The organism is Rhizobium sp. 10N414, from assembly GCF_056394785.1.
Map to the genome: position 1 here is coordinate 1 of NZ_JBFTIN010000041.1, position 47,825 is coordinate 47,825.

Genomic DNA, 47,825 nt, shown 5'->3' on the forward strand with positions numbered 1-47,825 from the left:
CCGGTGTCGCCGACGAGCGTGACGCCCGAGCGAACCTGTGAGGAGCGAACCTGTGAGTTCGAGGCGGTGATCAGGCTTTCGATTTCCTTCGCGGCATGGGCAGAACGCTGTGCCAGCTCGCGCACTTCCTGGGCGACGACAGCAAAGCCCTTGCCGGCTTCGCCGGCGCGTGCCGCCTCGACACCGGCATTCAGCGCCAACAGGTTGGTCTGGAAGGCAATGTCGTCGATGACACTGATGATGTTGGCGATCTTCTGCGAGGACTGCTCGATCTCGGTCATTGCCGAAACCGCCTTGCGCACGATGTTGCCGGACTCTTCGGCGCCGTTGCGGGTGCGCGAGACGAGATTGCCGGCCTCCTCAGCGCGACGTGCCGTGTCCTTGACCGTCGTGGTGATCTCCTCGAGCGCTGCAGCCGTTTCCTCGACCGAGGCTGCCTGCTGCTCGGTGCGGCGGGCAAGGCCGTCTGCGGCCGTGCGGATTTCGCTCGCACCGGCATCAATGGCGTGCGCGTTGTTGCCCACGGCATGCAAAGCACCGTGGAGCTTGGTGACGGCGTTGTTGAAGTCATTACGTAGGCGGTCGAGATGCGGGGCAAACGGCGCGTCGATGCGATGCGCAAGGTTGCCATCCGACAGCGCGCCGAGGGCACTGGCAAGCGCATCGACGGCATGACGGATTTCGGTTGCCTCGCGGTTTTTCTGCTGCTCACGCTCATGACGCTCACGCTCGGTAAGGGCACGGCCGGTTTCGGCTTCACCCTCAAGGCGCTCTCGATCAACCGCGTTCTTCTTGAAGACAGCCACAGCCTCGGCCATCGAGCCGATCTGGTCGCGGCGCTGTTCGCCAGGAATGGAGACCGACAGATCGCCGGCGGCAAGCTTTTGCATCGCGGCGGTCATATCGGTGACGGGACGGATCACCAGGCCATGCAGCAGCCAGGCCATGGCGCAGATCATCAGGCCGACGGCGAGAATCGTGGCAATGGTTGCGGCAATGCGGAATTCGTTCAGCGAAGCGAAGGCGGCGTCGCTGTCCACGACGAAGCCGAGGTACCATTCGACCGACGGCAAACCTGCAACCGGCATGAAGCTGACGAGGACATCCTTGCCGGCAAACTCAGTCGGAACGAGCCCGGCCTTGATCGCCGGTGTCTCAGCCGGGAAAGCGTCGGCAAGCGTCTTTGTCACCAGCTTTGCATCCGGGTGGATCAGGATCTGCCCGCTCTTGTTGACGAGGAAGGCCGTGCCTTTGCCGCCGAGATCGATCTCCTTGATCATGTCGACCATGGTCTTCAGCGAGAAGTCGCTGCCGGTCACGCCGGCCAGCTTGCCGCCGTGGCTGACGGGAACGGCCGAGCTGATGATGAGATCGCCGCTCGACGCATCGACATAGGGCTCGGTCATGACGCTGGCGTTGGCCTTGACGGCATCCTGATACCAGGGGCGCTTGCGCGGATCATAGCCGTCCGGCATCGGCAGCTTCGGCCACATGGTGAAGACACCCTGCTCGTCGCCAAAATAGGTGCTGACGAACTGGCTGGTCAGAACATCGTTCTGGAGCACGGCTTCGACGCCCTTCTGATCGGCGGCGCGGCCGATGGCGTTCGCGACCATGGCGGTCAGCGTCACACGACCATTCATCCAGTTGGCCAGGCTGCTTGCAGCCTGCTCACCGGACGAGCTGATGTTGGCTTCGATCGCGGCAGTCGCGGTGCTCCGTTCGACGGAATTGATGTAGTAGGAAAAGGCGGCAAAGGCCACAAGAACAACGGCAGACGCGGCAACGAGGATGCGCGTCATCAAATTCGTCTTCTTTTTCAAGGATTTTCCTTTCGTGAGTGGTCCGCGCCGTACTTGACGAAGCGCGGGCTACTCGATGCGCAGGCTATGGGCAAAACGGGACAAAGCGCCTCATGCGCCCGGACGACTGCGCCATCAGCGCGCCGTCATACCCCTAATATTAGAGGGGTATTTAAAACTGGCTTAAAATTTGACGAAACTCGACTATTCCCACGTCAGCGGCGCATGAAGGCTTCGAAGGCGGCTTTCGCTTCGGCGCTGTGTAGGCGGTCGAAGAAGTGACGCGCCTCGTCATCGATGCGCGCAATGACTTCTTCCCGATCGCCCCGGATCAGGTTGCGCGCGATCTTCAGCGCTTCTGGCGGCTTGGCGGCAAGCTTGGCAGCGGTTGCGAGCGTTGTCCTTTCGACCTCATCGGGCGCACAGACTTTCCAGACAAGTCCCGCCTCCCGTGCTTCCTCGCCGGAGAAGCCCTCACCGAGAGCCAACATCGCAAAGGCGCGCTGGTGTCCGATGATCCGCGGCGCAAGCAGGCTGGACGCCGCTTCCGGAACGAGGGCGAGGTCGACGAACGGCGTGCGGAACTGGCTGCGCGCTGAGGCGATTGTCAGGTCGCAATGCATGTGCATTGTGGTTCCGATCCCGATCGCCAGCCCGTCGACACCTGACACGATCGGCTTTTCGGAGCGAACCATGGCGTAGAGGAATTCGACGATCTCGCGAGGCATGGCACCGCCCATCGCCGCTGCGAGGAAATCTCCGAGGTCATTGCCCGCGGAAAAGCAACCTTCGGTGCCGAGAAAAGCCGTCGCCTTGATCGCCGCATCGCCATTGGCGGCAATCAACGCCTCCGCCATTTTCCGATACATGGCGCGGGTGATGGCATTCTTCTTTTCCGGCCTGTTGAAACGGATGATCTGGATGCCGGGGTGTGCCGCATCCTGCTCGACGATGACCTGCTCTGTCATGATGGTTCCTCAGGCGAGAACTATTTTGGCAGCCGCAAGGCTTGCGGCGCCGTTGATGACGCTGTCCTTCAGCGCCGTCACTTCCGAAAGAAGATTTTCCGCGGCAAAACGGCAGAGTGCGATGCGCCCTTCGGCACCTCCCGCCGGTGCCTGCGCGAGCCCGCCCTTGGCGAGATAGCAGCCGGTCAGGACAAGGCCGAAGAGCCGCTGATACGGTGTCGCGCCGGCCAGCGCCTCTGCCACCTTAGCATCGCGAACCTGCGCCAGCAGCCAGTCTGTCGCCTCGCCGAGGTCGGTTATTGCGGAATCGAGGCGATTTGCCGTCGCGCCGAAGCCGCCGAGGTTGGAATGGCGGACCTGGTCGGCGATCTGTTTCAGCTCGGCGATGAAACCGTGCACCTGGTCGCCGTCCGAAAGCGTCAATTTGCGGGTGACGAGATCGATCGCCTGGATACCGTTCGTGCCCTCATAGATCGGCGCAATGCGCGCATCACGCAGATAGCGCGCGGCTCCCGTCTCCTCGATGAAGCCCATGCCACCATGCACCTGAATGCCTGATGAGGCGACGTCGACGCCGACATCGGTGGAAAAGGACTTGGCGATCGGCGTCAGCAGTGCTGCGCGCTCCTGCCAATGCTGCTTTCGATCCGCCGCGCGATGCGACATGTCGATGGCATGGGCACAGGTATAGGAAATTGCGCGGGCGCCTTGCGTCAACGCCTTCATCGTCAGGAGCGTGCGGGTAACATCCGGATGGTCGATGATCGGGCTCATGCCGCCACCCGCCCAGTTCGGCGCCTTGCCCTGAACCCGCTCTCTCGCATAGGCGACTGCCTTTTGCGTCGCCGCCTCGGCGATCGCGACGCCCTGCATGCCGACGGCAAGGCGGGCATTGTTCATCATCGTGAACATGCAGGCGAGGCCCTTGTTCTCCTCGCCGACCAGCCAGCCGATTGCCCCCTTCTCCTCGCCGAACTTGCCGTCGCCATAGATCATGGTGCAGGTCGGCGAGCCGTGGATACCGAGCTTGTGCTCCAGCGAGTGCGCGAAGAGATCGTTGCGGGCGCCAAGCGATCCGTCCGCATTGACGAGGAATTTCGGCACGAGGAACAGCGAGATGCCACGCGTTCCGGCCGGTGCGTCCGGGAGGCGAGCGAGGACCAGGTGAATGATGTTGTCGGCGGCGTCGTGTTCGCCCCAGGTGATGAAGATCTTCTGGCCGAAGATGCGGTAGGTGCCGTCGTCCCGGCGTTCGGCGCGGGTCTTGAGCACGCCGAGGTCGGAGCCGGCATGCGGCTCCGTCAGGTTCATCGTGCCGGTCCACTCACCCGAGACGAGCTTTGCGAGGTAGGTATTCTTGAGTTCGCCGGACGCATGGCTGTTGATCGCTTCGATCGCACCCATGGTCAGCGTCGGGCAGAGCGCGAACGCCATCGATCCGGAATTCCACATTTCCAGGGCGGCGACGTTCAGCATATGCGGCAGCGCCTGCCCACCGAAGTCTTCTGGTGCGGTCAGGCCGTTCCAGCCGCCGGCGATCCAGTTCTTGTAGAGATCGCGCCAACCATCGGGCGTTACTACCCTGCCGTCGACGAGGCGCGAACCCTGACGGTCGCCAACCTCGGCGAGCGGCGCAACTTCATCCGTGGCGAATCGTCCCGCTTCATGAAGGATGGCGTCGACGAGATCATCACCAAGGTCACCGAGCAAACCAGCTTCGATTGCATCGCCCAGGCCGGCAACATGCTTCAGCGTAAACGCAATCTCTTCGACCGGCGCCTTGTACATCAGTGATCTCCTCGCATCGCTGGCCGCCGATTGAACAGCCCTCCAGCCTCTCCAAGGGCAGAGCTAATTGATTTTTACGTAAACGTCAATTTCAAACTTCCAGCGACAAGCTGCCACGGAGTTACACATGTCTTGAATTATTACGCACTTGCACAAACAACCGTCATAGAGAATCTCTAAGGACACTCACCGCCATCGCAAGAGGACCGGCGCATCAATGGATACTTTGCCCGCCAACATCCCCGGACTCGTGTGGGCCTACCGCTTTCCGCCGGACGGCGGCAAGGCAATCCGTCTCCCAAACAGCGCGCCGCAGGCCGAGTTGACCGACGGCGGCGGCTTCTATTGGCTGCATCTCAATCTCGCAGATGCCAGGGTGCCCGGCCTGCTCGACAGTATCGTTGGCTTGAACGACGATGCCAAGGCAGCCTTGACCACCCGTGACACGCATGCCGCGATAACGGTCGACGAACAGCTGCTCTACGGCACGCTTGTTGATTGCCAGCGCGAATTCGATCGTGAAACCGCCGATCTTGGTTGGCTGCATTTTGCGATCTCTGACCGCTTTATCATTACCACGCGGCTGCAGCCGCTACGCAGCATCGAGCGCGCCCGCGCGCTAGTGGAGAAGAACCCGGCAAAATTCGAACGGCCTGTCGACCTGTTCGAGATCCTGGTGATCGAGTTCCAGCGGACACTGATCTCCATCGTCATGGAAATGACCGAGGAGCTCAACGTTATCGAGGATTTCGTCTACGACAACTCGCCACGCGACGAGCGCCGGCGGCTGGCGCCGGTCCGACGTACGGTCGTCCGGCTGCACCGGCACCTGAGAACCGTGCTGGCCCTGATGCGTCGCGCTGCCGCCTCGCATGACGATGAAATGCCCTTCGGCTTCGATGATGTCGCGGGACGGCTGACGAGCCGCCTCGAAACCGTCGATCACGACATTTACGCGCTGCAGGACCGCGCTCGGCTGCTGCATGAAGAAATCGACTCGAAGGCGTCCTCGGAGACGAACCGGCACCTCTACATTCTGTCGATCATGACGGCCTTCCTGCTGCCGCCAACCCTGGTGACGGGCTTCTTCGGCATGAACACGGCCAATCTACCTTTTGCCGAAGGTAGCGGCGGCACCGAATATGCCGTGGCCATCATAATCGCCTCCATCGTGCTCGCATGGTGGCTGCTGAAGCGCGTCCGCATCCTCTAACGCAAAAAGACCCGGCATTGCTGCCGGCCCCGAGAGCGAAAGCTTGCTTCACTCAGTAGTACGGCGAAACGCACTGCTGGCGCGGGCCATTGTACGGCTGGAAGGTGTTGTCGTAGACCCGATAGGAACGGTAACGCGCCTGGCACCAGGCCACGTGACCCGAGCCGAGCGAAGCAGCCGGCGGAGGAGCCACATAGGTCGGCTGCGATGCAATAGCACCACCAATTATCGCACCAGCGCCGAAGGCGGCCAGCGGGAACCAGTAGCCGTCATAGTAGCGGTAGCCACTGCGATAGTAGGGATAGCCGCGATAGCCACCGTACCAGCCGGGGCGATAGGCTGGGCGATAAGCCGGGCGGTACCCCGGATAATAGCCAGGGCGATAGCCTGGATAGTAGCCCGGCCGGTATCCGGGGCGAAAACCGGGGTGACAATAGGGGCCACGGCAATACTGGACGTTCTGGACGTCACCAGATTTTTCGACCTGCGGCAGAGCCGGCATCTGCATCGCCTGCGAGGGCGCATAGCCACTTGCCAGCGTGACAAAAGAAACGGCGGCAATCGCTATCTTCTTAAAAAACCCAGTCATGGAAGCTCCATTTCCAGTTGGAATACGCGCGCACGATACCGCCAAGGCACTGAAAACGTTCCAATGACCAGTTTTCATGCTGTCGGTGCGACTTTCCGTTTTTAAGCGATCGCGGATTAACTGGACATTAACCGCCTTTCACCACGCTCATTCCATGAAGCAATCCTGGAGAAATCTTCTGCTTCGCTTGATGGTTCCGGCGCTTGTCGCGGGACCTCCGACTATGGCTGTGGCGGCTGACACCCTGCCCTGGAACAACCCCAACAACGCGCTCGTCATCGACGCGTACGAACTCAATACGATCGACTGGGATTCCCTGCTTTCGGACAAGCGCATCGCCGCCTTCATTTCGAAAGCTTCCGACGGACTTCCGGAGAGCTTCTCCTGTACCGGCGATCATGCCGGGGACACCGTCGCGCATTGCAAGACCATGTGGCGCAAATATGCGGTGAGCCGTGAGCTCTTTCAGACGCGGCGATTGGTTGCCCGGGCGGCCGGCCTCCTCTGGGGCTCCTATCACCTCGCCCGTCCCGGCAACCCGGTCGACCAGGCCAACCATTTCCTCGAATACGCCGATCCCAAGGACGACGAGATGATGATCCTCGATCTCGAGGGCATCGATTCGCAGAAATTCATGTCGCTGGAGGACGCACAGATATTCGCAGGCCATATCAGGGCAAGGACCGGACGATACCCGGTTCTCTATACCAATCACAACACCGCCCGATATATTGCCGCATATCGCAACGACTATCCCGTGCTGGCGCGGCTACCGATCTGGTATGCGCGATACAGGCCCGACGTGAAGGGCGTGTTCCCGATGGGAAACTGGGACAACTACCTGATGTGGCAGTTCTCGTCGGGACAGAACTGCAGCAAGCGCCGCTGCCCTTACCGCGTTCCAGGCACATTGACGGATATCGATGTCAACGTCGCGCCCATGAGCCGCGCCGAACTCGCAAAGGTGTGGGCGCGGGGCAACCTCTTGCCGGCGCGCGAACCGGACCCGCCCCTCATTCTTGCCAAGATCGAGATGGAGCCGCGCGGAATGCCTGCCCAAGGCCCGGCAACCTTCGCACAGCTTCCGCCGGATCCTATCGTCACATCCTCGATACCGCAGAGCGACGTCGTGCGCACGCGTCGAGACTTCTGAGAAACGTGCGCACAAAAAAGACCCCGTCTCCAAGAGACGAGGTCACTTGGGAGGGAGTCTTTTGGATTAGGCGACGACGGAGAGCTTCGCCTGATCGCCCTGCAGGCGGTTGACCATGAAGTTCGAGTACCATTCGAGGAACTGCATGACGCCGCCTTCATGCGCCATCGAATAAGGCCCAGGCTCGTAGGCCGGCGAGTGAATACCGAAGGCATTCTCTTCGACGATGCGACGGTCCTGATCGTTGGTTTCGGTCCACACATGCGTGAGCTCGGCCAGATCGTAGTCGACACCTTCGACGGCATCCTTGTGCACGAGCCACTTCGTCGTGACGGCCGTTTCATTGGCACTGAGCGGCAGTACGCGGAAGGAAATCGCATGGTCGCCGAGAATGTGGTTCCAGGTCGTCGGGTAGTGGAACAGCAGCATCGTGCCGATGCGATCAAGCGTCACGTCGTCCGAAAGAGGCCTCTCGACGGCGCGCCTGCCGGACATGGTGTAACTCTCTGCGTCCTCGATCAACGGCATGCGGGCCGTGCGGAACTGACCGTCGGGGGAAATCTGGAACTTGCTCGGCAAGCCAACCGCCTCGCAGCGTGCCCAGTGACCCGCAATCTCGGGATCGTCGGCACCGCCGTCCGTGCCGGTGACGCTCGGCGCTTCCGGGTAGGTGCGGCAGAGTTCGGGGTGGTTGGCCGCGCAGTGATAGCATTCGCGGTTGTTTTCCCAGACGAGCTTCCAGTTGCCCTTCTCGATGATCGTGCTCTGGAAGGCGACCTTCGCCTCGCTCAGACGATGCGGCAGCATATAGGGCGCGACCATGTCGCGGATCGGCTGGAAATCCGGTGTATTCTGCGCGAGACAGATGAAGATGTAGCCGCCGAAGCTCTCGCAATGGACCGGCTTCAGGCCGTAACCGCTCTTGTCGAAATCATCGCCCATGTGACGGGCAAAGGCGAGCTTGCCATCGAGGTCGTAGGTCCACTGATGATAGGGGCAGACGAGGCGAACCGAGGAGCCGTGCTCCTTGGTGCAGACGCGCGAGCCGCGATGGCGACAGCTGTTGTGGAAGGCGCGAATGACGTTGTCACGGCCACGGACGATGACAACGGGATAGTCGCCGATCTGGACTGTGAAATAAGCGCCCGGCTTCGGCAGCTCGCAATCATGGCCCATGAACAACCAGTCGCGATAATAGATCATCTCCATATCGAGCTTGAAATAATCCTCGTCGATATAGAAGGGCCGCTCGAGACTGAAGCCTTCCCGGCGGGTCTTGAGTTGCCGCAATACGTTGCTGCGAATATCCATCTGCATATCCTCGTATAATGGGCCGCCGCTTGATCGAAGGCGAGAGCCGCCGGAAGCTTCGCTCCCTCTCCGTCAGGAGACTTTCTTGATAGACATTTAAACACCGCTGGCGCGCGGCGTTTGGTTGTAAAGCGACATCGGCTTCGAAAATGACGACAGGCGGCAAAGGAGTGCGGAATCGAACGCGGTTCCAGCCTAAAAATGCTTCATTCTCGGCCAGCAAGGCCAATTACGACATTGCCGCAACCCAATTCACACTTGGGCTCTCGGCACGACCTTGCCACAGCTATCGTATTTGCGACATGGCGGCGGTGGCCAATGTCCACCAACCCGCGCATGACGGCCGAATTTAATCTGCCATTAAGCATGATTGCCTATCCTTTCCACATCAATCATCCATGTGGATATCTCTCATGGCGAAGCTTCGCTATTTCGACGCCACTAACAGCAATTCCAGCAACGCGGCACCGGTCACCTCGCATTCTGAATTTCTGCGCACCGGAAAGATCACGCGCACCCGGGCCCACTGGCTCGCCGAGGAGCGGCGCTACCTCACACATGACGAAGTCGCAGAGAAGACGGGCCGCAAGCTGGAGACAGCCGGCGCCAAGACGCATCGACATATCAACGGATTTCACCGTTCGATCCAGTTTCCGAAGCTGCTCTTCCACCGCACGCTGCAGGACAGCCCGCATTTAGGCTATTGCCACGTGACTGCGTCGCGGACGAAATTCGCCCGCTACGAAGAAGTCAGCTGGGCGTTCTACATCGCGAATTTCTACGCCGACATCGGCGACAACGACAATTTCTTCCACAAGATCGATCTGAAGTATTCGCGCATGTATTTCGCGGTGGCGATCAAGCCCGGCGAACATACGCCGGAGAAGATGACGATCGACCGCTCGGTGAGGGGCAACGGGGTGCTTTTCCGCACCGACGATCCGCAAATCGCCATCAAGAACGTATTGCTGCTCGGCGCGCGCAACGAGCAGCTGCGCGAGATCATTCGCCAGCTCTGATCGCGATCATCCGCCAGCTCTGATCGGCATCATCGGCCCGCTTCGATATTGATCCGATCGCCGGGAAGGCATAAGGACTGCCGGACAGCAATCCGGACAGCGCATGGCACGATCGATCGACATCACGAAGGACAGGCAGCAGGCTATCGAAGCCGGTTGCGCAGTGCTTGGCGAGGGCTTCCCGATCGCGATCCCGACGGAGACCGTCTATGGGCTCGCTGCCGATGCGACCAATCCGGTCGCAATTGCCCACATCTACGAGACCAAGGGCCGCCCCCGCTTCAACCCGCTTATCTGCCACATGGCCGACCTTGCCATGGCTGAGAAGCACGCGGAGTTCGACCCCGTTTCACGCGCACTGGCCGAAGCATTCTGGCCGGGGCCCCTCACGCTCGTCCTGCCGTTGAAGCCAGAGAGTGCCATTCATTCGCTGGCGACCGCAGGGCTTGATACCGTTGGCATCCGCGTGCCGAAGGGTTTCGCGGGAGAGCTGATCCGCGCCTTTGGGCGGCCGCTCGCCGCGCCCAGCGCCAACACGTCAGGCAAGATCAGCGCGACGAGCGCTGCCCATGTCGACGCCGATCTCGGCGAGCGCATCAGACTGATCCTTGATGCCGGTGCAAGCACCGTTGGCGTCGAGTCCACGATCGTCAAGGTCGAGGATGGCAAGCTCAGGCTCTTGCGGCCGGGCGGGCTGCCTGCCTCGGAGATCGAGCGCGTGGCCGGTCAAAAGCTGCTGCGAGCCAGGAAGGCGTCCGCGGCCATCGAGGCGCCGGGGATGCTGGCATCCCACTACGCGCCCGGCGCAACCGTCCGGCTGGACGCAACGCATGTCGATTCCCACGAGGCGCTGATTGCCTTCGGCAAGACGGCCGTTGCCGGTGCCGACGACGCCAGGATCGTCCTCAATCTCAGCCGGGACGGCGATCTCGCGGAAGCCGCGGCGAACCTCTTCGACTATATGAAGAAAGCCGACGCCAGCGGCGCGCAGACGATCGCCTTTGCAGCCATTCCCGACGAGGGGCTCGGCGAGGCAATCAACGATCGGCTCCGCCGCGCAGCCGCGCCACGTGAGTAAGCAAGAAGGATCATGGTTCGATGAGCAGCGTTTCCCCCGAACTTCTCGACCGTTTCGACGCCATCGTCGGTGAGAAGCATGCGCTTAGGAGCGAAGCCGATCTCGCGCCGCATCTGATTGAAAACCGCGGCCTTTACCACGGCTCGTCCCCTCTTCTCCTGAAGCCCGGTTCGGTCGAAGAAGTGTCGTCGATCCTGAAGCTCGCAACCGAGACCGGAACCGCGGTCGTGCCGCAAACGGGCAACACGGGTCTCGTCGGTGGCCAGACGCCGCGCGAAGGCAAGTCCGACATCATCATTTCACTCGAACGCATGAACAAGGTTCGTGATGTCGATCCCGTCGCCAATGTCCTCGTCGCCGATGGCGGGGCGATCCTCGCGGACGTGCAGAAGGCGGCAGAGGCATACGGTAGGCTGTTTCCCCTCTCGCTTGGCTCCGAAGGTTCGTGCCGCATCGGCGGCAATCTGTCGACGAATGCCGGTGGCACGGCGGTGCTTGCCTATGGGAACATGCGCCAGCTCTGCCTCGGCCTCGAGGTCGTGCTGCCGACCGGCGAAATCTGGAACGGCCTGCGCCGCCTGAAGAAGGATAACACCGGCTACGACCTTCGCGACCTCTTCATCGGCGCGGAAGGCACGCTCGGCATCATCACCGGCGCCGTGCTCAAGCTCTTTCCGCAGCCTCTCGGAAAGCAGGTCGCTTTTGCCGGCCTTAACTCGGTCGAGGATGCCCTTGCCTTTTTCAACCTTGCGTCCAGCCTTTGCGGCACCTCGCTTACCGGCTTCGAACTGATGCCGCGCTTCGGCGTCGAGATTACCGCACGCAACATCGAGGGGGTACGCGATCCACTGGAATCGGCGCATCCCTGGTATGTCCTTGTCGATATTTCCACGTCCGATTCAGCCGAAACCGCCGAGCGCATGATGACGGCGCTGCTTGAGCAGGGCTTCGAGGCGGGGTTGGTTCAAGACGCAACAATCGCCACTTCGGTCGCGCAACAGCAGGCGCTCTGGCACATGCGCGAGAGCATGTCGGACGCGCAAAAACCAGAAGGCGGATCGATCAAGCACGACGTTTCCGTGCCGGTTTCGGCAATCCCGGTCTTCATGCACGAGGCCAGCGATGCAGTCATGGCGGCCATGCCCGGCGCTCGCATCTGCGCCTTCGGCCATATGGGCGACGGCAATATTCATTACAACATTTCCCAGCCTGTTGGCGCCGACAAACAGGCCTTCCTGGCGCGTTGGCGTGAACTGAACCACATCGTCCATGGCTTCGTGCTGGCGCACGGAGGATCGATTTCCGCCGAGCACGGGATCGGTCAGCTGAAGCGCGACGAACTGGCCTCGATCCGCCCGCCGATTGAAATGGAGCTGATGCGCAGGATCAAGCACGCCTTCGACCCGGCCGGCATCATGAACCCCGGCAAGGTCGTCAACGTCGACTAAGGGGCGACGATTTAAAGAAGGCTGGTGCTGGTCGTGCCGCCATTGGTCAGGATGGTGAGCGCCGGGGATGTGCCAGAGTTGTTCTGCAGATCATACATTGCCGTAAAGCGCTTCATGAGCTTGTCGACCTTCTTGGAATCCTGGAGATCCTCGAGATTGACGAACTTCCCAAGCATGGAAACCTGTTTTTCGACATCCATGTTCGAGACACTGGTCGGCAGGCTGAAGGTGGTTGTAATCACCTGGAACAACGCCTTGTCGCCTAGAATCGTGTAGAGCGATGTGATGTCGGGTGCGCTGCGCGCGAAATACAGCGCGAAGCGTACGCCGTCGTTCGTTTCACCTTCCTGCGATTCCAGCGTCTGCTGAACGTACTTTTGCTCCGTCCGGTCTTCGGCGCCAACATTCTGGACTGTCCCGATCTTGGCCCGCGTCAGGTTACCGTCGGTATCGAAGTTGAAGTCCGAGACAATCTCCTTGAACTTCGACTCAGCCTTCGTGTTGAGGTAGCTCTTGGGATCGGACGGATCGGAGGTAAAGATCTTGCGCAGCGTCTCCTCGTCGTATTTCTTCGGGTCGAGGCCGTTTGCCGTCAAGACCAGGCTGGTCAGCTTGTCGTTTGACAGGAAGTCGTCGAGAGACTTCACCTCCGCCATGCCTTTGGCGAATGCATCGACCGCTTTCGTCGCATCCTTGGAAGCCTTGTCCCTAAGCGGGCCGTCGCTCATGCCCATCAGCATGCGCGACTTATAGTTCGTCGCATATTTCGCCATCACGGCGGACGGCAGCGGCTGTATCTCCGCGGATATCTTGCCGTCAGCTCCAAAATTGAAGGCGCGGACCAGATTGGTGATCCGCTCGTCTTTTAACGAGGCGACGTAGCCGTCGGGATCGTAGGGGTCACTCTTCAGCAGCTTGCGGAACATGGAACGAGACACGTCCTGTTCCGTCAGTCCGTAGGCGCGAAGCGCCATATCGTAAAGTTCAGGTAGGTCGTCGTTCTTCTTGTCAAAGTCTGCGGCGGCGTTCGAGCGCAGCAGGTCGTCAACCTTCTTGATCTTATCGTCGGCCATTCGCGTCTTGTAGTTTGCCACGGCCTCGTCGATCGCCTCGTTCTGCGCGTCCGCATATCGCACGCCGTAGAACGTCGTCGTATCCATCAACTGAGCACTCGATTGCGGGCCGGATGCAGCGGCGGCCGAACCATCGGCCGCGAAGCTGAACGCGGCATTGAGCGCGCTGAGCCCCTGGCTAGCGGCGAAGCTGGCATCAGTCAGGATGCTTTTGATGTCTGCGTCGCTGACGCTCGTGGGGACGCCATAGGCCGACCGCAGAGTGTTCATCATTTGCCCGTCAGCGATCAGGTCATCGACATTGGAGATCGTCGGGATCACAGTCTGGAAGTAATCGAGATTGGCGCGGACCTGCGAACTCGTGGCCCGTGCCTGCGCGATTGTTTGCGCCCCGGCGCCAGTGGCAACGCTGCCGTCGGCCTGGAAGTTGAAGGCCGAGTGGACGTCGTCGTAACCCAGCAAGCTGGCGTAGCTCGCATCCGTCAAGACGCTGCGAAGGTCGGCATCGCTGACGCTCTGGGGAAGCGAATAGGCATCCCTGATGTACTGGGTCAGCTTGGTATCAGCGATCAGGTCATCGACATTGGTGATGCTGACGATCTTTGATTGATAATAGCCCGTGGTGTTTGCGGCCTGGTCGGACATCGCTTTCATCTGATCCGACGTCTGTGCCGCATAGGACGCCGCAGCGGAATTGATGGTACCGTCCGCGTTGAAATTGAAGCTCTGATTGACGTTGCTGAAATCCAGCAAGCTTGCATAGCTCGCATCGGTAAGAACCAACCGGAGTGCCGCGTTGCTGAAATCGTCGCCCATGCTGAAGGCCGTTTTGATATAGGACGTCAGCCGCTTGTCGGCGATGATGTCGTCGACATTGGTGACGGTCCCGATCTTGGACAGATAGTAGGCTTTGTTGTAGTCGGCAGCCGCCGAGGTCGTGATCGATGGGACAGTCAGATTGTACTGCTCCATGACGGCGTCTTTCTGGGTGGCCGTCTGCGCTGTGCCGTTAACGGTGCCATCTGCATTGAAGCTGAATTGTGCGGCAAGCGCCTTATACTTGTCGTTGCCGTTGAGATTGACAAAGCTATTGGGATCGTTGACGTCGCTCGTCAAAACCTGCGCCAGGAAATCCTTGGAAACATAAGTGGGATCGATGCCGTAGGCCTTGAGAACATAGGTGCGCACGCGGCTGTCGCCGACGAGATCGGAAACGTTCTGAACCGCGTCTATCGCGTTGCTGTAGTATTTCGTTTCGGCCGCAGCATTCTTGCCTTCGTCCGCGAAGGATTGCGTGTAGAGACCGATCAGGTCGTCTTCCTGCGCGTCGCTCTGGGCATCCGCCGCGGGCGTGTGGAAATTGAACGCAGCAGCGAATTCCTTGTAGCGCGAATCGGAAAGCTTGTTGGCGAAGCTATTGGCGTCCGTCAGATCGCTTTCCAGCACCTTTTTCATGAAGGCCTTGGCGTAAGTCATGTCTTCGAGGCCATAGGCCTTCATCGCATAGCTGTAGAGCCGATAGTCGCCGAGGAAATCGTCGACGTCTTTGACGTTGTTGATGTTGTCCTTGTAATACTCGGCGTCGCGTTTGACCGTCGCCTGGGAGGCGACGCGATCCAGGCTCTGCTTCATGTTCCCGGACAACAAATTGTAGGCCATCGAAGCCGAGATCATAATGCGTCCTTTTCCGGCAAAGTCTTCAAGCATGACAGATTGGTTCTGCGCCATTTTGCGATAAAAAGCTTACCCGAGACTTACCCATCTTGCGTTGCAATATGGCACAGCCGGCGTTCACCCTCCGGAAACCTTGCCGGCTTCGGTTTTGATAACCATCCAGGGAGGCAAAGTTTTCTTAACCGCGATTTTTAAGCTGTCTCGAACAGGCGGCGCCTATTGTCGGGCCATAGAGGGCGAAAAGCCCCGAGGAGAAGACCGGAAACCGGCTCTCAGGTAAGACAAGGGTAGAATGAACATGAACAACACCGTTATGAAGCCCGTATGGGCTGGAACGACGCTGCGTCTCGATCCGTCTCGCTTTCCCCAGCAGGTCAGCTACGCCATCCATGACTCCTCAAGTGACGTGAACATAACGATCGACGAACGTGGCGCCATCCTGCGCAAGGTTCTCTCCTCCAGCGGTCTGCCGCTTTCGATTGCCCTGCCCAAGCGCGCCTTCAAGGGCGTAGCCGCCCGGGCCATCGACCATGGCAACGGCGAAGTCACTGTCACGCTGGAGCTTCACCACGAGGACCCCGAGCTCTGCATACCGCTGCTGGTCGCCCACGACCTCGCAGATATCGCAGCCGACTGGCGAAGCTGGTCCGAGGCCTTCCGCATTCCGATGCTGATGGTCGAGGCCGACGGCGTTGCCCGCCCGCTGGAAGAGCATCTTGGCGACCTGCGCACCAGCGCATTGAAGCCGCGCCGCCGGCATTCCTACTTCGCAAACCGGCGTCCGCGCTTCCTCGTGCGCCGCACGACGGGCAAGCTCGGCGTCGCCATGAAGATCGAAGGCAAGGAAATCATCGCCCGCAACTAAGCGGTGCGTCATTTCAGACCATCAATGCCCGGCCATTGTGCCGGGCATTTTCATTTCCGCCTCAGGGCAGGACGAAGAGAAGCGACAGGAAGAGGCCAAGAAAGATGATCAGGCCGACGCGATTGTTCGACTTGAACAGCGCAAGGCACTGGTCGGCATCGTCGATATTGAGCGTCACGATCTGCCAGGCGAACATGCCGGCCGCGATGAGCAGGCCGAGATAGCCGAACAGGCCGACGCCTGCAGACAGGAAGGCGCAGAAGGCAAGCACGAGCGTCAGGCCATAGAGGCCGACCAGCCACTGTTTCGTCTTGTCGCCGAACAGCCGCGCGGTCGAGCGGACACCGATCAGCTCGTCGTCCTCTTTGTCCTGGTGGGCATAGATCGTGTCGTAACCGATCGTCCAGACCACCGAGGCGACGTAGAGGAGGATTGGCGCCAGTGAAAGGCCGCCGAAGATCGCCGCCCAGCCCATCAAAGCACCCCAGGAAAAGGCAAGGCCAAGGAAGAACTGTGGCCAATCTGTAAAGCGCTTGGCGAAAGGATAAAGCGCCACGATAGCGAGCGAGAGGACGCCGAGAATGACGGCAAACCAGTTCAGCTGCAGCACGACCAGCAGCCCGACCAGCGCCTGCAGGACGATGAACGCCTTGGCCTGCGTGCGTGTCACCCGACCCGATGGCAGCGGCCGCGAGCGGGTGCGCGCCACTTCCATGTCGATCGTGTGGTCGACGAGATCGTTGTATGTGCACCCAGCCCCGCGCATCGCGACAGAGCCGATGAAATAGAGCACGAGATGGAAAATCAGCTGGCCGCCGGAAAACTGGCCAATATGAGCCGCCGCATTCGCGGCCATGGCAGCCGACCAGAAGCAGGGCCACATCAGCAATTGCCAGCCGATCGGCCGATCCCAGCGCGCAAGCTGCGCGTAGGGCCAGAGCCAGGGAGGCAGGACCCGGTAAACCCAGTTGTTCGAAGGCGCATCCGCAACGCGCCCGTTTATTCCGCCGATCTGTTGCATGACGCCATCTAGCGAGCCGTCGAGGCGCGGGTCAAGATCAATTCACGGCCGCCGGGGCGACCTTTCAGCGCTGGTTCCACCGCCTGATCACCGGCTCCGTCAGGTCGTGCTCGTAGCCGAGAACGCTGATGCTTGCCGTGTCGAGGATGAAGCGCGCGCCATCGGTCGGCGGCAATCCGAGCCAGCGCGCGCCAAGGACGCGCAGGAAGTGCGCGCTGGAAAAGATCAGGATCGGGGCATTGGCCAGCCTCAACTCCGATATGATCCGATCTGCTCGCCCGCCGACATCGCCCGCCGCCTCGCCCTTGGGGCAGCCGTCGCGAAACAGCTGCCAACCGGGTCGGCTCGCTTGGATTTCCTTGGTGGTGATACCCTCGTAGGCGCCGTAGTCCCATTCCGCCAAGTCATCCTTGACGATCGCGCCGGCGCTAAAGCCCGAGAGTTCGCAGGTGTCGCGCGCGCGCTGCGACGGGCTCGACCACACGGCCGCAAAACCTCTACCCGCAAGGCGCGAACCGACGTCACGTGCTGCGGCCTCGCCTTTTGCCGTGAGCGGAATGTCACTGCGACCAGTGTGCCGCCCAGACAAACTCCACTCGGTTTCGCCGTGACGCACGAGATGGATTTCCGGAAGGGTGCTTGCCATTGTCATCAAGCTCCGAATTTAAAGACGGCGCGGCCTTTGCCGCGCCTTTTGATCTGGATCAGAGAATGACTTTTTCGAGCGGCGTGCGCGTCGCCTCGAACTCTTTCAGCTTCGCCTCGTTCTCGGCAATGTAGTCGCGGTTATCGGGGGTGGAATACTGGTTCTTGGAAATCTGGATCTGCATGATGAAAAGTTCGTCCCAGCGGAAGCCCATTTCCGACCCCGCAAGGTAGAATTCCCACATGCGGAAGAACTGCTCGTCATAAAGCGCAACCGCCTCGGCCCTGCGCGCCACGAAGCGTTCACGCCAGTGACGCAGTGTGTAGGCATAGTGCAGCGGCAGAACTTCGACATCGCGGACGAGCAGTCCCGCCTTTTCGATGAAAGGTATGGTCTCGCCAATCGATGGGATATAGCCCTGCGGGAAAATGTACTTCTCGATGAAGGCATTGGTCGCAAAGCTTGGCTTCGGACGTGCGATCGAGTGCAACACCATGACGCCGTCATCGTCTAGGAATTCATGCACTTTCTTGAAGAACTTGCCGAAATTGCCGATGCCGACATGCTCGAACATGCCGACCGATACGATGCGGTCAAATTTCCTGCCCGTCATCGTGCGGTAGTCCTGCAGTTCGAAGCGCGCGCGATCGCCAAGACCACGCTTCTGAGCTCGCTCCCGCGAGATCTTCAGCTGCTCCTTGCTGAGCGTGATGCCGGTGAGCTCCAGTCCCGGCGTGGATTCCACCAGGTACATGCCCATGCCGCCCCAGCCGGAGCCGATCTCCAGGACACGCTGGTTCGGTTCGAGCAGAAGCTTCGCGGCAATGTGCCGCTTCTTGGCGACCTGCGCCTCCTCCAGGCTGATGCCGGGTGGGTTGTAGTAGGCGCAGGAGTATTGCCAATCCTCGTCGAGGAAGAGTTCGAAGAGCTTTTCGGACAGGTCGTAATGGTGGGCAACGTTACGCCTGTTGCGGTTGATCGGCATGCGGCTCTTAAGCTGCTGCAGGGCGATGCGTCCGATCAGGAGAGCCGCCATCGGGATATCGAAGATCTCGTTGGTGGTGTTCTGCTTCACCATCGCCAGGAAATCGTAGATGTTGCCCTGTTCGAGAATGAACCGGCCTTCCATGTACATTTCGCCTAGCTTCAGGGTGGGATCGCGGCGGATCAGCTGTTCCGCCTCTTCATCGGCAACGCGGGCGACAACGAGTTCGCCTGTGCCATCACCGACCGCATGCGTCTCGCCATTGGCGAGAGTGAGTCTCAGATTACCCTTACGGATGATTTTTTGGACAATCGATAAGAAAGCCGACGCCATAAGTAAGGCCTCGCAATGTGACAGGATGATCCGATCAACTTAGTATCTCTCATCCGCCTTACAAGCGCCGTAATTCGCACCTCGGCAACATGGTCGCCGAAGTGTGACATTTTTGCAAATTTGGTTGCTAAGCGCTTATTTTCGCTTCATGGCCTCAGCCAGTGCGGCTCCAAACGCACCTTGGCTTTCCTGCTTTGGCGAAGCCGACCGCCGGTCATTCTGGCCGCGAACCGGCGGGTTTCCACGTGGCTCGCCACGCGGAGCGGAGGCCGGCGAGCCATCGTCCTTTCTCATCGACAGGCCGATGCGCTTACGCTTGGCATCGACCTCGACGACGCGAACTTTCACAACGTCGCCAGCTTTCACAACTTCGTGAGGATCTTTGACGAAGCGATCGGCGAGTTGCGAAACGTGCACCAAACCGTCCTGATGGACGCCAATGTCGACGAAAGCCCCGAAGGCCGCGACATTGGTCACGGTGCCTTCCAGCAACATGCCCGGCGTGAGGTCGGAGATCTCATGAACGCCTTCGGCGAAGGTTGCTGTCTTGAAGCTCGGGCGCGGGTCGCGGCCGGGCTTTTCCAACTCGGCCAGGATGTCCTTCACCGTCGGCAGGCCGAATTTCTCATCGATGAACTGACGCGGATCGACGGCCTTCAGCACGGCAGTGTCGCCCATCAGCGAACGCAGGTCGCGGCCACAGGCGGCGACGATCTTCTTGGCGACGCCGTAGGCTTCCGGGTGGACTGAGGAGGCATCGAGGGGCTCCTTGCCATCGCGAATGCGTAGGAAGCCGGCGCATTGCTCGAAGGTACGCTGGCCGAGGCGGGCGACCTTCAACAGGTCACGGCGGGTCTCGAAGCGACCTTCGCTGTCTCGATGCTTGACGATCGCGTCGGCAATCGAGGCGCCCAGACCGGAGACACGGGAGAGCAGCGGCGCGGAAGCGGTGTTAAGATCGACGCCGACGGCATTCACCGCGTCTTCGACGACCGCATCGAGCGAGCGCGACAGCTTCTGCTGGTCGACATCATGCTGATACTGCCCGACGCCGATCGACTTCGGCTCGATCTTGACGAGTTCGGCCAGCGGATCCTGCAGGCGGCGGGCGATGGAAACGGCGCCACGGAGCGATACGTCGAGGTTGGGAAACTCAAGGGCAGCGGTCTCGGATGCGGAATAGACGGAAGCGCCGGCTTCCGAGACGATCACCTTGGTCGGCTTCGGCGCCGGCAGTTCGGCCAACATGTCGGCGACCAGCTTTTCGGTCTCGCGGCTGCCGGTGCCGTTGCCGATCGAGATCAGCTCGACATTGTGCTTACGGATCAGGGAAGCAAGCTCCAGCTGCGCGCCGCGCACGTCGTTCCGAGGCTGGAAGGGATAGACGGTCGAGGTCGCCACGACCTTGCCTGTTGCATCGGTTACGGCGATCTTGACGCCGGTGCGGATGCCCGGATCAAGGCCCATGGTCGGGCGCGAACCGGCCGGCGCTGCCAGCAGCAGATCCTTGAGATTGCGGGCGAAGACGTGGATCGCCTCTTCCTCGGCACGTTCGCGAAGTTCGCGCATCAGGTCGAGCGACAGCGACATGGAGAGCTTGACGCGCCAGGTCCAGCTTGCGACGTCCATCAGCCAGCGGTCGCCGGGACGGCTCGCGCCGATCTCGTAGGCGGCGGCGATCATGCGCTCGACCGGCTTGTTGGGAGAGACGGTCTCGGCATCGGCCTCGATGGTCAGCGTCAGCACTTCTTCGTTCCAGCCGCGCAGCATGGCTAGCGCGCGGTGACCGGGGGCGGTCGCCCAGCGCTCGGAATGGTCGAAGTAGTCGGAGAACTTCTCGCCAGCGGCCTGTTTGCCATCGACCACCTTGGCCTTCAGCAGGGCAGCGCTGCGCATATGGGCGCGCAACTTGCCAAGCAGATCGGCATTTTCGGCGATGCCTTCGGCGACGATGTCGCGCGCGCCCTCGAGTGCCGTCTTCACATCCGGCACATCGGCGGTGATGTAGCCCTCCGCCAGCGTCGCAGGCTCCTTTGAGCGATCAGCCAGGATCGCCTCCGCCAGCGGTCCGAGACCACGCTCGCGGGCGATCTCGGCGCGGGTGCGACGCTTCGGCTTGTACGGAAGATAGAGATCTTCAAGCTCGGCCTTGGTGGCAGCATCGGCGATCTTGCCAAGCAGGTCGTCGGTCATCTTGCCCTGACCGGTTATGGATTCGACGATGGTATCGCGGCGGGCTTCCAGTTCACGCAGATAGACCAGCCGCTCCGCCAGATTGCGCAGCTGCGTATCGTCCAACCCACCCGTCACTTCCTTGCGGTAGCGGGCGATGAAGGGCACGGTCGCCCCTTCGTCGAGCAACTCGATCGCCGCCTTGGCCTGGTCCGGCCGGGCGTTGATTTCGGAGGAGATGACAGCGGCGAGCGAGCGAAGGTCAGCGGCCATGAGAATTCCTGCGGTTCACGAAATTTGCGGGACCATAGCGGCGAAAAACGACAAGGCAATGCCCGCCGTCCCTATCCACAGCAACATAGCACGGCCAGCGGCCGATTTTGCGGTTGTGCATGTGCGGCATTCTTTGCTAGCAGAGGCGACCGTTTTTAGCCCCGCCTTTGTGGCGCCTTCCCAGAGAAGGCAAGGAAAGTGACATGCCAGATCTGCTCCTAGAACTCCGCTCCGAAGAGATCCCGGCCCGCCTGCAGCGCAAGGCTGCCGGCGACCTGAAGAAGCTCGTGACCGATGCGCTTGTCGAAGCAGGACTTTCCTACGAGGGTGCGCGCGAATACTGGACGCCACGCCGGCTGACGCTCGATATCCGCGGCCTGACGGCGCGCTCCGCCGATGTGCGCGAAGAGAAGAAGGGTCCCCGCACCGACGCCAACGAGAAGGCGATCGAAGGCTTCCTGCGTGGCGCCGGCCTGTCCTCGGTTTCCGAGGCGCAGATCCAGAGCGACCCGAAGAAGGGCGACTTCTACATCGCCATCATCTCCAAGCCCGGTCGCGCCGCTGAAGAGATCATCAGCGATGTCATGCCCGGCATCATTCGCGATTTCCCCTGGCCTAAGCCAATGCGCTGGGGCGCGGCTTCCGCTCAGCCAGGCTCGCTGCGCTGGGTCCGGCCGTTGCAATCGATCGTCTGCACGTTCGGCACGGAGCATGAAGAGACCGTCGTCATTCCGTTCTCGATCGACGGCATCGTCGCCTCCAACGTGACCTACGGCCATCGTTTCCATGCGCCCGGCGCCATCACCGTCAAGCGTTTCGGCGATTACATCGCGAACCTCGAAAAGGCCAAGGTGATCCTCGATGGCGAACGCCGCAAGGACATCATCCTGCATGATGCCCGCGATGTCGCCTTTGCAAACGGACTGGAACTGGTCGAGGACGAAGGCCTGCTCGAAGAGGTCTCTGGCCTCGTCGAATTGCCGCAGGTCCTGTTGGGCAGCTTCGAGGAAGACTACCTCTCGATTCCGGCGGAGATCATCCGTCTGACGATCAAGACGAACCAGAAGTGTTTCGTGACGCGCCCTGTTGGCGGCGACACGCTGTCGAACAAGTTCATCCTCGTCTCGAACATCGAAGCCAGCGACGGCGGCAAGGAAATCATCCACGGCAACGGCAAGGTCGTGCGCGCGCGCCTGTCCGACGCCCTGCACTTCTGGAAGCGCGACCAGGGCGATCTGCCTGATCTGGAGACGCTGGAGGCTTCGGCAAAGAAATTCGACCTCGACCTCAAGAAGCCGCTCGACCAGCGCATGGCGAAGCTCGATGCGCTTGATGTGACGTTCCACGCCAAACTGGGTACACAGGGCGAGCGCGTGGAGCGCATCCGCGCCATGGCCGCAAAGGTCGCTTTCCCGGTCGGTGCTGATTACAAGCTGGTCGATAGGGCCGTGGTGCTTGCCAAGGCCGATCTGCGCACCGAGGCTGTCGGCGAGTTTCCGGAACTGCAGGGCGTCATGGGGCGCAAGTATGCCGCCCTTCAGGGCGAGGATGCCGTTGTCGCGACCGCGATCGAGGAGCACTACAAGCCGCAAGGCCCGTCCGACCAGCTGCCACAGGACAAGGTCGCGATCACAGTGGCGCTTGCCGACAAACTCGACACGCTGATCGGCTTCTGGGCTGTCGACGAAAAGCCGACCGGTTCGAAGGATCCGTTTGCGCTGCGCCGGGCTGCCCTTGGCGTCATCCGCATCCTTCTCGAGCGGCGTGTGCGCCTGACGCTGCTGCCGCGCATCACCAGCCACATGGGCCGCATCGATACGGATATCGGCAAGACTGTTGACGACAACGACCTGTCACGCCAGTTCGACCTCCTCTCCTTCTTCCATGACCGCCTGAAGGTCTATCTGCGCGATCAGGGCGCGCGCTACGATCTCATCGATTCCGTGCTGACGCCGGAGGCCGACGACCTCTTGATGATCGCCCGCCGTGTCGAGGCACTAACGGCCTTCATCACGTCCGAGGATGGCAAGAACCTCCTGGTCGGCACCAAGCGTGCCACGCAGATCCTGGCTGCCGAGGAAAAGAAGGGCACGGTGATCGCCGACGGCGTCTCCGAAAATCTCTTCCGACTCGACGCCGAGAAGCAGCTCTTTGCCGCCATCACCACCGCTTCCGCAGAAGCCTCTGCGGCCGTCGACAAGGAAGACTTCCGCTCGGCGATGGAAGCGCTCTCCAGGCTGCGTGCTCCGGTGGACCGCTTCTTCGACGACGTGTTGGTCAATGACGAAGACGCTGCAATCCGTGCCAATCGCCTTGCCCTGCTTCGCCTGATCCGCGAGGCAACCGGCACGGTCGCCGACTTCTCGAAGATCTCGGGTTAAGCGCATCAGATGCGGCGTGCGGATGACGCCTTAACATCCGACATTTGCTGCGTATTTCCTTCCTTGCTCAGATTTTGATTCAAGGATGGAAATCTCTGATTTCCGTCAGCCAGCAACTCCGATTGTAGCCGCCGAGAGAACCGCATAACGCGCGGCCTTGGCAATGGTCACAAGCAGCAGGAACATCGGAAGCGGTTCGCGTAGCACACCGGCGACGATGGTGATGGGATCGCCGATAACAGGCATCCAGCTCAGAAGCAGCGACCACTTGCCATAGCGCCGATACCAGCTTTGCGCCTTGTCGAGCGCAGGCTGGCGGACGGGAAACCAGTGCTTGTCGCGAAATCGTTCAATGCCGACGCCGAGCAGCCAGTTGACGGCCGAGCCGAGGACGTTGCCTATTGTCGCCACCGCGATCAGCGCAATGACCGGATGCTGCTTCGCCAGGATGAGCGCGACGAGGCCGGCTTCCGACTGCATCGGGAATATCGTGGCAGCCGCAAAAGCCGCCAGGAACAGCGCGGCATAAACCGCTAGATTGGTCATGGCTTGTCCGCGCCAATGCTTCGCTGCACCCTGCATCCCTTCATCAAGTCTTACGGCGGACTGGAACTATCACGTCTTTGGCGTTATGCCAAAGTCATGAACAAGATCCTCGTCAGCGCCTGTCTCATGGGCCATGCCGTCCGTTATGACGGCCAGTCGAAGCCGCTCGCCCATCCCGCGATCTCGCGCTGGATCGAGGAAGGCCGGCTGGTGACAATCTGTCCCGAAATGTCCGCCGGAATGCCGGTGCCGCGTCCACCCGCCGAAATTGAAGGCGCAGCCACGGGCGAGGATGTCCTCTCCGGCCGTGCGCGCGTCGTCGAGGTCAGCGGCGGCGATGTGACGGGCGAGTTCAAGCGGGCTGCCGAGAATGCACTGGCGCTCGCGATCGAAACAGGCTGCCGTTATGCGCTGCTGATCGATGGCAGCCCCTCCTGCGGCTCGGGCTTTGTCTATGACGGCACGTTTTCCGGGCAGAAGCTCGCAGCAAATGGCGTGACGGCCGCGCTTCTGAAGCAGGCTGGCATTGCCGTCTACTCCGATCGCGAAATTGAGGAACTTGTCGCAAGGCTTACTGCCGACGAGGCCGCGACGGCCGACTCCCCTTAATGCAAAACGGCCGTCGGATCGCCCGACGACCGTTTTCTTGCTTGGCGGCCGAACCTCAGGCGGCCCGGCGAACCTGCGCACTGTAATCCTGGCTGTCACCAACGCGGAAACCGCGGATGAGGTTCAGAAGCTCGTCGGTGTCGCTTGCCAGCGACTCGGCCGACGCAGTGGTTTCCTCGGCCATCGCGGCGTTCTGCTGCGTCGCAGCGTCGAGCTGGTTCATCGAGGACGAGATCGACCGCAGCGTGGTGTCCTGCTCGGAGGCGCTGTGGGCGATCTTCGCAACGATCTCGTTGGCGGCCTTGATCTGGTCAGAGATACGCTTCAGCGCCTCGCCGGCTTCGCCGACCAGACGGACGCCCTGATCGACCTGGCCGGACGAACGGGCGATCTGATCCTTGATCTCCTTGGCAGCCGCAGCCGAGCGCTGTGCCAGTTCGCGCACTTCCTGAGCGACGACCGCGAAGCCCTTGCCGGATTCGCCGGCACGGGCGGCTTCGACGCCGGCGTTCAGAGCCAGCAGGTTCGTCTGGAAGGCAATGTCGTCGATGACGCCGATGATCTTGCCGATCTCGGCAGACGACTTCTCGATACCGCTCATCGCTTCGATCGCTTCGGAGACGACGGCATCGCTACGGCTCGCCTCGCCGCTGACGGCCTCGACACGCTTGCTGGCTTCATGGGCGCCTTCGGCGGTCTGGCGGACGGCGACAGTCAGTTCATCGAGCGCTGCGGAGGTTTCTTCGAGGCTCGCGGCCTGACGCTCTGTGCGCTGCGACAGATCGTTTGAGGCGCGACGGATCTCTTCCTTGCTGACGGCAATGTCGCCGCCCTTGGCGCTGACCTTGGCCATGGCAGCTTCGAGATGCGCAAGCGCATCGTTGAAGTTGTCGCGAAGAGCTGCGTACTTCTGACCTAGATCGGCGCAACGGACCGTCAGGTCACCTCGGGCGATCAGCTCCAGCGCCTGGCCGATGGTCGAGACAACATGGTTCTGGGCGACCGTTTCCTCGCGCTGCAGGCGCTGGCTGTTCTCACGCTCGCCGTCGAGGGCCATCTGCTGCGCGGCCTCACGCTCGGACATGGCGTGACGCTCCTTGACCTTCTGCTGCAGCGACTTTGTCGCCTTGGCCATCATGCCGACTTCGTTGTTCATGTCGGCATGCGGGATGGAGACTGCTACGTTCTCGACGGCAACCGCTTCCAGCGCCTGATGAACATCCTGTAGCGGTTTGGAGATGCCGCGGATGAAATAGAAGGCGGCAGCGACACCGGCAACCGCGATGATCGCGCAGGCAATCAGAGCCTTCCAGATCGCATCATTGATCTGTGCCTGCAGGTCATCGAGGTAGACGCCGCTGGACACGACCAACTGCCACGGCTCAAAGGCTGCCGAGTAAGAGCCTTTCTCGAACAGCTTGTCGTCGGGCTGGCCCGGCTTGCTCCAGTAGTAGATGGTGCGACCGCCGCCGGCCCGGCCCTTGGCGACCATGTCCTTGCTGAAATAGGTGCCGTTCTGGTCCACCTGCGCGCTCATGTTCTTGCCGATGTTGTCAGGCTTTGGGTGGAAGCGCTGGATGACGTCGTAGTCGTAGCCGAAGAGATAGCCTGCCGGCTCGAACTTGACCTTGGAGAGCACCTTGAAGGCTTCGGCCTGCGCGACCTCATGCGTCATCTCGCCGGACTTTTCGCGCTGGTAGTAGGAATCGAGGACGGAGATACCGGATTGGACCTGCGCCTGTAAAAGATCGAAGCGGTCGTCGTAGATCGCCTGCGACGTCGTCCTGATCTGGAAATAGGTGGCAATGGCGAAAGCCGCCATGAGGACGCCCACGAGGGCAAAGAGTTGATGGGCGATGTTAAGTTTCTTCATGAATGTCTCGCAAAATCGGTGGGTTCGGCAATCCCGGATCGGTGAACTCCCGACCTCTGCGTTGACCACGCGTGGCGACGACAATCATGCGTCTTCCGGCTTTGGTTGTTAGAGTTAGAGTGAATGAATTAACAATTGCCAAGTGCGGGCGCTCAAAGGATTATCAAATATAATCAGTGCATTCTTGCAGTGTGCGGCAAGTTTGATTCATCTGCGCGCCCTTAAGTTGAAGTGGTGTCGCAAGGCACGCCGTACAGTTTTCCGACTCTGGCGGTTGCGCTATACTTGCTGCATGGCTGAGGCTTCGCATGCCTTCGGTGAATTCGTTCTCGATCCCGGCTGCGGCTTGCTGCGGAATGGGCAGGCAGTCGCGCTTGGCCAACGCGGCGCGGCTCTTCTTGAAGTGTTACTTGAAGCCCGCGGCAATGTTGTTTCCAAGGATGCGCTGATGGAGCGCGTTTGGCCCGGAACCGCAGTCGAGGAAAGCAACCTGACTGTCCAGGTGGCGGCGCTTCGCAAAGTGCTCGGTCTTACACCCGATGGGCAGGAATGGATTGCGACGGTGCCGCGTGTCGGTTACCGCTTCATCCGCGCGAACATTGAAACGAAAGCCGCTGTTCCAGCCCCGGAGTTGAAGCCGACCCTAGCTGTCCTCCCCTTCAGCAATCTTAGCGGCGATCCAAACCAGGACTACTTTGCCGATGGGATCGTCGACGACATTATTGCAGCCCTCAGCCGGTTCCGAAGCTTTGCCGTCGTCGGCCGGGACTGCTCCTTTGCCTACAAGGGCAGCGGGATGGATGTGCGCAAGATCGCGGCGGAACTCGGTGTCAGCTACGTGCTTGAAGGCAGCATCCGGCAGCAGGGCAACCGCTTGCGCATTGTCGCCGAACTCGTCGAGGGTCAAGGCGGCACGCATATGTGGGCGCAGACCTTCGACGGGACGCTGGACGAGATATTCGACTTTCAGGATCGCATCACCGAGCGCGTCGCAACGCTGATCGAACCGCTGATCCAGACGGCCGAGATCGAGCGGTCACGACGTGAAAGGCCCGGAAGCGTAGCCACCTACGACATCTACCTGCAGGCGCTGGCCAAGATCTCGACCGAAATCGAAAGCGATAACGCTGCCGCCTATGCGCTTCTCATGCAAGGGCTGGCCGTCGAGCCTGACAATGCGCAGTTGCTTGCCCATGCGGCATGGGCGCTCGAGCATCGCTACACGATGGGTTGGCCGTCGCTCACCGAGGACGACGTGCAAACCTGCGGCGCACTGGCGCGGCGGGCGCTGGAGCACTGCGCCGGCGACGCCATGGTTATGGCTCATTGCGGCGTTGCCCTGATGCAGACGGTGAAAGACTACGATTGGGGTCCTGCAGTTCTGCAGGCGGCCGCCGAATCCAATCCCAACAACCCGATGGTCGTTGTCAGGGCCGGCATCGGGCATCTTCATTGCGGCAACGTCAACGACGCACTCAGCCACTTCCACAGGGCCAACCGCTTGACCCCAGGTGACCGCGGCGCGCATTTCTCGCATTGCGGCATCGCGCATGCCCACGTGATCCTCGGAGAATACGAGCAGGCGGTGGCCTGGGCTTCGAGAGCGCTGGCCAGCAATCCGAATTTCGAGCCAACGCTATGGGTGCTCATTGCTGCAAGTGCGCATCTCGGCCGCATGGAGGAAGCCCATCGCCACCTAGCGGCGTTGAGACGACTGACGCCTGATATAACCGTCGAGCGCATCCGTGCCGGCCAACCCGGCAAATATCCGGATCGCATTGCTGCCCTCCTCGACGGGTTGAGGTTGGCGGGTGTCCCTGAGCGCTAGTTTCGGATCGTTTCGGAACTTTTCCTTGGGCCTTTCAGGACCGGAAGGCCGCAACCGGCAGAGACTGCTTCCCACAGCAAAACCGCAAGTGGGAGACGGCCATGATTACGACGCTGACCATCCTTTCCCTCGATCAGGGACGCATCTACTCCCCTCCGCCGGAGCCGGTTCCCGAGCTGACGGCTGTTGAAGCTGCCGCTGCCGTTGCTGATACCCAGGGCACCAAACACCATTTGCGTTGGCTGGATGTTTCGACTGGATTGCACGCACTTGCGCGCCTGCTTGCGCCGAGCTTTGGCAACTCCCCGTTCGGCAAAGCTCACTAGAAAAAATGCGTCCCTGCTTCTCTCAGGGACGCATTTTATCCACCGCGGGGTGGACCCCGGACGACCGAAACTTTGGTCAGGCTGGGGCAGGGAAATGGAAATCAGGGTCGAAGTTCAAAGTTGAAAACGTCGAGCGGCGCCTTTTGTTCCTTCGGCACGCCTGCCACGCCTGCCGCGACCGGCTTGACGTCGCCACCGACGACTGCAGCCGTCGTCGAGGCGCGGTCGATGTTGTCGGCCGGCTGCGTGGCGGCTGTCATTGGTTCGGCTGGCGCCTTGGTTACAAAAACGACGGGCGAGCCGCCCATCCAGCCTTCGGTGCGATAGAGCTTCTTCTCACCGTTGACGTCGCGAACTTCCGAGGATTGCAGCGCGCCAGGTGCCAGCGTCGGCACGGTGTAGTCCTTCTTGCGCTCGACCTTTTCAAGCGGCGGGCAGGTTTGGCAGCTTTCCTGGCTGATGCTCCCGCCATTGGTGCGCGCGTCCTTGCCCACGACCTCGATCGAGGAGGCACAGGCAGACCCTGCCGTAAACACAGCTATCGCACCCAAGATGACCTGACGCATGGAACACTCCGTCTCACGTTGAGAAGAGACTAGCGTGGCTTTGTTTCCATCCCGTCAGGGGAAAGGGTAAAAATTTAGAGAACTGACCCGATTTCGGGTTTGCTCACGCTTTTTCGCGGTCGATCGCGCGCCAACCGATGTCGCGGCGGCAGAAGCCATTGTCCCAATCGACCTTGTCGAGGAGCGCATAGGCACGCGTCTGCGCCTCGCCAACCGTCTTCCCTGTGGCGGTGACGTTCAGCACGCGGCCACCCGTTGCGACCAGCGCTCCGTCCTTGAGCGCTGTGCCGGCATGAAACACCTTGGCGCCCTCGCCCGCTTCCGGGATATGGCGGATCGGCGTGTCCTTGTCGTAGGAGCCCGGATAGCCCTCCGATGCCATGACGACCGTCAGGGCCGGATCATCCGTCCATTCGGCGGACACCTGATCGAGCGTCCCGGTGGCGGTGGCGTGGAGAAGCGGCAGAAGATCGCTCTTCAGACGCATCATCAGCACCTGGCACTCGGGATCGCCGAAGCGGACATTGTACTCGATAAGCTCGGGGCCCTTGGCGGTGATCATCAGACCGGCAAAGAAGACGCCGGAGAAGGGATAGCCGCTCTCGGCCATGCCGCGCATGGTCGGCTCGATGATTTCCTTCATCGTGCGCTCGACCATCTCTTTGGTCATCACGGGCGCCGGGGAATAGGCGCCCATGCCGCCAGTATTCGGGCCGGTATCGCCCTCGCCCACCCGCTTGTGATCCTGGGCGGTTGCGAGCGGCAGGACATGCATGCCGTCGCAGAGGCAGAAGAAGCTCGCTTCCTCGCCATCGAGATAGGCTTCGATAACGACCTCGGCGCCAGCGGCACCGAAGGCACCCTCGAAGCAACCGTCGACGGCAGCAAGCGCCTCATCAACGGTCATGGCAACAGTCACACCCTTGCCGGCAGCAAGGCCATCCGCCTTGACGACGATCGGGGCGCCCTGCTGGCGAATATAGGCCTTCGCCTTCGGCGGGTTGTTGAAGCGCCGATAGGCGCCGGTCGGAATGTCGTAGCGGGAGCAGATATCCTTGGTGAAGCCCTTCGAACCCTCGAGCTGGGCTGCCGCTGCCGATGGGCCGAAGACTGCAAAGCCTGCGGCGCGCAGCTTGTCAGCAATGCCGGCGACGAGCGGCGCTTCCGGGCCAACCACGACGAAGTCGATCGCCTTGTCCTTGCAGAAGGCAAGGATGGCATCATGATCGTCGACATTGACGGCAACCAGGGTCGCGTGGTCGGCAATGCCGGGATTTCCGGGCGCGGCGTAGAATTCCGTCATGAGAGGCGATTGCGCCAGCTTCCAGGCCAATGCGTGCTCGCGTCCACCCGATCCGATCAACAGAACCTTCATGCCCGTCCCTTTCGCGTTTCCGTCTGGCGGTTAAGGGGAGAGCGTCGAAAGGTCAAGCAGGAATGCTTGCCCGGGGTCAAGCAGGAATGCTTGCCACGTCAAGCGGAGCGCTTGACCGGGGGGCTCAAGCAGGAATGCTTGAGGACGCCTTACCAGCCGCCGCCACCGCCACCACCACCCCCGCCGCCGGAAAAGCCGCCCGACGAGCCGCCGCCGGAAAAGCCGGAGGACGAACTGGACGGCGGAGCCGGAATGGTGGAGGCGATCGTTGAGGCCATGGACGAGGAGAAGCCACCGATGCGATCGGAGAAATTGCCGCTGCCAAAATTGCCGGAATACCATGAGGGAGCGTAGGCAGCCGCCGCTCCCGCTGCGGCTACCGCAAGCCATGTCTCGAAGGCACGCGACCATGGCTTTTCGACGCCGAGCGCCACGGCATAGGGCAGCAGTTTCTCGAAATGCTGGGGCGACATCTCAGGGGCGCCCGCCATGTTCATGCGGTCCTTTTCGGCCAGCGTCATGTACTGGCGCAGACCGTCGATGCCATCCATCAGCTTGGCCCCGAGCGGGGTCGGCGCACCCATGATGAAGACGTAGAGCAGGTTCAGGAGAATGATGCCGCCGATCGCAAACAACATCGGCGTCTCGTGGAGTTCGACCAGCGAGGAGAACAGTGCCAAAACCAGCGACGAGACGATGCTGAAGCCGATGAAGACAGCAATAGCGATCGCGATCACCGACATGATCTTCGCGCCGAGCGATCTGCCGGGGCGGAACGACTTGGCGAAGCCAGCGACGAACACCGAGATGAAGACGACGACGCCAATCGGAATGATCATCAGGGCGATCGCATCGGGTTCCAGCGTTCCGAAGACGAAGAGGGCCACCAATGAAGCGGCGCTGAGCGCTATGCCGCCGGTCGTGTAGCCGGCATTCGCGTTGTAGTACTTGCCGCGGTGCTCGCGCTCGATAGCTGTGCGGAAGCTGTCGCCGACTGATTTCACCTTCGTTCCGTTGGCTTCATCGATCGTCAGCGAGCCCTTGGCTCCGACTGAGTTAAGCAGGCTGGCTTCCCCTGCTTCCAGCTTATCCTTGCCGACCGGCTTGTCGGTGCGGCGGATGACGATCGCGTTCTTGAGGTCCTCCAGCACGACAAAGCCGCGCACCGCGAGATTGAGGGCCGTTGCCGACAGCGCCGTCCAGCCCTGCCCGGAGAAGCCGCGATTGTCGATGTAGTTCACCAGCGCCGGCGAGATTCCATCAGGCGGATCCCAGCGCGGCACCAGCACGCCACGCGCCGGGTCACGGCCGACCTTCAGCCAGGAGCGCGTGTAATAGAGGAAGACCAGAATGAGACCGCCAAAGCCGAGGAAGTAGTCGCGGTTGTCGCTGAGCCACCAGCGCCGCTCATCGTCAGCGCTCGGCGGATTGATCGAGCCCTTCGGCATCTTGACTGCGATCGTCAACCCTTCGCCTGCGTTCAGCGCCCGGGTCGTCGAAAACAACAGTCGACTTCCGCCGCCTGAAATCTTTGCATTCCTGTCCGTCGCGCCCTGCGGGCCGGTGAAGAAAGCAGTATCGATCGAGCTGACGCCATCTGGAAGGTTCACCGTCGCCGTCGCCATCAGGATCGGGAAGATCCAACCATTGCCGGTTACGTTCCAGTAGAGTTCGTCGTGATCGTCGAAGTAGCGGATCTGGCGATTGGTGCGGTAGGTGAAGACATACTCGTGCCGGCCATAGCTCACCGTAACGTCTTCCGAGCCGGCATAGATGCGGATGCCGCCGCTGATGGATTCGGTGTGCCAGGGCTCGTCGCGGCCATCGCGCTTGACCGCGATGACGTCGAAATCGACTCGGCGGAGGCGGCCCTTTTCATCCTGATAAGTCAGCGGAAAATCGCGGAAGATGCCACGCCGAACGCGGTTGCCTTCGGCGGTAACTGATATCGTCTCCGTCACCGTCATCGCGCCGCTCTTCTCCAGCGCAATGTTTGACGCGAAGGCGTTGATCACCTCCGCAGCGATGGCGCCACGCGCCGCAAGCATCAGAAACAGAACGAAGCAAAGGCCGGAAAGCCGTCGGATCATCATACCCCTCGCCTGCGGCGTCCTGGCCGCGTCAGATAATGTCAGCTCTCATCGGCATAAGTCACGCCAAGCCCGGCCAGTGTCCGCCAATAGGCCGGGAAGGTCTTGCCGACGCAGTCCGGATCAAGGATCGTTATGCCCGCGATCTTCAGACCGGCGAGCGCAAAGCTCATGGCGATGCGGTGGTCGGCGAAGGTATCGATCTTGGCAGGCAGACGTTGTCCGGCGAGCGAGGGATCGGACTGGACAATCAGATCGTCGCCTTCCTCGTGAGCGAGACCCGGGCGGATCTGCGTCAGGCCGGTCGAGACGGCGCGGATGCGATCGCATTCCTTGACGCGCAGATTGGCGATGCCGACGAAGCGGACCGGCGTCTCATTGAAGGCGGCGAGCACAGCAAGGGTCGGAACCGCATCCTGCATCTGCGAGCCGTCGATAACCGCGGGAAGATGCGGGAACTGGGCGATCAGGTCATAGGCCTTCGCGTCCGGCTGCGTGAACGCGCCGTTTGCAACGCCGAGGTCGATCTTGCCTGATGTCAGCACCTCCGCAGCCCAGAGGTAGGTCGCGGCAGAGGCGTCGGGCTCGACCACGAAATCTGCTGCCGCGTAGCCGGTCGGCTCGACGCGCCAGGTCACCGCGCTCGTCTTCTCGACCTTGGCGCCGAAGGCGCGCATCGCCGCTGTGGTCAGATCGATGTAGCCGAGCGCGCCGATGTCCTCGCCTAGCAGTTCGATCGTCACCGCCCTGTCGCCGCCAGCAGCCATCATGAGCAGCGCCGAGACATATTGGCTCGACAGGCCGCCATCGATCTGGATGCGGCTCGCCTCAAAACGGCCAGTGCCCTTGACGGTGACCGGCGGGCAGCCGGTTTCGGTCGACGCGTCGATGCCGAGCGAACGCAGTGCATCGACCAGCGGACCGATCGGGCGCTTGCGCATGTGCTGGTCGCCGTCGACGACGACGGTGCCATCCACCAGGGCGGCAGCGGCCGTGAGGAAGCGCGTCGCCGTTCCGGCGTTGCCGAGGAAAAGCGGCACCTGCGGCGGCAGCAGCTTGCCGCTGCCCGTGACGACAAAGCTCGTATCATCCGGCTCTTCGATGATGACACCCACGGCGCGGAGAGCGTCGGCCATATAGCGCGTGTCGTCGCTCTTCAAAGCGCCGGTCAGGCGGCTCGTGCCCTTGGCGAGACCTGCCAGGAGCAGCGCGCGGTTGGTGATCGATTTCGAGCCGGGCGGGACGGCGCGACCTGTCAGCGGCTTGTCCGGCGGGATGATGGTGAGCTTGTCTTTACTCATTGCCTGTCTTTTCCGTCTTTGCGCGAGGGCCACATCAGGCCACGATCATGCCCTGCTCATAGCAGTTTTTACGCAAAGGCAAATGGCGGATATCAGAACTTTACGGTCGGAACGGCGCGATCCGCTTCGTTGGTTATCTCGAAATAGTCCCGCTTCTGGAACCCGAACTGGCCAGCGACAAGGTTGGAGGGGAAGCTTTCGACCCTGACATTCAGATCACGGGCGGCGCCATTGTAATAACGGCGGGCCATCTGGATTTCGCTTTCCATCGTCTCCAGCGAGGTCTGCAACTCGCGGAAATTCTCGTTTGCCTTCAGGTCGGGATAGGCTTCGGCGAGTGCCAGCAGACGTCCAAGCGCCTGGCCGAGCAGGCCTTCTGCCTGAGCGCGACCGGCGACGTCGCCCGTCGGAACCGATTGCGCCTTATTGCGGAGGGCAACGACCTCTTCGAGTGTCGTCTTCTCGTGGGCGGCATAGCCCTTGACCGTCTCGATCAGGTTCGGGATCAGGTCGGCGCGGCGCTTCAGCTGCACATCGATACCGGACCAGGCTTCCTCGGCCATCTGCCGCGCGCGAACAAGGCCGTTGTAGACAAAGACGGCATAGAGCGCGACCAGAACAATAAGGCCAAGAATTACATACATTCGCGAATCCCCCGCAACGACCGAAAGTATGCCCGGAGACTATGCGGGTTACCGCAGATTGTCATCCCGCTTTCCGGCCCTCTTTCGGGGCAATCACTGGACGGGGGTAGTGAAAAATCACGATACCGTCGCACCGGCCGAAGCCTTATTTTCACTCTGCACGTTGAACTAGCGTGCATACGCAAACTGCGACAAGGATCATTCAGACCATGAGCGCGTTTATTTTCCTGCTCAACATACTGGCCATCGCAACGTACTTTTTCCTCCAAAGCAAGGCTCGTCCGGTGGAACGCCGCGTCGAGATCAGAAGCGACGAGCGCCGCTGACTGCCGCTCTTCAAGCGGCGGCTTTCGCCAAGTTGACCCCACCCGCATCCGTCTGCAGGAAGGCCTCACCGCAGGCCTTCGCCAGCGTCCGCACACGCAGGATGTAGCTCTGACGCTCGGTAACCGAGATGACGCCGCGCGCATCCAGCAGATTGAAAACGTGTGACGCCTTGATGCACTGATCGTAAGCCGGGAAGACGCACTTGTGCAGCTTCTGGTTATCGCTGTCGCCAGGAGCGCCGGCGGCGAGAAGCGCCTGGCATTCCTTTTCGGCATCGATGAAGTGGCGATGCAGCATTTCCGTATTGGCGTATTCGAAATTGTGGCGAGAATATTCCTGTTCGGCCTGTAGGAAGACATCGCCGTAGCTGATCTTCTCGTCGCCTTCGCGGCCGTTGAAGTTCAGGTCGTACACGTTGTCGACGCCCTGCACATACATCGCCAGACGCTCGAGACCATAGGTCAACTCGCCCGCGACGGGCGAACATTCGATACCGCAGACCTGCTGGAAATAAGTAAACTGCGACACTTCCATGCCATCGCACCAGCATTCCCAGCCGAGACCCCAGGCACCGAGCGTCGGGCTTTCCCAGTCGTCCTCGACAAAACGGATGTCGTGCAGCAGCGGATCGAGGCCGATCGCAGCCAGCGAGCCGAGATAGAGCTCCTGCAGGTTCGACGGATTCGGCTTCAGGATGACCTGGTACTGATAATAGTGCTGCAGACGGTTCGGGTTCTCGCCGTAGCGGCCGTCCGACGGGCGGCGCGACGGCTGCACATAGGCGGCCTTCCACGGCTTGGGGCCGAGCGCGCGCAGCGTCGTTGCCGGGTGGAACGTGCCGGCACCGACCTCCATGTCGTAAGGCTGCAGCACCGCACAACCCTTGTCCGCCCAATAATTATGGAGCGTGAGGATCAGCGCCTGGAACGAGCGCTTCGGGTTCATGTGGTCGGGAATTGCTGCAGACATGGAACGGCTTCCGAATTCGTACAAAAAGTGCGCGGACAGGTGCCACGCCGCGCCAGACGGGTCAAGGCTTTTGCGGCCCTACTCGTCCTCGTCCTTCTTCAGATGATATTCGCCGGTGACCGGATCCTTGACCAGCGTGCCGATGGCGCCCGTCTGGCGCTCCTTCTCGGCACGCCGGGATCGCTCGGCGAGCCGCTGTGCATCGCCAACGAAGCGGCGGTAGAGAAGCCAGGCTCCGACCACCAGCACGATGATGATTATCAGTTGCGGCATAATGCCAGCCTTTTATCCCTCAGAGCCCGTAGCGGCTCCACAATGCCTTCTCCTCGGCGGCCTCGACAAGTCCAGTCGCAAGGCCAGCTCCGGCGCCTTCCAAGTTGGCTGACGATATACCCGGAATGCGCCTTCCGAAAAGGCCGCGCGCGGGCATCACTAGCTCGAGCTTGGTTTTCGCCCCATAGCGACGCTTCAGCTCCTGCCGCATGTCGCCGAGCCCGTCGATGAGGCCGAGTTCGAGACCACGCGTGCCGGTCCAGAAAAGTCCGGAGAAGACCACTTCGTCGCTCTTCAGCTTTCCGGCGCGGCGTTCACGAACCATGGAGATGAAGACCTGATGAATCTCCAGCTGCAGGGTCTTCAGGTATTCGATGTCCTTTTCCTTCTCGGGCTGGAACGGATCAAGGATTACCTTGTTTTCCCCGGCCGTGTAGACGCGGCGCTCTACGCCGATCTTCTTTAAGAGTTCGGGAAAGCCGAAGCCGCCGGAGACGACACCGATCGAGCCGACGATGGAGGTGGGGTCGGCAATGATTTCGTCGCCAGCAAGAGCGATCATGTAACCGCCGGATGCCGCAACATCCTCGACGAAGACGAGAACCTTCTTCTGCTTTTCACGCGCAAGATCGCGAATGCGCGCGAAGACGAGCCGCGACTGGACCGGGGAGCCGCCGGGTGAATTAAGCGAGATGGCGACCGCCGGCGCATCCTTGAAGCTGAAAGCCTTTTCGAGGACTTGTGCAGTTGCGGCGAGATTGAGGGTCGGCCGGAACTGGCTTCCGCCGCTCATGATCGGACCGTGAAGTCGAACGACGGGGATGACCACGCCTTCCTTGCGGAACCGCTTCGGCAGCAACCTCTTCAAAAATCCGGCCATTTTCCATCCTTTGCGACAAGATCAGCGAACGTCTTCCATGTATGCAACGGCGCGACAAACGCAATGGCCGGCGCAGAAAACATCTGCCACTTCAGAATTCTTGTTGCGAATGACTTGCATTATCATTCTAATCAGACATACTGGCCGCATTGATAGTAGGCGGACACTGCATGGACATCGTAAATCCGAACGCAAAGACCGGCTGGCGACACGAGCGCGAAGAGGCATCGCTTTCCGATGTCTACCGTTCCGTCCAGACGCACAAGCATGGCACACGTTGGCGACGGATCGCAGCGTTCCTCGGACCCGGCTACATGGTTGCCGTCGGCTATATGGACCCCGGCAACTGGGCAACCTCGCTCGCCGGTGGATCGAAGTTCGGCTATGCGCTGCTGACCGTTGCTCTGCTGTCCAACCTGATGGCGATCGTTTTGCAGTCGCTCTGTGCGCGCCTTGCCATCGGTTCCGGTCGCGACCTCGCCCAGGCCTGCCGCGACGCCTTCCCGAAATATGTTTCCGTGCCGCTTTGGGCCTTTGCCGAAGTCGCCATCATCGCCACCGACATTGCCGAAGTGATCGGCACGGCGATCGGCCTCAATCTGCTTTTCGGAATCCCACTCGAGCTCGGTGTGCTTATCACGTCGCTCGACGTATTCCTCATTCTCTATCTGCAGAAGATCGGCTTCCGCTGGGTGGAAGCCTTCGTGATCGCTCTGCTCGGTATCATTGCGGTGTGCTTCGGGGTGCAAATCTTCCTTGCCGATCCGGAATGGGGCGCCGTGATCCGGGGCTTCTTCCCGACGACCGAGATCGTCTCCAACCCCGAGATGCTCTACCTCGCGCTCGGCATTCTCGGCGCCACGGTGATGCCGCACAATCTCTATCTGCATTCCGGCATCGTCCAGACCCGCGCTTACGGCCATTCGGTGCCGGAGAAGCGCGAGGCGCTGACCTACGCCACGATCGACTCGACCATAGCGTTGTGCTTTGCGCTGCTGATCAACGCATCGATCCTGATCCTTGCAGCAGCCGCCTTCCATGCCAACGGCAAGACGGATGTCGTGGAACTGGGCGAAGCATCTGCGCTGCTCTCGCCGCTGCTCGGCCTGGCAATCGCGCCAACGCTCTTCGGCATCGCCTTGCTCTGCTGCGGCCTGAATTCGACGGTAACGGCAACCCTTGCCGGCCAGATCGTCATGGAAGGCTTCTTGAAGATCCGGCTTCAGCCATGGGTTCGCCGCCTCATCACCCGCGCGATCGCCATCATTCCGGCCGCCTTCGTCACGATCTGGTATGGCGACCAAGGGACGGCGGAACTGCTGATCCTGACGCAGGTCGTGCTCAGCCTCCAGCTCTCCTTCGCCGTCTTCCCGCTGGTGATGTTTACCGCCAGCAAGGCGAAGATGGGTGCGCTGGTCGCCCCGCGCTGGCTGAGCGCCATCGCCTATGTGATCGCGGTCCTGATTGCCGGCCTGAACGTCAAGCTGCTGTTTGACTTCGTGACCGGCTAGCGCCTGGCATAGGCCGCCCGGCCATTGTTGAGATCGTCCACGAAGGGGGAGAATTTATGCGTCCCCTCCTCGTGCATGATGAGTGGCGCGCGCAGCGAAAGCCGCGCGCGCGATCCTTTTATCGCCGTGACGAGGATGCGCACGGCGTTCTCGCCTTCGCGCGGATGGATTGCGGTCACCTCGATGCCGCCGAAACGGCGTCCGCAGGCATCGATGATTTCGGCGATCGATTCCGGCTTCGCAATCAAGGACAATTGTCCGCCGGGGATCATGATCGCCCCGGCCGTCCGCACCCAGCTTGCGAACAGTCCGTCCGTCATCGCATGCGCCTCCGCCTTCAAGGCATCGGGCGTCCGGCGATCGCCTGCATCGTTGAACGGCGGGTTCATGATGACATGATGGAAGCTCTCATCTACAAGACCGGCTTCGTTTCGCGCCTTCGCCCTTAGCGTCACATCCGCCTCGACGACTGAAACGCGGCCGGCCATATGCGCATTGTCAGGCAGGAGGATGCTGCGGCGCGCATAGTCAGCCATCTCGCCCGAGCGCTCGAAGAGCACGACTTCCGCGGCCGGCAGCCGTGACGCGACGGCCAAGCCTGCAGCACCCGCGCCGGCACCGAGATCGGCAACCTTGATCGGACGATCGTCGGCAACGAGCGCTGCGAGCAGCATTGCATCCATGCCGGAGCGATGCCCCCTGCCCTTCGGCTGCACCACATGGAACAGCCCCCGGTGAAAGGCATCTATGGTCTCGGCAACATCTTCCGTCATCAAAAGCTCACTTCGGCATCCGCAGTTCGTCGCCGAGCCCGGCATCCACGAGAATGCGGCGCGCCCGATCCGCCTCGTCATCATCGACGAGAAGCCGGCGCGGCAGCATGCCGAGTGACCCTTCCAGAATGCTCATGCCCTGATCGGCGATGAAGCAGTGAATCCCCGCATCCTTCAGCAGACTTTCCGCAAAGGAGAGCAGTACGGGATCATTGGCGCGAATAAGTTCATGCATTTGCGGGAAAATCCCTTTCAAATTTGCGCGACGCGACAATTCACCCCTTGCCGCGCCAATCGCCCCTTTCTATTGTCGAACCCAATAATTTAACAGGAGTCCGGGTCGTTGGGCGTGGTCATACCGCTTGAAGAAAGCAAAAACAAACTGGCATCCGTCAAGCCGCTGGTCGATTTGACCAAGGCGGACATGCAACGGGTCAACCAGCTTATTCTCTCCAAGGCCGGTTCCGACGTCCAGATGATTCCTGAGGTGGCCAACCATCTCATCTCGTCCGGCGGCAAGCGTCTGCGCCCGATGCTGACTTTGGCCTCGGCTGCGCTGTTCGGCTACAAGGGCGAAAACCACATCAAGCTTGCGACATCGGTCGAGTTCATGCACACCGCGACGCTGCTGCATGACGATGTGGTCGACGAGAGCGACCTTCGCCGCGGCAAGTCCACGGCTCGCATGATCTGGGGCAACCAGGCCAGCGTGCTCGTCGGAGACTTCCTGCTCGGCCAGGCGTTCCGCATGATGGTCGAGGTCGGCTCGCTCGAAGCGCTCGACGTGCTCTCCTCGGCTGCCTGCGTGATCGCGGAAGGCGAAGTGCTGCAGCTCTCCGTCGCCAAGAACATGGAAACTACTGAGGACGACTACCTCGCCGTCATCCGCGCGAAGACGGCGGCGTTGTTTGCCGCGGCTGCCGAAGTCGGCCCGATCGTCGCCGATGCCGGCAAATCCGGCCGTAACGCGCTGAAGTCCTACGGCATGAACCTCGGGCTGGCCTTCCAGCTGGTCGACGACGCGCTGGATTACGGCGGAAAGGCAGCCGATCTCGGCAAGAATGTCGGCGACGACTTCCGCGAGGGCAAGATCACGCTGCCTGTGATCCTGGCCTATCGCCGCGGCACCGAGGAAGAACGCGCCTTCTGGCGTCAGGCCATTGAAGGCGGCGAAAGCAGCGACCAGCATCTCGAAAAGGCACTTGGCCTGATTACCAAGTACGGCACGCTGAACGATACCATCGCCCGGGCAGTTCACTACGGCACGATCGCACGCGATGCGCTTGCGCCCCTTCCCGACACGGCATGGAAATCGGCCCTGATGGAAGTCATCGACTTTTGCATCGAGCGCGTCAATTAATCGACGGTCACTGATCGCGGGCTGATTTTATTGCAGGACCGCTTCAAAAAAGCCATCCTGTTGTGAGTCAGTCATTTCAACTGATTTGCAGTCGGACGAGGCCGGCTGCCACAAGAGAGGTTTTCTAATGCGGCAAAAACTTGCCATCCGTCTTCTTTCGAGCGCAGCCATGGCAGCGGTCATATCGCTGGCAGCGCTCGGCGGCGTGAATGCCGAAGAGACGGCCAAGAAGGACGATGCCGCGACAGTGATCTTCGATCCGGATAGCGTCACGAGCTTCTCCGGTGCGTTTTTGGCTGCCCGGACCGCCGATGTCGATCACGATTACGAGACGGCGATCGAACTCTACAAGAAGGCGCTGCAGATCGAGCCGGGAAATCCGGAAATCCGCCAGCGCCTGATGATCTCGCTGCTTTTGAACGGCGACATCCAGGACGGCGTGAAATACGCCAACGACCTGAAGGGTGATCCGACCGTCGAGCGCATCACGACCATCGTGCGCAGCATGGATGCCATTCGCCGTGGCGAATATAAGACGGCTGAATCCCTTCTGAAATATACCGGACCGAACGATCTCGACCGGATGATGAACGATCTGCTCGCCGCTTGGGCCCGCGTCGGCGCCGGCCGTGGCAAGGAAGCCCTCACCACGATCCAGAAGATGAAGGGACCGGATTGGGTCGGCATCTTCAAGTCATACAATGCCGGCGCGATCGCGATCGTGAACGGCGACATCAGGGCCGCTCGCCAGAACCTCAACGACGCCGTGCTCGACAAGGACGGCGGCGCGACCGCTCCTGATACCTTCATGCGCGCCGTCATCGCTCTTGCCCGGCTCGAAGCCTCACAGGGCAACAAGCAGAAGGCGCTCGACGCAATTTCCGTCGGCGACAACCTGCTGCCCAACTACGCGCCGCTCAAAGCGCTGCGCCAGAGCATCGAAAAGGGCGAGAAGCAGGAGCAGCAGATCCAGACGGCCAAGCAGGGTGCTGCCGGCGTGCTCTTCTCCATCGGTGGCGCGCTGAACCGCGACGGCGCCGAGGATATTGTTTCGCTCTACCTGCAGACCGCCAAGACGCTGGATCCCGATAGCGCCGATACGCTCGTCATGCTCGGTGGCATTGCCGAGAAACAGGAGCAGATGGACCGCGCCATCGCGCTCTATCAGCAGGTACCCGAAAACTCGCCGATGCGCCGCATCTCCGAGCTTCAGCTCGGCCTTGCGCTTGCACAGGGCGGTAAGGTGGAAGAGGCACGCAAGCACCTTCAGAACCTGATTGCCTCCGATCCGAACGACGTTCGCAGCTACCTCGCCTATGGCAGCGTGCTGTCGGACGTGAAGGATTACGCCGCGATGGCCGAAAACTACGACAAGGCTGTCGAAGTTATCGGCCCACTGCCGGGCAAGGGCGCGTGGACTGTCTTCTTCCAGCGTGGCATTGCCTATGAGCGCCTGAAGAAATGGGACCAGGCCGAGCCGAATTTCCGCAAGGCGCTGGAGCTCAACCCGGATCAGCCGCAGGTTCTAAACTACCTTGGCTACTCGTGGATCGACATGAACCGGAACCTCGACGAGGGGCTGGCGATGATCAAGAAGGCGGTCGACCTGCGTCCCGACGATGGCTACATCATCGACTCTCTCGGCTGGGCCTATTTCCGGCTGAACCGCTTCGCCGAGGCGGTGGAGGAGTTGGAGAAGGCTGCGCAGATCAAGGCCGGCGACGCGACGATCAACGACCATCTGGGCGATGCCTATTGGCGCGTCGGACGCAAGCTCGAAGCCGTCTACCAGTGGAACCGCGCGCTCGGCTCCGACCCTGAGGCATCCGAGATCCCGAAGATCAAGGACAAGATCGCCAACGGCCTGCCGCAGGATACAGACAACTCCAAGGCTGCGGACAAGAAACAGCCTGACCCGGCGCCGATCCAACCGAAGCCTACCGATAAGAAGTCCTGATCGGCGATGCCAGAGGCGAGTATGGGCGATGACGTGACTGTCATCGAGGACGCTCCGGCAAAAATCAATCTGGCCCTGCATGTGACGGGCCAGAGATCCGATGGCTACCATCGGCTCGACACGCTCGTGACCTTCACCAAACATGGTGACCGGCTGGGCTTTGCGCTGGCGGATAAAGATGAATTCGTGATCTCCGGGCGTTTTGCCGAGGCGCTTGACGACAGCCGCGACGACAACCTCGTCCTGAAGGCTCGGGACTTTATGCGCGAGGCGATCGCTCGCGAGGGCGGCTCCGCTCCCGCCGTCCGCATCCATCTCCAAAAGAACCTGCCGATTGCCTCCGGTATCGGCGGCGGCTCGGCCGACGCGGCGGCTACGCTTCGCGGTCTGATGCGGCTCTGGAATGTCTCGCTTCTGAACGCGACCATCGAGGCAATCGCCATTCGACTTGGCGCCGACGTGCCTATGTGCCTGGCGAGCAGACCGCTGATCGCCAGGGGCATTGGCGATCAAATCGTGCCTGTCGACGACATGCCGGCCTTTGCCATGGTGCTGGCAAACCCGTTGAAAGGCGTATCAACGCCCGAGGTTTTCCGAAGGCTGACGAACAAGGCCAATCCGCCGCTCGACATGACGCCGCGTTTCAACTGGGTCGAGGCGATACGCGCTACGCGCAATGACCTTGAGCCGGTCGCTCGCGGCCTGCTCCCCGAAATTGCCGAGATCTCGACGATGCTCAAGAAGCAGGGCGCATCTTTCGTTCGCATGTCTGGTTCCGGTGCGACCTGCTACGGTATATTCCCTACGCTTGCGGCGGCGGAAGACGCCGCCGCCGCGCTTCACAGCGAACGGCCGGACTGGTATTTCGAAGCCACGGAAACGACTGCGGGAGGTCATGATGCCGGGTTTGGATGAAACGCGTCCCTTCATTCCTGTCGGCATTGCCGTGCTGACGGTCTCGGATACACGCACGCTTGCCGATGACCGCTCCGGCGATACGCTGGCCGCCAGGATCAAGGAGGCGGGGCACCGGCTGGTCGACCGCGCGATCGTCCCCGATGATCGGCAGGCGATCGCTTCCCGCGTGAAGGCGTGGACCGAACGCGACGATATCGACGTCGTCATCACCACGGGGGGAACCGGCTTTACCGGCCGCGACGTCACCCCGGAAGCTCTGGAGCCGCTCTTCGAGAAGAGGATGGATGGCTTTTCGGAAGTGTTCCACCGTATCTCCTACGACAAGATCGGCACCTCGACGATCCAGTCCCGCGCCACGGCGGGCGTTGCCAACGCGACCTTCATCTTCGCGCTGCCGGGCTCACCTGGCGCCTGCAAGGACGCCTGGGACGGCATATTGAAATCCCAGTTCGACTACCGCCACATGCCCTGCAATTTCGTGGAGATCATGCCGCGCCTCGATGAGCATCTGAAGCGCGGCGCCGGCAAGTAACGGACTGCTTCGGCAGGCGACCGTCTGCCGCTCTATGCCCCTATGCCCGGCAGAGCAGGCATCGTATCCCAGCTATCACCCGACAGCAGGATGCAGCTTACGCCGTGAACATCCGTGACGAGCAGCGTCCACGTGCCGCTCTGCGCGGCGTAGACCTCAAGCATGGCGTTCTGGTTGATCAGCCCGACCGCCGTCAGTCTCTCGGCAAAATTCTTGTCGAGGAAATTGACGACCTCGGATCGGCCTGCGCAACTGCGCATCATCTGCGATGCTGCCGAATGCGGATGCGCGATCATCGATGTCGTCAATATGACGGCCGCTATCAGGCCGCGGATCATATTGCGTTTCATGACGCACCTCCTTTTGCCGGAAACCGGCAGAAGAGGAGACTTCCGCTGACCTGTTCTGCCGTCTGCCGGCATTCCATGGTCGACCGTCACGAAGCGAGGCGCTCGGGCGGCGCCATGATGAAATTATAGCGCAAAATTGTATCGGGCGCCAATTATCTGCATGGGTAGCACGCGGAGCAGCGCCCTACCTACTATCGCGCCGCGCGCGCGACCCAGGATGGAATCAGCTCGCTGCTGAGCTTGCGCAGCTTTTGCCCCTTCGCGAATTCCGCGAGACGCATTCCGCTTCTTGCGGCAGCGATCGCCTGCGCCTTCGGAAGGAGAAGCCCTAGCTCCAGCGGCGACGAAGCACGCCCGATACGCTGCAGGAACGGCCGTCGGTATCCGCGCGACGCGGTGAACCGCGCCGGTAGCTTGTTCAGGGTCATATACTCAGCAATCTCGTCGATCCAGCCGGTCTGCGGTCGCGCCCCCGGTTCCACGAAAAGGAGCCACTCGCCTCGCGCCGAATGCACTATGTCCTTGATATCCCATTGTGAATGGAAGCGGCAGCCGGCGGCGTCGGCCACCCTCGACGTTCCATCCCGCGAGTCGTGGTCCAGCACCACGACGTCGCTGACGAGCCCCTCCACTGCGCCTGCAACCAACACCGATAATGTCTGCGCCAGTTCCGGTTCCTGATCCTGGCATTCCAGTACAACTGTCAACATTGCCTATTCATAGAGCGCCGCACAAAAATTTGCCAGCGACACTTTCCTCATTTTGTTCTTGCATTGTTCTCTTTTTGCCGATAGGAATTTAATCATCAGAACGGATGGAAGCAAAGCTTCCGCCAGCGGAGAATCCGATGAATGAGCAGTCCCTTGCAGGGCAGGCCGCATTCGCGCCTGCCCATACGGCAGATATTGCCGATACGATGATCGTATCTGCCGGCCTGCGGATCGATGTCGACCGCCGCCGTGGGCGTGCGGCCGGGCTTAATCCGAGCGGGCGTTTTGAGCCTCTGCGTCGGGAAGCGTTCGACGATGCCTGGCAGAACCTTGAGGATCTGCCGCCGTTCAAGACCGACGTGCAGATCGAGAAGCCGCGAACGGTCATCACCCGCAACGAGTCGCCGGACATTCCCTTCGACCGCTCGATCAATCCCTATCGCGGCTGCGAGCATGGCTGCATTTACTGCTTCGCGCGGCCGACGCATGCCTATATGGGCCTTTCGGCCGGTCTGGACTTCGAAGCCAAGCTGTTTGCCAAGCCGGATGCGGCGAAACTCCTGGAGCGAGAATTGGCGAAGCCCGGTTACAAGCCGCGGGTGATCGCGATCGGCACCAACACCGATCCCTACCAGCCGATCGAAAAGGAATGGCGCATCATGCGGCAGATCCTTGAGGTGCTGGAAAAGGCGAACCATCCGGTTTCGATCGTAACCAAGTCGGTAATGATCCTGCGCGACCTCGACATTCTCTCGGCGATGGCGGAAAGAAACCTTGTCCGCGTTTCACTGTCGGTGACGACGCTCGACCGAAAGCTGGCGCGGACCATGGAGCCCCGCGCCTCGACGCCGACGCGCCGGCTGGAGGCCATCCGCGCGCTCTCCGAGGCAGGCATCCAGACATCGGTCCTGGCTGCCCCGATGATTCCGGCGCTCAACGACCATGAGCTTGAGCGAATTCTGGATGCGGCGCACGCGGCGGGTGCCACCGAGGCGGGTTATGTCATCCTGCGTCTCCCGCTCGAGGTGTCGCCACTGTTTCGCGACTGGCTGCTGCAGAACTATCCCGACCGCTATCGTCACGTCATGTCGCTGGTCCGCTCGATGCGCGGCGGAAAGGATTACGATGCTGAGTTCGGCAAGCGGATGAAGGGCGCCGGACCCTATGCCTGGCAGATTGCGCGCCGTTTCGAAATGGCGACGAAACGGCTAGGCATGACCCGGCGCAGCATACCGCTGCGGGACGACCTGTTCGTTCCGCCCGATGGCAGCGGCGTCCAGCTCTCGCTGCTCTGACATTTCAGCTTCGCGGATGGTCGCCCTGCCCTTCCGCGCTCGAGTCCCTGGCCCGCCGCCCTGATCCGGGGACTTGCAGGAAATCGGGTTGGCGTGCGAGGGTCAGCTTCATGAGCCGTCGCACGTCACCCGATTCTCCCATGCTTTTCGAAGATGTCCCCCTCGTGCCGGATTTCCGGCTGGAGCTGAACGCGCGCAAGGCCGGTCACTGGCCGGTTGCAGGTGCCGATGAGGCCGGACGGGGGCCGCTGGCCGGTCCCGTCGTGGCGGCAGCCGTCATTCTCGATCCGAAACGCATTCCTGAAGGCCTGAACGATTCGAAGCAGCTCTCGGCCCTGAGGCGCGAAGAGCTTTTCGTTCAGATTCTCGCAACCGCGACCGTCTCGATCGCCTCTTCAAGTTCGACGCGCATCGACGAGACCGATATCCGCAAGGCCAGTCTGGATGCCATGCGCCGCGCCATCTGCGGCCTGTCGATACCAGCTAGCTTTGTCCTGACCGATGGGCTTGACGTTCCGCCTGGGCTCGCCTGCCCCGGCCAGGCAGTCGTGAAGGGTGATGCGCGCTCCGTCTCGATCGCCGCCGCATCGATCGTCGCCAAGGTGACGCGCGACCGGATGATGGCGCGCGCCGACAGCACCTTTCCGGCTTACGGCTTTGCCGCGCATGCCGGCTATGGCACCGCGCAACATCGGGCCGGTATCGAAAAGCACGGTCCCTGCTCGCTGCACAGGATGACCTTCAGCCCGCTGAAGAAGGTGCAGGGTATCGAACTCGACAGCGATTGATCCCGTCCGCGACTTACCAATACAGCTCCAAATCGGCATAGGGGACGATCGATGTGATCGCACCCCTGCCACACCACCCGGCATGCGGGTCCGCACCGGGCGGTTCGAGAGATTGAGGTTAGACGAGCCTGGGCATTCCAAGTTGGTCAGCCCATCTAATGGTGAGGGTGGCGTTAAGGAGCTTGCCGCTGTTGCGCCACCAGCGACCGGCATTTGCTGCCACTTGCTGGGC

41 protein-coding genes are annotated in these 47,825 nt (G+C 61.2%); 17 read left to right on the forward strand and 24 right to left on the reverse strand.

Annotated elements, in window-relative coordinates; translation table 11 throughout:
* The 3 genes from AC1DE4_RS26250 to AC1DE4_RS26260 all read right to left on the reverse strand — a co-directional run.
* Positions 1-1,823, reverse strand: a 1,823-nt coding sequence (locus AC1DE4_RS26250; RefSeq protein ID WP_477883755.1) for a methyl-accepting chemotaxis protein, incomplete at its 3' end; no start/stop codon positions are given.
* A 194-nt stretch (positions 1,824-2,017) separates the two neighbouring features.
* Positions 2,018-2,770: a crotonase/enoyl-CoA hydratase family protein gene (locus AC1DE4_RS26255; protein ID WP_025661891.1), complete on the reverse strand. Its 753-nt coding sequence runs from the start codon at positions 2,768-2,770 to the stop codon at positions 2,018-2,020.
* 9 nt (positions 2,771-2,779) lie between these two features.
* Entirely contained in the window at positions 2,780-4,558 is a 1,779-nt protein-coding gene (locus AC1DE4_RS26260) for an acyl-CoA dehydrogenase family protein (protein WP_025661892.1), read from the reverse strand.
* Positions 4,559-4,775: 217 nt separating this feature from the next.
* Between AC1DE4_RS26260 and AC1DE4_RS26265 the strand changes: the two genes are divergently transcribed.
* Complete coding sequence (locus AC1DE4_RS26265) at positions 4,776-5,771, forward strand: transporter (RefSeq protein WP_025661893.1); 996 nt, start codon at positions 4,776-4,778, stop codon at positions 5,769-5,771.
* 52 nt (positions 5,772-5,823) lie between these two features.
* Here AC1DE4_RS26265 and AC1DE4_RS26270 read toward each other — a convergent pair whose 3' ends face one another.
* Positions 5,824-6,360: a BA14K family protein gene (locus tag AC1DE4_RS26270; protein WP_062370530.1), complete on the reverse strand. Its 537-nt coding sequence runs from the start codon at positions 6,358-6,360 to the stop codon at positions 5,824-5,826.
* Positions 6,361-6,550: 190 nt separating this feature from the next.
* Between AC1DE4_RS26270 and AC1DE4_RS26275 the strand changes: the two genes are divergently transcribed.
* Complete coding sequence (locus AC1DE4_RS26275) at positions 6,551-7,513, forward strand: glycoside hydrolase family 25 protein (protein ID WP_025661895.1); 963 nt, start codon at positions 6,551-6,553, stop codon at positions 7,511-7,513.
* Between the two features lie 66 nt (positions 7,514-7,579).
* On the opposite strand, the gene AC1DE4_RS26280 is transcribed toward AC1DE4_RS26275, so the two are convergent.
* Positions 7,580-8,824, reverse strand: coding sequence for an aromatic ring-hydroxylating oxygenase subunit alpha (locus tag AC1DE4_RS26280; protein WP_477883758.1), 1,245 nt, complete (start codon positions 8,822-8,824; stop codon positions 7,580-7,582).
* A 413-nt stretch (positions 8,825-9,237) separates the two neighbouring features.
* On the opposite strand from AC1DE4_RS26280, the gene AC1DE4_RS26285 reads away from it, so the two are divergent.
* From AC1DE4_RS26285 to AC1DE4_RS26295, 3 genes are all read left to right on the forward strand, one after another.
* The gene (locus tag AC1DE4_RS26285) at positions 9,238-9,843 is read left to right on the forward strand and encodes a DUF6656 family protein (RefSeq protein ID WP_025661897.1); all 606 of its coding nucleotides are present in this window, start codon (positions 9,238-9,240) and stop codon (positions 9,841-9,843) included.
* A gap of 103 nt (positions 9,844-9,946) precedes the next feature.
* Complete coding sequence (locus AC1DE4_RS26290; RefSeq protein WP_477883760.1) at positions 9,947-10,921, forward strand: L-threonylcarbamoyladenylate synthase; 975 nt, start codon at positions 9,947-9,949, stop codon at positions 10,919-10,921.
* 20 nt (positions 10,922-10,941) lie between these two features.
* Complete coding sequence (locus AC1DE4_RS26295) at positions 10,942-12,369, forward strand: FAD-binding oxidoreductase (protein WP_210333076.1); 1,428 nt, start codon at positions 10,942-10,944, stop codon at positions 12,367-12,369.
* 11 nt (positions 12,370-12,380) lie between these two features.
* Here the strand turns inward: AC1DE4_RS26295 and AC1DE4_RS26300 are convergent, their stop codons facing one another.
* Complete coding sequence (locus AC1DE4_RS26300; RefSeq protein ID WP_477883762.1) at positions 12,381-15,116, reverse strand: DUF1217 domain-containing protein; 2,736 nt, start codon at positions 15,114-15,116, stop codon at positions 12,381-12,383.
* A gap of 298 nt (positions 15,117-15,414) precedes the next feature.
* Here AC1DE4_RS26300 and AC1DE4_RS26305 point away from each other — a divergent pair, with 298 nt between their 5' ends.
* On the forward strand, positions 15,415-15,981 hold the full coding sequence (locus AC1DE4_RS26305) for a DUF6101 family protein (protein WP_025661901.1): 567 nt from the start codon (positions 15,415-15,417) through the stop codon (positions 15,979-15,981).
* A 61-nt stretch (positions 15,982-16,042) separates the two neighbouring features.
* Here the strand turns inward: AC1DE4_RS26305 and ubiA are convergent, their stop codons facing one another.
* The 4 genes from ubiA to AC1DE4_RS26325 all read right to left on the reverse strand — a co-directional run bounded on the left by ubiA (position 16,043) and on the right by AC1DE4_RS26325 (position 21,411).
* Entirely contained in the window at positions 16,043-17,002 is a 960-nt protein-coding gene (ubiA, locus tag AC1DE4_RS26310; RefSeq protein ID WP_062370532.1) for a 4-hydroxybenzoate octaprenyltransferase, read from the reverse strand.
* 64 nt (positions 17,003-17,066) lie between these two features.
* The gene (locus tag AC1DE4_RS26315) at positions 17,067-17,648 is read right to left on the reverse strand and encodes a histidine phosphatase family protein (RefSeq protein ID WP_477883764.1); all 582 of its coding nucleotides are present in this window, start codon (positions 17,646-17,648) and stop codon (positions 17,067-17,069) included.
* 58 nt (positions 17,649-17,706) lie between these two features.
* Entirely contained in the window at positions 17,707-18,966 is a 1,260-nt protein-coding gene (locus AC1DE4_RS26320; protein WP_062370534.1) for an SAM-dependent methyltransferase, read from the reverse strand.
* 135 nt (positions 18,967-19,101) lie between these two features.
* On the reverse strand, positions 19,102-21,411 hold the full coding sequence (locus AC1DE4_RS26325) for a Tex-like N-terminal domain-containing protein (RefSeq protein ID WP_112642919.1): 2,310 nt from the start codon (positions 21,409-21,411) through the stop codon (positions 19,102-19,104).
* A 203-nt stretch (positions 21,412-21,614) separates the two neighbouring features.
* Between AC1DE4_RS26325 and glyS the strand changes: the two genes are divergently transcribed.
* A complete protein-coding gene (glyS, locus tag AC1DE4_RS26330; protein ID WP_477883767.1) occupies positions 21,615-23,792 on the forward strand; it encodes a glycine--tRNA ligase subunit beta in 2,178 nt (725 codons plus the stop codon).
* Positions 23,793-23,897: 105 nt separating this feature from the next.
* Here the strand turns inward: glyS and AC1DE4_RS26335 are convergent, their stop codons facing one another.
* Positions 23,898-24,338 (reverse strand): YqaA family protein, encoded by a 441-nt coding sequence (locus AC1DE4_RS26335; RefSeq protein WP_018116650.1) that lies wholly within the window; start codon positions 24,336-24,338, stop codon positions 23,898-23,900.
* 96 nt (positions 24,339-24,434) lie between these two features.
* Between AC1DE4_RS26335 and AC1DE4_RS26340 the strand changes: the two genes are divergently transcribed.
* The gene (locus tag AC1DE4_RS26340) at positions 24,435-24,947 is read left to right on the forward strand and encodes a 2-thiouracil desulfurase family protein (protein WP_025661907.1); all 513 of its coding nucleotides are present in this window, start codon (positions 24,435-24,437) and stop codon (positions 24,945-24,947) included.
* Between the two features lie 55 nt (positions 24,948-25,002).
* On the opposite strand, the gene AC1DE4_RS26345 is transcribed toward AC1DE4_RS26340, so the two are convergent.
* Positions 25,003-26,820 carry a methyl-accepting chemotaxis protein gene (locus tag AC1DE4_RS26345; protein WP_477883769.1) on the reverse strand — a complete coding sequence of 606 codons (1,818 nt, stop codon included), beginning with the start codon at positions 26,818-26,820 and terminating at the stop codon, positions 25,003-25,005.
* 292 nt (positions 26,821-27,112) lie between these two features.
* Here AC1DE4_RS26345 and AC1DE4_RS26350 point away from each other — a divergent pair, with 292 nt between their 5' ends.
* Together AC1DE4_RS26350 and AC1DE4_RS26355 are read left to right on the forward strand one after the other, a co-directional pair.
* Positions 27,113-28,648, forward strand: a complete 1,536-nt coding sequence (locus AC1DE4_RS26350; protein ID WP_477883771.1) for a winged helix-turn-helix domain-containing tetratricopeptide repeat protein — start codon at positions 27,113-27,115, stop codon at positions 28,646-28,648.
* Positions 28,649-28,749: 101 nt separating this feature from the next.
* Positions 28,750-28,974 (forward strand): hypothetical protein, encoded by a 225-nt coding sequence (locus AC1DE4_RS26355; RefSeq protein ID WP_025661910.1) that lies wholly within the window; start codon positions 28,750-28,752, stop codon positions 28,972-28,974.
* Between the two features lie 101 nt (positions 28,975-29,075).
* On the opposite strand, the gene AC1DE4_RS26360 is transcribed toward AC1DE4_RS26355, so the two are convergent.
* From AC1DE4_RS26360 to AC1DE4_RS26395, 8 genes are all read right to left on the reverse strand, one after another.
* Positions 29,076-29,540: a plant virulence effector HPE1-like domain-containing protein gene (locus AC1DE4_RS26360; RefSeq protein ID WP_025661911.1), complete on the reverse strand. Its 465-nt coding sequence runs from the start codon at positions 29,538-29,540 to the stop codon at positions 29,076-29,078.
* Positions 29,541-29,643: 103 nt separating this feature from the next.
* A complete protein-coding gene (purD, locus tag AC1DE4_RS26365) occupies positions 29,644-30,915 on the reverse strand; it encodes a phosphoribosylamine--glycine ligase (RefSeq protein WP_477883773.1) in 1,272 nt (423 codons plus the stop codon).
* 149 nt (positions 30,916-31,064) lie between these two features.
* Positions 31,065-33,005: a DUF2207 domain-containing protein gene (locus tag AC1DE4_RS26370; RefSeq protein WP_477883782.1), complete on the reverse strand. Its 1,941-nt coding sequence runs from the start codon at positions 33,003-33,005 to the stop codon at positions 31,065-31,067.
* 41 nt (positions 33,006-33,046) lie between these two features.
* Positions 33,047-34,306 carry a 3-phosphoshikimate 1-carboxyvinyltransferase gene (gene aroA / locus AC1DE4_RS26375; RefSeq protein WP_477883775.1) on the reverse strand — a complete coding sequence of 420 codons (1,260 nt, stop codon included), beginning with the start codon at positions 34,304-34,306 and terminating at the stop codon, positions 33,047-33,049.
* Between the two features lie 92 nt (positions 34,307-34,398).
* Positions 34,399-34,950 (reverse strand): LemA family protein, encoded by a 552-nt coding sequence (locus AC1DE4_RS26380; protein WP_025661915.1) that lies wholly within the window; start codon positions 34,948-34,950, stop codon positions 34,399-34,401.
* A gap of 336 nt (positions 34,951-35,286) precedes the next feature.
* On the reverse strand, positions 35,287-36,246 hold the full coding sequence (locus AC1DE4_RS26385) for a glycine--tRNA ligase subunit alpha (RefSeq protein WP_062370549.1): 960 nt from the start codon (positions 36,244-36,246) through the stop codon (positions 35,287-35,289).
* Positions 36,247-36,324: 78 nt separating this feature from the next.
* Complete coding sequence (locus tag AC1DE4_RS26390; protein ID WP_477883777.1) at positions 36,325-36,519, reverse strand: hypothetical protein; 195 nt, start codon at positions 36,517-36,519, stop codon at positions 36,325-36,327.
* 19 nt (positions 36,520-36,538) lie between these two features.
* Positions 36,539-37,399 (reverse strand): S49 family peptidase, encoded by an 861-nt coding sequence (locus AC1DE4_RS26395; RefSeq protein WP_025661917.1) that lies wholly within the window; start codon positions 37,397-37,399, stop codon positions 36,539-36,541.
* 170 nt (positions 37,400-37,569) lie between these two features.
* On the opposite strand from AC1DE4_RS26395, the gene AC1DE4_RS26400 reads away from it, so the two are divergent.
* Positions 37,570-38,910, forward strand: coding sequence for an Nramp family divalent metal transporter (locus tag AC1DE4_RS26400; protein ID WP_018859329.1), 1,341 nt, complete (start codon positions 37,570-37,572; stop codon positions 38,908-38,910).
* Here the strand turns inward: AC1DE4_RS26400 and AC1DE4_RS26405 are convergent.
* The gene (locus AC1DE4_RS26405; RefSeq protein WP_025661919.1) at positions 38,907-39,683 is read right to left on the reverse strand and encodes a tRNA1(Val) (adenine(37)-N6)-methyltransferase; all 777 of its coding nucleotides are present in this window, start codon (positions 39,681-39,683) and stop codon (positions 38,907-38,909) included. The genes AC1DE4_RS26400 and AC1DE4_RS26405 overlap by 4 nt on opposite strands.
* Positions 39,684-39,690: 7 nt before the next feature.
* Positions 39,691-39,918: a putative signal transducing protein gene (locus AC1DE4_RS26410; protein ID WP_018859327.1), complete on the reverse strand. Its 228-nt coding sequence runs from the start codon at positions 39,916-39,918 to the stop codon at positions 39,691-39,693.
* A 108-nt stretch (positions 39,919-40,026) separates the two neighbouring features.
* Between AC1DE4_RS26410 and AC1DE4_RS26415 the strand changes: the two genes are divergently transcribed.
* From AC1DE4_RS26415 to moaB, 4 genes are all read left to right on the forward strand, one after another.
* A complete protein-coding gene (locus AC1DE4_RS26415; RefSeq protein WP_025661920.1) occupies positions 40,027-41,043 on the forward strand; it encodes a polyprenyl synthetase family protein in 1,017 nt (338 codons plus the stop codon).
* A gap of 127 nt (positions 41,044-41,170) precedes the next feature.
* The gene (locus AC1DE4_RS26420; RefSeq protein WP_025661921.1) at positions 41,171-43,000 is read left to right on the forward strand and encodes a tetratricopeptide repeat protein; all 1,830 of its coding nucleotides are present in this window, start codon (positions 41,171-41,173) and stop codon (positions 42,998-43,000) included.
* A gap of 6 nt (positions 43,001-43,006) precedes the next feature.
* Entirely contained in the window at positions 43,007-43,915 is a 909-nt protein-coding gene (locus AC1DE4_RS26425; RefSeq protein ID WP_025661922.1) for a 4-(cytidine 5'-diphospho)-2-C-methyl-D-erythritol kinase, read from the forward strand.
* The gene (gene moaB / locus AC1DE4_RS26430) at positions 43,899-44,450 is read left to right on the forward strand and encodes a molybdenum cofactor biosynthesis protein B (protein WP_025661923.1); all 552 of its coding nucleotides are present in this window, start codon (positions 43,899-43,901) and stop codon (positions 44,448-44,450) included. Before AC1DE4_RS26425 ends, moaB begins: the two co-directional genes overlap by 17 nt.
* 32 nt (positions 44,451-44,482) lie before the next feature.
* Here the strand turns inward: moaB and AC1DE4_RS26435 are convergent, their stop codons facing one another.
* Both AC1DE4_RS26435 and AC1DE4_RS26440 read right to left on the reverse strand, forming a co-directional pair.
* Positions 44,483-44,800 carry a hypothetical protein gene (locus AC1DE4_RS26435; RefSeq protein WP_025661924.1) on the reverse strand — a complete coding sequence of 106 codons (318 nt, stop codon included), beginning with the start codon at positions 44,798-44,800 and terminating at the stop codon, positions 44,483-44,485.
* Between the two features lie 191 nt (positions 44,801-44,991).
* Positions 44,992-45,510: a glycosyltransferase family 2 protein gene (locus AC1DE4_RS26440; protein ID WP_025661925.1), complete on the reverse strand. Its 519-nt coding sequence runs from the start codon at positions 45,508-45,510 to the stop codon at positions 44,992-44,994.
* Between the two features lie 137 nt (positions 45,511-45,647).
* Between AC1DE4_RS26440 and AC1DE4_RS26445 the strand changes: the two genes are divergently transcribed.
* Positions 45,648-46,805, forward strand: coding sequence for a PA0069 family radical SAM protein (locus AC1DE4_RS26445; RefSeq protein ID WP_025661926.1), 1,158 nt, complete (start codon positions 45,648-45,650; stop codon positions 46,803-46,805).
* 110 nt (positions 46,806-46,915) lie between these two features.
* Positions 46,916-47,593: a ribonuclease HII gene (locus AC1DE4_RS26450; RefSeq protein WP_062370555.1), complete on the forward strand. Its 678-nt coding sequence runs from the start codon at positions 46,916-46,918 to the stop codon at positions 47,591-47,593.
* The last annotated feature ends 232 nt before the right edge of the window (positions 47,594-47,825 follow it).

What these genes read in the sequence shown, in the direction of transcription:
- AC1DE4_RS26255 (WP_025661891.1), bottom strand. Translation starts at nt 2,770, where the DNA reads ATGACAGAGCAGGTCATCGTCGAGCAGGATGCGGCACACCCCGGCATC.
- AC1DE4_RS26260 (WP_025661892.1), bottom strand. Translation starts at nt 4,558, where the DNA reads ATGTACAAGGCGCCGGTCGAAGAGATTGCGTTTACGCTGAAGCATGTT.
- AC1DE4_RS26265 (WP_025661893.1), top strand. Translation starts at nt 4,776, where the DNA reads ATGGATACTTTGCCCGCCAACATCCCCGGACTCGTGTGGGCCTACCGC.
- AC1DE4_RS26270 (WP_062370530.1), bottom strand. Translation starts at nt 6,360, where the DNA reads ATGACTGGGTTTTTTAAGAAGATAGCGATTGCCGCCGTTTCTTTTGTC.
- AC1DE4_RS26275 (WP_025661895.1), top strand. Translation starts at nt 6,551, where the DNA reads ATGGTTCCGGCGCTTGTCGCGGGACCTCCGACTATGGCTGTGGCGGCT.
- AC1DE4_RS26280 (WP_477883758.1), bottom strand. Translation starts at nt 8,824, where the DNA reads ATGGATATTCGCAGCAACGTATTGCGGCAACTCAAGACCCGCCGGGAA.
- AC1DE4_RS26285 (WP_025661897.1), top strand. Translation starts at nt 9,238, where the DNA reads ATGGCGAAGCTTCGCTATTTCGACGCCACTAACAGCAATTCCAGCAAC.
- AC1DE4_RS26290 (WP_477883760.1), top strand. Translation starts at nt 9,947, where the DNA reads ATGGCACGATCGATCGACATCACGAAGGACAGGCAGCAGGCTATCGAA.
- AC1DE4_RS26295 (WP_210333076.1), top strand. Translation starts at nt 10,942, where the DNA reads ATGAGCAGCGTTTCCCCCGAACTTCTCGACCGTTTCGACGCCATCGTC.
- AC1DE4_RS26300 (WP_477883762.1), bottom strand. Translation starts at nt 15,116, where the DNA reads ATGATCTCGGCTTCGATGGCCTACAATTTGTTGTCCGGGAACATGAAG.
- AC1DE4_RS26305 (WP_025661901.1), top strand. Translation starts at nt 15,415, where the DNA reads ATGAACAACACCGTTATGAAGCCCGTATGGGCTGGAACGACGCTGCGT.
- ubiA (WP_062370532.1), bottom strand. Translation starts at nt 17,002, where the DNA reads ATGCAACAGATCGGCGGAATAAACGGGCGCGTTGCGGATGCGCCTTCG.
- AC1DE4_RS26315 (WP_477883764.1), bottom strand. Translation starts at nt 17,648, where the DNA reads ATGGCAAGCACCCTTCCGGAAATCCATCTCGTGCGTCACGGCGAAACC.
- AC1DE4_RS26320 (WP_062370534.1), bottom strand. Translation starts at nt 18,966, where the DNA reads ATGGCGTCGGCTTTCTTATCGATTGTCCAAAAAATCATCCGTAAGGGT.
- AC1DE4_RS26325 (WP_112642919.1), bottom strand. Translation starts at nt 21,411, where the DNA reads ATGGCCGCTGACCTTCGCTCGCTCGCCGCTGTCATCTCCTCCGAAATC.
- glyS (WP_477883767.1), top strand. Translation starts at nt 21,615, where the DNA reads ATGCCAGATCTGCTCCTAGAACTCCGCTCCGAAGAGATCCCGGCCCGC.
- AC1DE4_RS26335 (WP_018116650.1), bottom strand. Translation starts at nt 24,338, where the DNA reads ATGACCAATCTAGCGGTTTATGCCGCGCTGTTCCTGGCGGCTTTTGCG.
- AC1DE4_RS26340 (WP_025661907.1), top strand. Translation starts at nt 24,435, where the DNA reads ATGAACAAGATCCTCGTCAGCGCCTGTCTCATGGGCCATGCCGTCCGT.
- AC1DE4_RS26345 (WP_477883769.1), bottom strand. Translation starts at nt 26,820, where the DNA reads ATGAAGAAACTTAACATCGCCCATCAACTCTTTGCCCTCGTGGGCGTC.
- AC1DE4_RS26350 (WP_477883771.1), top strand. Translation starts at nt 27,113, where the DNA reads ATGGCTGAGGCTTCGCATGCCTTCGGTGAATTCGTTCTCGATCCCGGC.
- AC1DE4_RS26355 (WP_025661910.1), top strand. Translation starts at nt 28,750, where the DNA reads ATGATTACGACGCTGACCATCCTTTCCCTCGATCAGGGACGCATCTAC.
- AC1DE4_RS26360 (WP_025661911.1), bottom strand. Translation starts at nt 29,540, where the DNA reads ATGCGTCAGGTCATCTTGGGTGCGATAGCTGTGTTTACGGCAGGGTCT.
- purD (WP_477883773.1), bottom strand. Translation starts at nt 30,915, where the DNA reads ATGAAGGTTCTGTTGATCGGATCGGGTGGACGCGAGCACGCATTGGCC.
- AC1DE4_RS26370 (WP_477883782.1), bottom strand. Translation starts at nt 33,005, where the DNA reads ATGATCCGACGGCTTTCCGGCCTTTGCTTCGTTCTGTTTCTGATGCTT.
- aroA (WP_477883775.1), bottom strand. Translation starts at nt 34,306, where the DNA reads ATGAGTAAAGACAAGCTCACCATCATCCCGCCGGACAAGCCGCTGACA.
- AC1DE4_RS26380 (WP_025661915.1), bottom strand. Translation starts at nt 34,950, where the DNA reads ATGTATGTAATTCTTGGCCTTATTGTTCTGGTCGCGCTCTATGCCGTC.
- AC1DE4_RS26385 (WP_062370549.1), bottom strand. Translation starts at nt 36,246, where the DNA reads ATGTCTGCAGCAATTCCCGACCACATGAACCCGAAGCGCTCGTTCCAG.
- AC1DE4_RS26390 (WP_477883777.1), bottom strand. Translation starts at nt 36,519, where the DNA reads ATGCCGCAACTGATAATCATCATCGTGCTGGTGGTCGGAGCCTGGCTT.
- AC1DE4_RS26395 (WP_025661917.1), bottom strand. Translation starts at nt 37,399, where the DNA reads ATGGCCGGATTTTTGAAGAGGTTGCTGCCGAAGCGGTTCCGCAAGGAA.
- AC1DE4_RS26400 (WP_018859329.1), top strand. Translation starts at nt 37,570, where the DNA reads ATGGACATCGTAAATCCGAACGCAAAGACCGGCTGGCGACACGAGCGC.
- AC1DE4_RS26405 (WP_025661919.1), bottom strand. Translation starts at nt 39,683, where the DNA reads ATGACGGAAGATGTTGCCGAGACCATAGATGCCTTTCACCGGGGGCTG.
- AC1DE4_RS26410 (WP_018859327.1), bottom strand. Translation starts at nt 39,918, where the DNA reads ATGCATGAACTTATTCGCGCCAATGATCCCGTACTGCTCTCCTTTGCG.
- AC1DE4_RS26420 (WP_025661921.1), top strand. Translation starts at nt 41,171, where the DNA reads ATGCGGCAAAAACTTGCCATCCGTCTTCTTTCGAGCGCAGCCATGGCA.
- AC1DE4_RS26425 (WP_025661922.1), top strand. Translation starts at nt 43,007, where the DNA reads ATGCCAGAGGCGAGTATGGGCGATGACGTGACTGTCATCGAGGACGCT.
- moaB (WP_025661923.1), top strand. Translation starts at nt 43,899, where the DNA reads ATGCCGGGTTTGGATGAAACGCGTCCCTTCATTCCTGTCGGCATTGCC.
- AC1DE4_RS26435 (WP_025661924.1), bottom strand. Translation starts at nt 44,800, where the DNA reads ATGAAACGCAATATGATCCGCGGCCTGATAGCGGCCGTCATATTGACG.
- AC1DE4_RS26440 (WP_025661925.1), bottom strand. Translation starts at nt 45,510, where the DNA reads ATGTTGACAGTTGTACTGGAATGCCAGGATCAGGAACCGGAACTGGCG.
- AC1DE4_RS26445 (WP_025661926.1), top strand. Translation starts at nt 45,648, where the DNA reads ATGAATGAGCAGTCCCTTGCAGGGCAGGCCGCATTCGCGCCTGCCCAT.
- AC1DE4_RS26450 (WP_062370555.1), top strand. Translation starts at nt 46,916, where the DNA reads ATGAGCCGTCGCACGTCACCCGATTCTCCCATGCTTTTCGAAGATGTC.